41 protein-coding genes and 2 tRNA genes (2 of these 43 cut by a window edge) are annotated in these 57671 nt (G+C 34.8%); 28 read left to right on the top strand and 15 right to left on the bottom strand.

Annotation, left to right across the window (positions count from 1 at the left end; translation table 11 throughout):
- The 17 genes from C1H87_RS03965 to C1H87_RS03885 form a co-directional block, all read left to right on the top strand.
- Nucleotides 1-906: the 3' portion of a RagB/SusD family nutrient uptake outer membrane protein gene (locus C1H87_RS03965; protein WP_102754570.1), read on the top strand. 648 nt of this gene lie to the left of the window's left edge; 906 of the gene's 1554 nt are visible here — the last part of the coding sequence; its start codon lies beyond the left edge, outside the window; its stop codon occupies nucleotides 904-906.
- Nucleotides 907-929: 23 nt separating this feature from the next.
- Nucleotides 930-2705 carry a LamG domain-containing protein gene (locus C1H87_RS03960; RefSeq protein ID WP_102754569.1) on the top strand — a complete coding sequence of 592 codons (1776 nt, stop codon included), beginning with the start codon at nucleotides 930-932 and terminating at the stop codon, nucleotides 2703-2705.
- A 186-nt stretch (nucleotides 2706-2891) separates the two neighbouring features.
- The gene (locus tag C1H87_RS03955) at nucleotides 2892-4253 is read left to right on the top strand and encodes a glucoamylase family protein (protein ID WP_102754568.1); all 1362 of its coding nucleotides are present in this window, start codon (nucleotides 2892-2894) and stop codon (nucleotides 4251-4253) included.
- A gap of 6 nt (nucleotides 4254-4259) precedes the next feature.
- Complete coding sequence (locus tag C1H87_RS03950; protein WP_102754567.1) at nucleotides 4260-5633, top strand: glucoamylase family protein; 1374 nt, start codon at nucleotides 4260-4262, stop codon at nucleotides 5631-5633.
- 6 nt (nucleotides 5634-5639) lie between these two features.
- On the top strand, nucleotides 5640-6443 hold the full coding sequence (locus C1H87_RS03945) for a carboxylesterase family protein (RefSeq protein WP_102754566.1): 804 nt from the start codon (nucleotides 5640-5642) through the stop codon (nucleotides 6441-6443).
- Nucleotides 6440-8695 (top strand): glycoside hydrolase family 3 N-terminal domain-containing protein, encoded by a 2256-nt coding sequence (locus C1H87_RS03940; RefSeq protein ID WP_102754565.1) that lies wholly within the window; start codon nucleotides 6440-6442, stop codon nucleotides 8693-8695. The genes C1H87_RS03945 and C1H87_RS03940 overlap by 4 nt, the downstream gene beginning before the upstream one ends.
- Nucleotides 8696-8981: 286 nt before the next feature.
- Nucleotides 8982-11609 carry a glycoside hydrolase family 2 TIM barrel-domain containing protein gene (locus C1H87_RS03935; protein WP_158655114.1) on the top strand — a complete coding sequence of 876 codons (2628 nt, stop codon included), beginning with the start codon at nucleotides 8982-8984 and terminating at the stop codon, nucleotides 11607-11609.
- An 86-nt stretch (nucleotides 11610-11695) separates the two neighbouring features.
- Nucleotides 11696-13363: a sulfatase family protein gene (locus tag C1H87_RS03930; RefSeq protein ID WP_102758170.1), complete on the top strand. Its 1668-nt coding sequence runs from the start codon at nucleotides 11696-11698 to the stop codon at nucleotides 13361-13363.
- Nucleotides 13353-15455 (top strand): glycoside hydrolase family 97 protein, encoded by a 2103-nt coding sequence (locus tag C1H87_RS03925; protein ID WP_233783334.1) that lies wholly within the window; start codon nucleotides 13353-13355, stop codon nucleotides 15453-15455. Before C1H87_RS03930 ends, C1H87_RS03925 begins: the two co-directional genes overlap by 11 nt.
- Nucleotides 15456-15467: 12 nt before the next feature.
- The gene (locus C1H87_RS03920) at nucleotides 15468-16340 is read left to right on the top strand and encodes an endonuclease/exonuclease/phosphatase family protein (RefSeq protein WP_102754563.1); all 873 of its coding nucleotides are present in this window, start codon (nucleotides 15468-15470) and stop codon (nucleotides 16338-16340) included.
- A gap of 388 nt (nucleotides 16341-16728) precedes the next feature.
- Nucleotides 16729-17385 (top strand): fructose-6-phosphate aldolase, encoded by a 657-nt coding sequence (gene fsa, locus C1H87_RS03915; RefSeq protein WP_102754562.1) that lies wholly within the window; start codon nucleotides 16729-16731, stop codon nucleotides 17383-17385.
- 74 nt (nucleotides 17386-17459) lie between these two features.
- A complete protein-coding gene (locus C1H87_RS03910) occupies nucleotides 17460-21605 on the top strand; it encodes a hybrid sensor histidine kinase/response regulator transcription factor (protein WP_102754561.1) in 4146 nt (1381 codons plus the stop codon).
- A gap of 699 nt (nucleotides 21606-22304) precedes the next feature.
- Entirely contained in the window at nucleotides 22305-24974 is a 2670-nt protein-coding gene (locus tag C1H87_RS03905) for a glycoside hydrolase family 3 protein (protein WP_102754560.1), read from the top strand.
- 30 nt (nucleotides 24975-25004) lie between these two features.
- Nucleotides 25005-28004: a SusC/RagA family TonB-linked outer membrane protein gene (locus C1H87_RS03900; RefSeq protein WP_233783332.1), complete on the top strand. Its 3000-nt coding sequence runs from the start codon at nucleotides 25005-25007 to the stop codon at nucleotides 28002-28004.
- A gap of 9 nt (nucleotides 28005-28013) precedes the next feature.
- Nucleotides 28014-29501 carry a RagB/SusD family nutrient uptake outer membrane protein gene (locus C1H87_RS03895; RefSeq protein WP_102754558.1) on the top strand — a complete coding sequence of 496 codons (1488 nt, stop codon included), beginning with the start codon at nucleotides 28014-28016 and terminating at the stop codon, nucleotides 29499-29501.
- A 219-nt stretch (nucleotides 29502-29720) separates the two neighbouring features.
- Entirely contained in the window at nucleotides 29721-30983 is a 1263-nt protein-coding gene (locus C1H87_RS03890; protein WP_102754557.1) for a carbohydrate binding domain-containing protein, read from the top strand.
- Nucleotides 30984-30995: 12 nt separating this feature from the next.
- Complete coding sequence (locus C1H87_RS03885) at nucleotides 30996-32363, top strand: endo-1,4-beta-xylanase (protein WP_102754556.1); 1368 nt, start codon at nucleotides 30996-30998, stop codon at nucleotides 32361-32363.
- Between the two features lie 658 nt (nucleotides 32364-33021).
- On the opposite strand, the gene C1H87_RS03880 is transcribed toward C1H87_RS03885, so the two are convergent.
- The 6 genes from C1H87_RS03880 to C1H87_RS03855 all read right to left on the bottom strand — a co-directional run bounded on the left by C1H87_RS03880 (nucleotide 33022) and on the right by C1H87_RS03855 (nucleotide 37805).
- On the bottom strand, nucleotides 33022-34044 hold the full coding sequence (locus tag C1H87_RS03880) for a glycoside hydrolase family 43 protein (protein ID WP_102754555.1): 1023 nt from the start codon (nucleotides 34042-34044) through the stop codon (nucleotides 33022-33024).
- 4 nt (nucleotides 34045-34048) lie between these two features.
- Nucleotides 34049-35473, bottom strand: a complete 1425-nt coding sequence (locus tag C1H87_RS03875; protein ID WP_102754554.1) for an MFS transporter — start codon at nucleotides 35471-35473, stop codon at nucleotides 34049-34051.
- A gap of 613 nt (nucleotides 35474-36086) precedes the next feature.
- Nucleotides 36087-36776: a hypothetical protein gene (locus C1H87_RS03870; protein WP_102754553.1), complete on the bottom strand. Its 690-nt coding sequence runs from the start codon at nucleotides 36774-36776 to the stop codon at nucleotides 36087-36089.
- 60 nt (nucleotides 36777-36836) lie between these two features.
- Nucleotides 36837-37175 carry a hypothetical protein gene (locus C1H87_RS03865; protein WP_102754552.1) on the bottom strand — a complete coding sequence of 113 codons (339 nt, stop codon included), beginning with the start codon at nucleotides 37173-37175 and terminating at the stop codon, nucleotides 36837-36839.
- A gap of 299 nt (nucleotides 37176-37474) precedes the next feature.
- Nucleotides 37475-37547 (bottom strand) — tRNA-Lys (locus C1H87_RS03860).
- Between the two features lie 185 nt (nucleotides 37548-37732).
- A tRNA-Lys gene (locus tag C1H87_RS03855) sits at nucleotides 37733-37805 on the bottom strand.
- 148 nt (nucleotides 37806-37953) lie between these two features.
- Between C1H87_RS03855 and C1H87_RS03850 the strand changes: the two genes are divergently transcribed.
- On the top strand, nucleotides 37954-38475 hold the full coding sequence (locus C1H87_RS03850; protein ID WP_102754551.1) for a shikimate kinase: 522 nt from the start codon (nucleotides 37954-37956) through the stop codon (nucleotides 38473-38475).
- Here C1H87_RS03850 and C1H87_RS03845 read toward each other — a convergent pair.
- Together C1H87_RS03845 and C1H87_RS03840 are read right to left on the bottom strand one after the other, a co-directional pair.
- Nucleotides 38467-38970, bottom strand: a complete 504-nt coding sequence (locus C1H87_RS03845) for a phosphoribosyltransferase domain-containing protein (protein ID WP_102754550.1) — start codon at nucleotides 38968-38970, stop codon at nucleotides 38467-38469. The two genes, C1H87_RS03850 and C1H87_RS03845, sit on opposite strands and share 9 nt — an antisense overlap.
- 30 nt (nucleotides 38971-39000) lie before the next feature.
- On the bottom strand, nucleotides 39001-39372 hold the full coding sequence (locus tag C1H87_RS03840) for an RNA-binding S4 domain-containing protein (RefSeq protein WP_102754549.1): 372 nt from the start codon (nucleotides 39370-39372) through the stop codon (nucleotides 39001-39003).
- A 196-nt stretch (nucleotides 39373-39568) separates the two neighbouring features.
- Here C1H87_RS03840 and C1H87_RS03835 point away from each other — a divergent pair, with 196 nt between their 5' ends.
- Nucleotides 39569-40525: an FKBP-type peptidyl-prolyl cis-trans isomerase gene (locus C1H87_RS03835; RefSeq protein WP_158655113.1), complete on the top strand. Its 957-nt coding sequence runs from the start codon at nucleotides 39569-39571 to the stop codon at nucleotides 40523-40525.
- 69 nt (nucleotides 40526-40594) lie between these two features.
- On the opposite strand, the gene C1H87_RS03830 is transcribed toward C1H87_RS03835, so the two are convergent.
- Nucleotides 40595-41188, bottom strand: a complete 594-nt coding sequence (locus tag C1H87_RS03830) for an outer membrane beta-barrel protein (protein WP_102754547.1) — start codon at nucleotides 41186-41188, stop codon at nucleotides 40595-40597.
- 221 nt (nucleotides 41189-41409) lie between these two features.
- Between C1H87_RS03830 and tgt the strand changes: the two genes are divergently transcribed.
- The 6 genes from tgt (at nucleotide 41410) to C1H87_RS03800 (ending at nucleotide 48640) form a co-directional block, all read left to right on the top strand.
- Nucleotides 41410-42540, top strand: a complete 1131-nt coding sequence (tgt, locus tag C1H87_RS03825; RefSeq protein WP_102754546.1) for a tRNA guanosine(34) transglycosylase Tgt — start codon at nucleotides 41410-41412, stop codon at nucleotides 42538-42540.
- A gap of 5 nt (nucleotides 42541-42545) precedes the next feature.
- On the top strand, nucleotides 42546-43622 hold the full coding sequence (locus C1H87_RS03820) for an LptF/LptG family permease (RefSeq protein ID WP_102754545.1): 1077 nt from the start codon (nucleotides 42546-42548) through the stop codon (nucleotides 43620-43622).
- On the top strand, nucleotides 43609-44505 hold the full coding sequence (locus tag C1H87_RS03815) for a DMT family transporter (RefSeq protein WP_102754544.1): 897 nt from the start codon (nucleotides 43609-43611) through the stop codon (nucleotides 44503-44505). Before C1H87_RS03820 ends, C1H87_RS03815 begins: the two co-directional genes overlap by 14 nt.
- A 70-nt stretch (nucleotides 44506-44575) precedes the next feature.
- On the top strand, nucleotides 44576-45529 hold the full coding sequence (locus tag C1H87_RS03810) for an acetyl-CoA carboxylase carboxyltransferase subunit alpha (protein ID WP_102754543.1): 954 nt from the start codon (nucleotides 44576-44578) through the stop codon (nucleotides 45527-45529).
- A 168-nt stretch (nucleotides 45530-45697) separates the two neighbouring features.
- Nucleotides 45698-47239 (top strand): replicative DNA helicase, encoded by a 1542-nt coding sequence (gene dnaB, locus C1H87_RS03805; protein ID WP_102754542.1) that lies wholly within the window; start codon nucleotides 45698-45700, stop codon nucleotides 47237-47239.
- Between the two features lie 216 nt (nucleotides 47240-47455).
- Entirely contained in the window at nucleotides 47456-48640 is a 1185-nt protein-coding gene (locus C1H87_RS03800; RefSeq protein ID WP_102754541.1) for an asparagine synthetase B, read from the top strand.
- Between the two features lie 16 nt (nucleotides 48641-48656).
- On the opposite strand, the gene C1H87_RS03795 is transcribed toward C1H87_RS03800, so the two are convergent.
- Together C1H87_RS03795 and C1H87_RS03790 are read right to left on the bottom strand one after the other, a co-directional pair.
- Complete coding sequence (locus tag C1H87_RS03795; protein ID WP_102754540.1) at nucleotides 48657-49106, bottom strand: hypothetical protein; 450 nt, start codon at nucleotides 49104-49106, stop codon at nucleotides 48657-48659.
- Between the two features lie 86 nt (nucleotides 49107-49192).
- Complete coding sequence (locus C1H87_RS03790; protein ID WP_102754539.1) at nucleotides 49193-50011, bottom strand: HAD family hydrolase; 819 nt, start codon at nucleotides 50009-50011, stop codon at nucleotides 49193-49195.
- Nucleotides 50012-50563: 552 nt separating this feature from the next.
- Between C1H87_RS03790 and C1H87_RS03785 the strand changes: the two genes are divergently transcribed.
- From C1H87_RS03785 to C1H87_RS03770, 3 genes are all read left to right on the top strand, one after another.
- On the top strand, nucleotides 50564-50986 hold the full coding sequence (locus C1H87_RS03785; RefSeq protein ID WP_102754538.1) for a secondary thiamine-phosphate synthase enzyme YjbQ: 423 nt from the start codon (nucleotides 50564-50566) through the stop codon (nucleotides 50984-50986).
- A gap of 71 nt (nucleotides 50987-51057) precedes the next feature.
- Nucleotides 51058-52116, top strand: coding sequence for a helix-turn-helix domain-containing protein (locus C1H87_RS03775; protein ID WP_158655112.1), 1059 nt, complete (start codon nucleotides 51058-51060; stop codon nucleotides 52114-52116).
- Between the two features lie 107 nt (nucleotides 52117-52223).
- Nucleotides 52224-54410 (top strand): T9SS type A sorting domain-containing protein, encoded by a 2187-nt coding sequence (locus C1H87_RS03770; protein WP_102754535.1) that lies wholly within the window; start codon nucleotides 52224-52226, stop codon nucleotides 54408-54410.
- A gap of 104 nt (nucleotides 54411-54514) precedes the next feature.
- Here the strand turns inward: C1H87_RS03770 and rplT are convergent, their stop codons facing one another.
- From rplT to thrS, 4 genes are all read right to left on the bottom strand, one after another.
- Nucleotides 54515-54859 (bottom strand): 50S ribosomal protein L20, encoded by a 345-nt coding sequence (gene rplT, locus C1H87_RS03765; RefSeq protein WP_102754534.1) that lies wholly within the window; start codon nucleotides 54857-54859, stop codon nucleotides 54515-54517.
- A gap of 106 nt (nucleotides 54860-54965) precedes the next feature.
- Nucleotides 54966-55163, bottom strand: coding sequence for a 50S ribosomal protein L35 (rpmI, locus tag C1H87_RS03760; protein WP_102754533.1), 198 nt, complete (start codon nucleotides 55161-55163; stop codon nucleotides 54966-54968).
- Nucleotides 55164-55303: 140 nt separating this feature from the next.
- The gene (infC, locus tag C1H87_RS03755) at nucleotides 55304-55813 is read right to left on the bottom strand and encodes a translation initiation factor IF-3 (RefSeq protein WP_233783446.1); all 510 of its coding nucleotides are present in this window, start codon (nucleotides 55811-55813) and stop codon (nucleotides 55304-55306) included.
- A gap of 71 nt (nucleotides 55814-55884) precedes the next feature.
- Nucleotides 55885-57671 carry the 3' portion of a threonine--tRNA ligase gene (gene thrS / locus C1H87_RS03750; RefSeq protein ID WP_102754531.1) on the bottom strand. 148 nt of this gene lie beyond the right edge of the window, so only the last 1787 of its 1935 coding nucleotides appear in the window; its start codon lies beyond the right edge, outside the window — the gene reads right to left on this strand; it ends in the stop codon at nucleotides 55885-55887.

Below are 57671 nucleotides of genomic sequence, written 5' to 3'. Positions count from 1 at the left end.
GGCGGCGTAACACGCTATACCGCTTTAGCCATTAAAGCTTTAGCCAATCAAGAGTTAAAGAACTATCAGGCGGTCGCAGATGCAACAGGAGACATAATAAGTTCCGGTAAGTTTAGTCTGTTTTCAGATTTCTATGAGCTATTTAAAACTCCCGGAAAGCTAAGTGATGAAAGCATATTAGATTTACAATACTCAGACTTTGGTCAGGGAGAAGGCGATCGAGAAGGGCATTTATACGCACCTTATGGACCTCAAGGATGGACACCGGCAGTTTTAGGAGCATCAAGTGGTTGGGGCTTTTACGAACCTAGCATGAAATTTATCAAGTTTATGTTAGATCGTGGAGAAACAGTTCGTTTAGAAACCAGTGTCTTATTTACAGATCGTGGTATTGCAGAAATACAAACAGATCCAGCTTATGCGACACTGCCTGGATGGATTTCGAATACAACAAGAGACGGCGATGTAATAAACGATTACGCCCGTGCTTTGTTTGCCAGCGGAAAGCATTATTTGCCATCCAATCAATTAATTACAGGAAGAACAGCCTATGGCAGTAATAAAAATTATATGGTAATCCGTTATGCTGAAATTTTGTTAATGTATGCAGAAGCCCTAGTACAGGGAGCTTCAGGAAATGCATTAACAGCAACCCAGGCCGTTAATTTAGTTAGAGAACGAGGAGGAATGACCGCTTTGGGCTCGGTAACTTTAGATGATGTTATAGACGAAAAGTTTGCAGAACTAGGTATGGAATGGGGTAAACGTTACTACGACATGCTTAGGCTTGAACGTTACAGTGAATTAAGTTATGACGGTAGAACATTTTCAGCAGATAAAGCCTTTTTGCCCTATCCACAAAGTCAAGTAGATCAATTTCCTGTTTTGGAAGACGGTTCAATATAACACTAATTAAAAACTATAAGGAAATGAAATTATATATAAATAAACTTATTGGATTCATGCTACTGGTGTTAGTGTTTTCATGCGACAACGGTATTGATTCAATAACTCAGGTAGACCCGGGAGCAGATGCAGGTTCTCCCGAGGTTACTCTTAAATATCCTATTGACGGAACCAAAATTAAAGTCAATGACCCTGTGGTAGCTATAAACGTTGAATTTGAAGTTACAGACGATATAGAAGTAGAAACCATAACAGTGTCGATTAATAACACGCCCATAGCAACATTAAGCGACTTTAAAGATTACAGACGTGTTTTAGCAGAAGTTCCTTTTGATAATGTAACGACGGGTCAGCATGAATTGAAAGTTGAGGCGACAGATGTTAATGGAAATACGACCACAGCTACTGCAAATTTTGAAAAAGAACCACCTTATATTCCAATTTTCGCAAACGAAACACTTTATATGGATTTTGAAAGCGATTTTACAGAATTTATAAGTGTTACAAGAGCCACAGAAATTGGTACCCCAGGTTTAGCCGGAGAAGGTCTGGCAAGCAACAATGCTTATGTCGGAGCAGAAGACTCCTATTTAACAGTGCCAACCAGTACCATGCAGTTAGGAAACGAAATATCTGCTGTTTTCTGGTATAAATTAAATGCATCACCAGATCGTGCAGGCGTATTGGTCATAGGACCACCAGATGTAGCAAATCCAGATAACCAGAATAATAGAAGTGGCGGTTTCAGATTCTTCAGAGAAAATGCAGGAGGGATGCAACGTTTTAAATTAAACGTAGGAACAGGAGCTGGTGATACATGGGTTGATGGAGGTACCGCTGCCGATGTCGATCCTAACAAAGACGAATGGGTAAATCTGGCATTTACCATATCAGCAACAGAAGCACGCGTATATATCAATGGTCAGTTGGCCAAAGAAAGTACTTTGTCAGCTCCAGTAGATTGGACCGATTGTGATATCCTGTCTATTATGTCTGGAGCCCCTCGTTTTGTAGGCTGGAATCATAAATCCGATCAAAGTTTTATGGACGAATTGCGTTTCTTCAATACAGCCTTATCGCAAGCAGATATTCAAAACATCATTGGAGTTACCAATCCGTATACACCAGATGATGGCGAAACCATGTATCTGGCCTTTGACGGCACCTATAAAAACTGGGTAACAGGAGGTACAGCCGATGTTGTGGGAACTCCCGGTTTTGCAGGAGAAAGCAAATCGGGTAGCGATGCTTATGCAGGGGCTGCAGATTCATACCTAACATTTCCAACAACAGGATTATTGGCAAGCGAATTTAGTGCGACCATGTGGCATAAAGTAAATGCTACGCCAGATCGGGCAGGTGTGCTCGTTATAGGACCTGAAGATACTGGAAATGCTAATTATCCTGATTCGCAGAATAACAGAACTAGTGGATTTAGATTCTTTAGGGAAAACGCAGGAGGCATGCAACGTTTTAAATTAAATGTAGGTACAGGAGCCGGAGATACATGGGTAGATGGAGGCGCAGCGGCCGATGTTGACCCTACAGCTAACGAGTGGGCACATTTAGCCTTTACCATTTCTGGCACCAAAGCCATAGTCTACATTAACGGAGAAGTGGCTGCAGAGAGCGATATAACTGGTGTGGACTGGACAGGTTGTGATATTTTATCCATAATGTCTGGAGCGCCACGTTTTACAGGTTGGAATCACTGGTCTGATGAAAGTTATTTAGATGAATTGCATGTATATAACAAAACGCTTTCACAGTCGGAAGTTCAAACCATTATGGGCAATTAAGAATTATGTTGTTTAAGTTTAATTAGTAGAATTGAGGGTGTCTAAAAAATGTCATTCAGAGCGTAGCGAAGAATCTCTTATGGTTTAAATGCTTTAATTTATAGAGTAATAAGATTCTTCGCTATGCTCTGAATGACAAAATAAATTACTTTTTAGACACCTCAATAAATTTTCATACGCATTTTTATGAAGCATGGATTAATTACATTATTAATTGTCTCGATGAGTTTTTTCAGTTGTAAGAACGATGGAAAGCATCATGGCAATACTATCAACACTGATAGCGCAAATATCATTTTAGATGATGAAGCGCTATTAGATAACATACAAAAACAAACCTTCAATTATTTTTGGGATGGCGCAGAGCCTAATTCCGGACTTGCTCCGGAACGTTTACATATGGATAATGTGTATCCAACATCACCAAAACATACCGTGACTACGGGTGGAACCGGTTTTGGAATGATGGCTATTTTGGTTGGTGTAAAACGTGGTTTCATTACAAGAACCCAAGCGTTCAATCGATTTGTTAAAATGATTGATTTTCTTGAAAAAGCAGATAGGTATCATGGTGTATGGCCACATTGGTTGGATGGGCAAACAGGTAAAATGATGCCCTTTAGCAAAAAAGATAATGGCGGTGATTTAGTAGAAACCGCGTTTTTAATTCAGGGTTTGTTAACAGTTGCCGAATATTTTAAAGACGGCAATGAAGAAGAGCAAAAATTAGTAGCAAAAATAGATGAACTTTGGCGTGACGTAGAATGGGATTGGTACACCAAAGGCGAAGATGTCTTGTATTGGCATTGGTCGCCAGAATACAATTGGGAGATGAATTTTCCTGTTGGGGGTTATAATGAATGTTTAATCATGTATGTTTTAGCCGCCGCATCACCCACACACCCTGTTAATGAAGCAGTATACCATAAAGGTTGGGCCAGAGACGGACATATTGTTTCTAATGAAACATATTACGAAGAAGATTTAATACTTGACTATTACGAACATGATAAATCTCCCGTAGGGCCCATGTTTTGGGCGCATTATTCTTATACCGGATTAAATCCGAAAGGGTTGTCTGACACCTATGCAGATTATTGGAAACTCGTTCAAAATCAAGCAAAAATCCATTACAAGCATGCCGTAGCCAATCCAAAAAAATATAAAGGTTATGGAGACAGTATCTGGGGCTTAACATCAAGTTATTCCATGAAAGGCTATAAAGGACATAGGCCAGATAAAGATTTAGGTGTTATAGCACCAACAGCCGCACTGTCCTCATTTCCATACACGCCCAAAGAAAGTATGCAAATGCTTAAAAAACTGTATAAAGACCATGATAGCCTTATAGGCAAATATGGCCCTTATGATGCCTTTAGCTTTGAACATAATTGGTACACGCCAAGATATTTGGCTATAGACCAGGGGCCCATTCCTGTAATGATTGAAAATTATCGTTCTGGAATGTTATGGAATCTGTTCATGGCAAATAAAGATGTCCAAAAAGGACTCGACAAATTAGGATTCATACACACAAAAGACGAATAAATTTCTATGTTCAGATATTCATTAATAGTATTAGTATGCCTTGTGCTTTTTTCTTGTGGAACAGATGATGGTCCGGGATATCAAGAACCTTATGTTCCAGGTTCAGATGACGATCCTACTGCGATAGAACCATTGAGTGATGAAGACATGCTGGACTTAACTCAAAAAGAAACCTTTAAATACTTCTGGGATTTTGCACATTCAAATTCTGGTGCAGCCAAGGAAAGATATCATCCAGATAACCCAACGCTTAATCAAGATGTAGTTACAACAGGAGGTACTGGTTTTGGACTCATGAGCATTCTTGTAGGCATAGAACGTAATTTTATTACAAGAGAACAAGGTGCTTCCAGATTGAGTAAAATAGTATCATTTTTAGAAAATGCAGATCGTTTTCACGGCGCATGGTCACATTGGATAGATGGTAATTCTGGCAATACATTACCCTTTAGCGCCAAGGATGATGGAGGCGACTTGGTAGAAACCGCTTTTTTGGTACAAGGATTAATTTGTATTAAAGAATATTTCAAAAATGGCTCAGACGAAGAAAAAGCTTTAGCACAACAAGCAGACGAACTTTGGAAGGGTGTAGAATGGCATTGGTACACCCAAAATCAGGATGCCTTATACTGGCATTGGAGCCCAAATCATGGTTTCGATATCAACTTAAAGTTAGCAGGCTATAACGAAGTTTTAATCACTTATATTTTAGCCGCAGCGTCACCAGACTATTCAATTGATAAAGCCGCTTACGAAAAAGGATGGGCCAATAATGGCGCCATTGTTTCCTCAAGTTCTCAGTATGGTTTTCCGTTGGTATTAAGACATGCCGGTGGCTCCAATCTTGGAGGCCCTCTGTTTTTTAGTCATTATTCATTCTTAGGATTAAATCCTAAAAACTTAAGCGATCAATACGGGAATTATTGGGATTTAGCAGTAAACCATACCAAGATTAACCGGCAATACTGTATAACCAACCCGAAAAACTATAAAGATTATGGTGAAGACTGCTGGGGATTAACAGCAAGTTATTCAAGAAATACAGATGGTTCCAGAGGCTATTCAGCACATAGTCCTTCAAACGATAAAGGGGTGGTGTCTCCAACGGCGGCCATTAGTTCCATACCCTACACACCTACAGAATCTCTTAAAGTAATGCATTATTTATATCAAAATAAAGCGAAACTATTAGGGCCGGCAGGATTTTATGATGCCTTTAGTCCGCATTATAATTTTTGGGTAACCGAAACCTATCTGGCTATAGATCAAGGCCCTCAAGTTATTATGATTGAAAATCATAGAACAGGTTTGTTATGGAACTTATTTATGCAAAATGATGACGTTAAAAAAGGACTGGATAAATTAGGATTCAATTACTAAGAAGCTATGAAAAATAAGTTTATAAAATATATTTTGATATTGATTTCAATAAGTATATCAAATGTTTTGGCAGGGCAGCACCAAAATTTATATGCTAAGAAATCTTTCGTTAATAAATCTGATACACTGCCGTACCGCATCATGATGCCCAAAGATTTTGATACGTCCAAACAGTACCCCGTTATGCTGTTTCTTCATGGCGCAGGAGAACGAGGTAGTAACAATACATCGCAATTGGTTCATGGAAGTAAATTATTTGCTTCCGAAGACCATACAACTAATTTTCCGGCTATTGTAATTTTTCCTCAATGTCCTAAAAACTCATTTTGGGCTAGTGTGAAAGCCGATAGAACATCAAGACCCATAAAATTTGAATTCCCGTTAGATGCTGAACCTACAAAACCGATGCAATTGGTTATAAAGCTTATGGAAACTATAGTTTCAAGGCCTTATGTTAATAAGCAACAGATTTACGTAGGAGGTTTGTCTATGGGAGGCATGGGGACTTTCGAGATGGTTTATAGAAAACCAGAATGGTTTGCCGCGGCATTTTCTATTTGTGGTGCCGGAAACCCCAAAGCAACCAAAGTATATGCTAAGACGACACCGTTTTGGATCTTTCATGGTGCCAACGATGATGTTGTAAATCCGCAATTATCTTTAAAAATGGTGGAAGGGATATTGGAAAACGGTGGTAAACCTAATGTTTCATTATATGCCAAAGACAACCACAATAGTTGGGATTCTGCTTTCGCTGAATCGGAGTTATTACCCTGGCTATTTTCAAATAAAAAAACACTAAAAAAATGAATACAACTCTAACCAAAACTTACATTTTTTTACTTATGATAACTGTTTTTAGTTGCCATACAGACTCTAAGACTGTTGCTAAAAATGTTTCAAATGAAACACCATTTGATGCTCAAGTTGATTCTTTGATGAGCCTGATGACTTTACAGGAAAAAATTGGCCAGACCGTCATGTATAGTGGCGGTTGGACAGTTACAGGTCCAACAGTGAGTTCTGATAATAAAAAATATATAAAAGAAGGTAATGTTGGTGCCATGCTTAATGTGTATTCTGTTAAAGGCACAAGAGATTTACAAAAAATAGCAGTTGAAGAAACCAGGCTGGGCATTCCGCTATTGTTTGGCTATGATGTTATTCATGGTTTTAGAACCATCTTTCCAATCAATTTAGGATTAGCGGCGAGCTGGGATTTAAAAGATATAGAAAAAGGGTCTCGTATTGCAGCCGAAGAAGCTTCGGCAGAAGGCATACATTGGACGTTTGCACCTATGGTAGATATTGGAAGAGATCCACGTTGGGGACGTATCTCTGAAGGTGCGGGTGAAGACGTGTATTTAAGTAGTGAAATTGCAAAAGCATACGTAAAAGGATTTCAAGGAAATGATTTATCCAAGCATAACACGATACTTGCTTGTGCAAAACATTTTGTGGGCTATGGTGCTGCACAAGCTGGTCGTGATTATCACACCGTAAATATGGGCGAGGACGAACTCCGTAATGTGTATTTACCACCTTTTAAAGCGACTGTACAGGCAGGTGTAGAAACATTTATGACTGCTTTTAATGAGCTTAACGGTGTTCCGGCAACAGGTAATACATTCATTTTTAGAGATATTTTAAGAGACGAGTGGGGCTTTAATGGATTTGTAGTCACCGATTATACAGCCATTAATGAATTGGTAGAACACGGTTTTGCGAAAGATGAAAAGCACGCTACTAGATTGGCTATTGAAGCTGGTATAGATCAGGATATGATGAGCAGTGCAAACCGACTTTACCTTGAAGAATTGGTGAACGAAGGCGAGGTTGATATAGAACTGGTAAACGATGCCTGTAGAAGAATTTTGCTCACAAAATATAAACTAGGATTATTTGATGATCCTTACAGATACTGTGATGAACAACGGGAGAAAACAGTGATTTACAAACCCGAGTTTTTGGACGCAGCAAGAAAATCGGCTGCCATGTGTTCCGTGTTATTAAAAAATGAGGACAAAGCATTACCATTAGATAAGAACCAAACCATAGCGTTAATTGGTCCGTTGGTAAAAGACAAAGAAAATATTATTGGTAATTGGGCTGCTGCGGGAGATAGACATGGAAAGGCGATTAGTGTACACCAAGGTATTCAGGAACATTTAGGCGATTCAAAAATTATTTTTGCTAAAGGTTGTGAGATTGAAGGGGATGCTGTAAGTGGGTTTAGTAGTGCTATAAACGCAGCCAGACGAGCAGATAAAGTTGTTATGGTGATGGGGGAGGACTACGATATGAGTGGGGAAGCCGCTAGTAGAACCCATATAAAACTACCCGGACGTCAAACAGATTTGATAAAAGCGATTCGTAAAGCCGTACCCAATAAAAAAATCATATTGGTTTTAATGAATGGTCGTCCGTTAGATCTGTCGGAAGAAGATCATTTAGCAGATGCCATTTTAGAAACATGGTTTCCGGGAACCAGTGGCGGTAGTGGTGTGGCAGATGTGTTGTTTGGAGCGTACAACCCATCAGGGAAATTACCGGTTACTTTCCCAAGAACTTTAGGGCAAGTACCTATTTATTATAATATGAAAAATACAGGACGTCCCATTCCTCCCAATAATCCAAAGGAAGATTACAAATCAAATTATATCGATTCGCCCAACACGCCATTATATCCTTTCGGACATGGCTTGAGTTATACGACTTTTGAATATTCCGATTTTAAATTATCGGAAACCGTTATGGGCTTTTCAGATACCTTAACCGCATCTGTTGTTATAACGAATACAGGCGATTACGATGGATGTGAAGTGGCGCAATTGTATGTTCATGATAAAGTAGGAAGCATTACAAGACCAGTAAAAGAACTTAAGGGCTTCGAAAAAATATGTCTTAAAAAAGGAGAAAGTAAAACGGTGAGTTTTGACTTGACTGTTGAAGATTTAAAGTTTTACAACAATGAAGCATTTGCCGTAGAACCGGGAACATTTGAAATTGCTATAAAAGGCACTTCAGATTTTAATTTTGAGCACATATTTACATTAGAATAGTAAATTTTAGAGTTTGTTTGTCATTCTTTTAAAGTCTGGTGTCATTCAGAAGGAGGTACGACTGAAGAATCTAAATAACATAAAAACTAACAGATTCTTCGCTGCGCTCTGAATGACAAACGGCTCTAGATTAGTTGCCTAAAAAAAATGTAAATGATAGGAAAAAAATTATCAAGCAAACAAAATAACATTATTAAGTACGAGTCATTAAGTAGTCGGTTTTGTCATTCCTGCGGAGGCAGGAATCCACTCGATAAGATATATGTTTCATATTAAAAAAATCATTTTGAAACCTAATAACACATCCAAATTTAGATTAGCCGTATTTATTTTAATACTAGGGTTGTTCTCAGATAAAATAGAAGCACAAATCGTTACTATAAATTCTGGATGGCAGTTTGTTTTAGGCGAAAAAAACTCTAATAATTGGGAAACAATCAACATACCGCATACCTGGAATAAAGATGATGCCTTCGATGATGTAAAAGGATATCACAGAGGCATAGGATGGTATAAAAAGCAACTTTTCTTTTCAAAATCAAAAGAAAACTTAATCCATTACCTGCATTTTAAAGGAGTAAATCAAGAAGCAGATGTATATGTTAATGGCAACCATGCAGGCAATCATAAAGGCGGTTACACAGCTTTTAATATCAATATTTCAAAATGGATACAGTATGATGCCTATAATTTAATAGAAGTAAAAGTCGATAACAGCCATAACGTCAACATCCCGCCATTAGATGCCGATTTTACCTTTTACGGGGGCATCTATCGTGATGTGCTACTTATTTCAAAACCAAAACAACATATCTCGTTATCCGATTTTGCTTCAGATGGATACTATATAGATTACTATACCATTTCAGAAGAAAAGGTAGGTATAGAAGTTAAAGTACTGATCGATAATTTTGAGAACAGCGTATCAAATAACTCGCTAAAAGTAGCCATCCTCGATGCTGAAAATAAAACAGTGTTTAATAAGCGTTTAAAACTTAAGAGTAGTGCTAATGCCTCAGAAGCCATAAATATTAAATTTTCAGAAATATACCATCCGAAATTATGGTCTCCAGAATCGCCCTATTTATACAAATTACAACTTCAATTATTAGACGAAGCACAACATGTTTTAGATGAAAAAAGACAACATATAGGGTTCAGATGGGTGCAGGTAGATGCCGATAAAGGATTTTTTTTAAATGGAAAGCCAATAAAACTTATTGGAGTTAACCGCCATCAGGATTATGAAGGTTATGGCAACGCCGTTCCTATGGACCTTCAAAAAAAGGACATTCAGCTTATAAAAGACATGGGCGCTAATGTACTTCGTAATGCGCATTATCCGCAGTCACGGGAGCTGTATGATATGTGTGATAAGCTAGGCATTTTAGTCTGGTCTGAAATTCCCGTAGTTAATAAAGTAACAGATACCAAAGCATTTTTTGATGTGAGTCTGAACATGCAAAAGGAGCATGTGAAACAATATTATAACCATACATCAGTAGTGATGTTTGGTTACATGAATGAAATCTTTTTAAGATTAGCCTTCGATAATAAATCTACCAAAGTTGAAAAGGAAAAACAGAAAAACGCTGCTGTAAATTTAGCCAAACAATTAGAGGAATTAACACGAAAGTTAGCCCCCAATCATATCACGGTTATGGCGGGGCATTTAAACGAATTATATAATGAAACGGGTATAGCCAATTTACCGATGTTATTTGGGTGGAACTTATATTTTGGATGGTATGATAAGGATATCCCGGATTTAGGGATTTTTTTGGACGATCAGCATAAAAGATACCCCAAGCGGTCGTTGTTACTTTCTGAGTATGGCCCCGGAGCCGATGTTAGAATTTTCACCAATACACCCAAAAAATTTGATTTTTCTACAGAGTACCAAGCCAAATTACACCAATCCTATTATCAGCAAATTATAGAAAGACCTTATATGACAGGGATGACAGCCTGGAATTTTGCCGATTTCGGCTCGGAGTTTCGTGGTGATGCCATGCCGCACGTTAATCAAAAAGGCTTAATACAATTTAACCGAGAGCCCAAGGATATTTATTATTGGTATAAATCGGTTTTAAATAACAAAACACCGTTTGTACATATTGCTACTACTTATTTAGATGGTTTAACATTGTTAGATAATAACACATATCCCGTTCAAATATATTCAAATCAGAGTTCAGCTATGGTTTTTTTAAATGGGAAAAAACTTCAGGATTTTTCATTTAAAAACGGCGTAGCAACTGTCGATATGCCCTTTGAAAATGGGAGAAATACCATCAAAGTGACTACTGAAACTATTTCCGAAGAAAAAACAATTGAGGTTATAAAAACAAAAGCTTTGGATTTTAAAACGTTTTCTCGTTTTGGAATTAATATGGGTGCACATTTTTACTTTTCAGATAAAGAACATCAAATAACCTTCGTTCCAGATCAACCCTATGAAAAAGGCACGTTTGGTTATATAGATGGCACTGTTTTTAATCTAAGTAACGATAAACATCAAGGGGTTCCTTATAGTATTAAAAATACGGATTCAGAACCTTTGTTTCAAACCATGTTGGAAGGATGTACAAAGTATAAACTGGATGTTCCTAACGGAGAGTATAAAGTCAGTTTATATTTTGTAGAACCACAAATAAAGCCAACAGAGAATATCTATAATTTGAATGCTGTTGCCACTAGCGAGGGTGATAAAGAACAACGCATTTTCGACATTTATATAAACGATACGTGTATCGAAAATCGGTTTAATATGGCAGAACAATATCCGGAGAAATATGGTATTGAAAAATCAGCACTAGTTAGAGTTGAAAACGATAAAGGATTAACAATTTCTTTAAAATCAGTTGTAGGTAAACCTGTGATAAGTGGTGTTTTTATTGAGAAAATAGATTGATGTGGTGTCAATTTTTAACAGCTGTATATTGCCTGTTGTTTTTTCAATCAAACCATTCAAATAAAAAGGATTATAATCAAGAACCCATGAAAAACCTGTTATACGTTGTGCTAATAGCTACTGTATTTCTATCCTGTAAAGAAGTAAAAAAGGATGCTCAAATTGAAAGTACAAAAGTAAGGCCTAATATTATTTTTATTATGGCAGACGACCATGCTACTCAAGCCATAAGCGCTTATGGACACCCTATAAGTCAATTAGCACCCACCCCGAATATAGATAGAATTGCAGAAGAAGGTGCGATTTTCAAAAATAATTTCTGTACCAATTCTATTTGTGGCCCCAGTCGTGCTGTGATTTTAACAGGGAAACATAGTCATGTGAATGGGTTTAGAATGAATGGAGACCGTTTTGATGGCAATCAACAAACCTTCCCTAAATTATTGCAAAAAGCAGGATATAAAACAGCCATGCTCGGAAAATGGCATTTGCATGGATTTCCGCAGGGGTTTGATCATTGGAATATTCTACAAGATCAAGGGAACTATTATAACCCTAATTTTATTTCTGTAAATGCGCAAACTCAAAAAGTGGATACTACAATGATAAAGGGTTATGCCACTGATATTGTAACGGAACAAGCAATTACATATTTGAATGAAATTAAAGATACCGGAACACCTTTTATGCTCATGGTACAGCACAAGGCACCACACAGAAATTGGATGCCCGCACTACGCCATGTTAATAAATATGATACCGTTAAATTTCCGGTGCCCGAGACTTATTTTACAGATCATAAAGGTTCAACCGCTTCAAAAGAGCAGTACCAAACCATTTATCGGGATATGTATGAGGGGCATGATTTAAAAATGACCAAGAAAAAGGGGAGTCCGGAATTGGCACACAATCCGTGGACCACAGATTTTGAGCGTATGACACCGGAACAACGAGCTACTTGGGACAAAGCATACCAACCCAAAAATGATGCTTTTCACGATGCTAGCTTATCTGGAAAGGATCTGGACTTATGGAAATTACAGCGTTATTTACAAGATTATCTGGCAACTATAGCGGCAGTAGATGAAGGTGTGGGACGCATTCTGGATTATTTAAAAGCAAACGGTTTAGAAGAGAATACGATAGTGGTCTATACCACAGACCAAGGCTTTTATTTAGGTGAAAAAGGCTGGTTTGATAAGCGGTTTATGTATGAAGAGTCACTAGAAATGCCCATGCTCATGAAATACCCAAAGGTTATTAAATCGGGAACAGAAATAACAGCACTAACTCAAAACTTAGATTTTGCTGAAACGTTTTTGGATTTTGCCGGTGTCGATATCCCAGAAGATATGCAAGGAAAATCGTTAAAGCCATTAGTTACTAATATGATTGGAGATGATGACTTTCGAGATGCTATCTACTACCATTATTACGATTTTCCGGCATTTCACATGGTAAAAAAAATGTATGGTGTTCGTACAAAACGGTATAAGCTAATTCATGTGTACGATGATATTGATGCATGGGAATTGTACGATTTGGAAAAAGACCCAAACGAAATCAACAATCTTATAAACGATGTGAGTTATGATGGGGTAGAAGAGAAGCTTAGAATGAGACTAAAAGCTTTACAACAAACATATAATGTTACTGAAAAAGAGTTTCAGCGTGCTAATCCCAAAGCCATTAAGCGTGCTTATAAAGGGTTTGAAAGGTTAAGAGGGCAACCCATGAAAGCTTATGAACATTAATTATTTAACTATGAAAGCGTATCGTATTGTTATAAGTTTTTTTAGTAGCATGATATTTTTGATGTCCTGTGCATCAGAACATAAAAAAATAGAAGTAACATCTCCTAATGATAATGTACAGGTCCATTTTTTCCTTTCAGAACAAGGAGAACCCCATTATATAGTCCATTACAAAAAAGAAAAAGTAGTGGATTCATCTAAAATGAGTTTTGAGTTAAAGGATGCGGAACCACTTGATGACAATTTCAATATCATTAATATGGAAACGTCTACTACTGATGAAACATGGGAGATGCTTTGGGGTGAAGATGCACAGGTAAGAAACCATCATAACACATTAAGAGTTGAATTGGAAGAAACTTCAGAATTAAAAAGAAGGTTAAATATCGTATTTAAAGTTTATGATGATGGTTTAGGGTTTAGGTATGAATTCCCAAAACAAGAACATTTAAATGATGTCGTTATTACAGACGAAAATACCGAATTCAATTTAACCGGAGATCATAAAACGTGGTGGATTCCGGGAGATTGGGATATTTACGAATATTTGTATAATACCACAGCCTTTTCAAAAATAGATGCCTTAAGGCATTACAATCCTAAGGCACATTTAGGACAAACGTACGTGCCGGAAAATGCGGTTAATACCCCTGTAACCATGAAGACAAATTCTGGAATATACCTGAGTTTTCATGAAGCCGATTTAACCAATTATGCGGGTATGACTTTGGCGGTCGATACCCTGAATTTAAAAATGAAAAGTGAATTGGTTGGTAACAGCGAACATATAAAAGTAAAACGGCAAACGCCTTTTGAAACACCCTGGCGAACCATCCAGATGGCTGATAAACCTGGCGACCTCATAGAGTCTAAATTGATAGTAAATTTAAACGACCCCAAAGTTGTTGACAGCCTACCTTATTTTAAACCTATGAAATATGCAGGCATATGGTGGGATATGCATATTGGTACGGGGAGTTGGGACTATTCGGGAGCATATCATGCAGCAAATACCAAATATGCCAAGGAAATGATTGATTTTGCTTCAGAACATAATATTGGTGGCATGTTGGTGGAAGGTTGGAACATTGGTTGGGAAAAATGGTGGGACAAGAAGAAAAAGCAAGTACATTTTGATTTTGTAACACCTTATCCGGATTACGATTTAGAAGCCATAGTACGTTATGGAAAATCAAAAGGCGTTGAATTAATGATGCATCATGAAACGTCGGCAGATATTGTTCTGTATGAAAAGCAGTTGGACACAGCATTTGCTTTAATGAAATCCTTGGGCATTCACTCCGTTAAAACAGGGTATGTTGGGAGTGTTATTCCGGAAGGAGAGTATCATCATGGACAGTATATGGTTAACCATTATCAAAAAGTATTGGAAAAGGGACTGGAAACCCAAGTAGTTATTAATGCGCACGAACCAATAAAGGCAACCGGGAAACGACGTACATATCCGGTAGCGGTTGCCCGTGAAGGGGTGAGAGGACAAGAATACAATGCATGGTCTAAAGATGGTGGTAATCCGCCAGAACATTTAACCATTGTGCCTTTTACAAGAATGCTAGGCGGCCCTATAGATTATACGCCCGGTATTTTTAATACGTCATTAAAGCCTTATAAGCAAGACAATCAAATTAATACGACCCTGGCACATCAATTGGCGCTTTATGTTGTGTTATACAGTCCTGTTCAAATGGTTCCGGATTTAATAAAGCATTATCAAGGACACCCAGCCATGCAATTTATTAAAGAAGTAGGTGTGGATTGGAATGCTTCTAAAGTTTTAGATGCTGAAATAGGCGAATTTATAACGGTAGCTCGCCAAGAAAAAGGTACAGATCATTGGTTTCTAGGTGCAATTACAGATGAAAATAAAAGAACTATACAGGTGAAATTGGACTTTTTAGATGCCGATAAAACCTATTTGGCAAGATTATATAAAGATAGATCGGATTCACATTATATGAACAATCCTGAAGTTTATGACATTGAAGAAAAAGAAGTGAACAGTCGTACTATTTTGGAACTTCATTTGGCTGAAGGGGGTGGGTGTGCCGTATCTTTGATACCGAAACTTTAAACGTAATGATAAATGCATAAAGATTTTAATGACCTTTCGACTGCGCTCAAGGCGACAGTCTGTAATTTACTATTACTGTTTTTTGGTTTAGGTTTTTTGTTTGGACAAGAGACGACTAAAGTCATGACATACAATATCAAATTAGATCACCCAAAAGAAGGTAAACATAGTTGGGATAACCGTAAGGACTTGATAACCGGACAGATTAATTTCTACGAACCGGATGTATTTGGTGTGCAGGAAGCACTTCCAAATCAAATGCAATATCTGGATAGTACCCTTGTAAATTATAACTATGTAGGTGTGGGGCGCGACGATGGAAAAAACTCAGGTGAGTATTCAGCCATATTTTATAAAAAAGCATCGTTTGAGGTTATTGAAAGTAGCACATTTTGGCTTTCTGAAACTCCGACTAAAGTTTCTATGGGGTGGGATGCCGTTTGCAACAGAGTGTGTACGTATGCACTTTTTAAGAACAAAAAAACAAATAAACATTTTTGGGTGTTTAACACGCATTTCGACCATGTTGGTAAGCAGGCGAAAAAAGAAAGTCCAAAATTGATTCTTCAAAAAATACAAGAATTGAATTCTAAGATTTGCCCGACTGTTTTAATGGGAGATTTTAATTTAAAACCAGAAACCGAAAGTATTCAATTTATAAAAAAACATTTTAGTGATTCTAAAGAGACTTCAGAAAATCCTGTTTTTGGACCATCTGGAACATTTAACGGCTTTCATTTTGATAAACCGGTAACCGACAGGATAGATTATATTTTTGTCAGTAAAAGAAATATTGAAGTTCGTAAATATGCCGTGTTGAGTGATTCTAAAGATTGTAAATATCCGTCGGATCACCTGCCAGTTTTAGTCTTTCTTAAATTTTAGTTGACCTGACTTTCTACCTTTGTTAGTTATTGAAATATTTTCACTTGCCTTTTTTTAGTATAGAATACATGTTATTCTTGTAAACAGTTTCATTATAGTCTATTACTACCAAATATTTTTCAAAATATGAATTTCTACCTTCTGAAAAATAGATTAGTCGCAGATCCAATTACATAAGGAATGGTATCATTATGGGCTCAAATAGGCATCATTTGTAATATAAGTTGGTTAGATTATTACATTTTAGTTTCTTATTGATACTTAATTTTGGGCTTAGGGGAGCATATTCGATCTTACTATCCATACTTGATAATAAATTCAGTTTCGCAAGAGAAAAAGTAAGTAAAGAAATATTAGACTTTTTAAAAACAGGATAAGAAAATAAATTATGAAATTTTTTATTGACACAGCAAATTTAAGTGATATTGCAGAAGCACAAGCCTTAGGCGTTTTAGATGGTGTTACAACAAATCCATCATTAATGGCAAAAGAAGGTATAACTGGGGAAGCTAATATTTTAGCACATTATCAAAACATTTGTGATTTAGTTAAAGGTGATGTAAGCGCTGAAGTAATTTCAACAGATTTTGATGGTATGGTAAAAGAAGGTGAAGCTTTAGCAGCATTACATCCTCAAATAGTGGTGAAGTTACCAATGATAGCAGCTGGTGTAAAAGCGTGTAAATATTTTTCAAATAAGGGCATTAGAACTAATGTCACATTAGTTTTTTCTGCAGGCCAGGCATTATTAGCAGCAAAAGCCGGAGCCACTTATGTGTCACCGTTTTTAGGGCGATTAGACGATATCTCGACAGATGGGTTAAACTTAATTGCAGAAATTAGATTAATTTATGATAACTACGGCTTTGAAACTCAAATTTTAGCCGCATCTATACGCCACACCATGCATGTGATCGATTGTGCTAAATTAGGATCTGATGTCATGACAGGACCATTATCATCAATTACGGGGTTACTTAAGCACCCTTTAACGGATATAGGTTTAGCAAAATTTTTAGAAGATTATAAAAAAGGGAATCATTAGCAAATTTTAGGGTTTTGTCATTTAGTTTTTAATTAATGGAAAGATTGTAACTTTAGGTGTTATAAATAATTTTTATGAGTTTAAAAAAGAGGTTTTATTCTATAATAATGATCTTGATTCTTTTTTGCTCCAATATTTGGGCTCAAAAAACAGATCAAGACTTTAACTTTGTTAATATTAAAGAAGGTATTTCTAAGGTTGGAATATATTCAATAACTCAAGATAATTATGGTTTTATATGGATAGGAACAAATGGTTCTGGTCTATATAAGTTTGATGGTATAGATTACACATCTTATAAATTCAAGCATGAAGATTCAACATCAATAAGTAGCAACCTTATTTTTTCCTCTTACTTAGGAAAAAATAATGACCTCTGGGTGGGTACAGAAGAAGGCTTAAACCTTTACGATAGAGATTTAGATCGATTTAAAAAAATTGAATTAAATGAAGCTAATATCTCTGTTTTAAGCATCAATGAAGATAATAATGGAAATCTTTATATCGGTAGTGGGTTTGGTTTGTTTAAATTCAATTTAAAAACCAGAAAAGCAGTAAAAATACCTAATAAAGATGCTGTTACCCCCGGAATAAATAGCATACAAATTAATGATGATGGTGTTGTGTTTTTAGGAACTAGTATAGGACTTAGACAAATAGATACCATTAGCAATCAAATAGTAAAACCCAAAACAGTTCAAGGAATCTCTGATGCCGATTTTGATGCACCAATTCAGTATATGTTAATTGATACTGAAAATAATATATGGGCAGGTACCTATGGTAATGGTGTTTATAAATATAAACTTCAAAATAAAGATATTGTTGGTTTTTCTCAGTTTCCAATTAGTAGTAAACGCATCCTATCACTAGTAGAATTACCAGATAATTCTTTTTTGGCAGGATCTGAAAACGATGGTCTTTTCCATATGAATTCTGATGGATCACTAATTAAAACCTACCTACATAATAAAACAGATGAAAATAGTATTCGTTCAAATTCAATATGGTCCTTATTTATGGATTCAAATGAAAGAATATGGATGGGGTATTACAATAACGGTATTGCAATAAGTGATAAGTTATTTGATAAATTTAACAATATTGAAAGTTTAAGTAGTAATTCAAACTCGTTACAAACAGGTTCAGTTACAGGAATTGTTAAGGACGATAAATATAAATTATGGATCTCAATGGATGGAGGTGGTATTGATGTATTTGATGTTAAAACATCCAAAATGGATCATATTAATTTATCGAATAACAAGCTGTATTCAGGTTTAACAAGTGATTATATTCAAACTATTTTCATTGATAGTAGGCAGAATATTTGGGCTGGTAGTTGGGATAATGGTATTTATATTCTTAAAAAAGGAGAAAAAACATTTACTAATATCAATGTTAAAAATTCAAACGGTAAACTGTTATCAAATGCGATTTTAAGTATTGATGAAGACAACGATGGTATTATTTGGATAGGAGCCTTTTATAACGGATTGTATTCTTTCAACCTAGCAACAAATGAATTGAAAAATTACAATTCAAAACAGTTTGTCGATCATGGTATTACCACTAGTGATGTTAGAAAAGTATTAGTAGATTCAGATGAAACCATTTGGTTAGGTACTACAGCTGGCCTGTTTAAAATTGATAAAGTTAGTGGAGATGAATTGTCCATTACACCATTTTCAAAGCGTATGAGCGAAGCTTATAACAACCTAAAAAGCTCCAATCATATATTATCATTATACCAAAGTTCAAACAACTATATCTGGATAGGAACAAGAGGCGCCGGACTTTGTAGGTATGACAAAAAGAAAGACGTATTTAAATGGTACAATAAATTTTCTGGCTTAAATGAAGAAAATATAGCAGGCATTATTGAAGACCAAGATGGTCATATTTGGGTAAGTGGTAATTCTGGTATTTCTAAATTGAATATAGCAACAAATGCGGTTACCAACTACACGACAAACGACGGATTGCTCTCAGACGATTTTAATTTTAATGCCACCTTAAAAGATGATGATGGGATACTTTATTTTGGTAATTATAAAGGTATCGATTACTTTAATCCTAAAGATCTGATTGTTAATTCTAGTGTCCCATCATTATATTTAACAGGTCTGAAAATTTTCAATAAAGAAGTTGTTCCAAATAAAGAAGATTCTCCACTTTTTAAAGTGATTTCCGAAACAAATAGTTTAGAATTCAACCATAAAGAATCTGTATTTACTATAGAGTATACAGGAATTAATTATACACGGCCAGAGAAAAATCAGTATGCCTATTATTTAGAAGGGCTTGAAGAATCATGGAATTATGTAGGAAACAAGCGAAGTGCCACCTATACCAATTTAGATTATGGCGATTATACATTTAAATTAAAAGCTGCAAATAATGATGGTATTTGGAATGAGACACCTTTAACTTTAAAGATCACAATCCTTCCGCCATGGTGGAAAACCAAAATAGCTGTGGTTTGTTATATTGTATTATTCTTTTTAGCACTGTTTTTATTAAATATACTAACACAAGCCAGAGTCAAAGAAAAAGAGATGATTCGAAACGAACGCATTCAGCGTGTTCAAGAAGATAAATTAAGTGAAAAGAAAATACAGTTTTTTACTAATATTTCCCATGAATTTAGAACGCCACTTACATTAATAATAAACCCTCTACAAGATGTCTTAAAAGATGCAACCTTAAATTTGCCATTTTCAGTTAAGGAACGACTTAATATTGTTTATAAAAATACCGAAAGACTTTATAGATTGATTAATGAATTAATGGATTTTAGAAAACTTGAGTTGAATAAAGTCAATATAAAAGTGGAAAAATTTAACCTGGTTGATTTCTCAAAAGAGATGGTGAGCTATTTTAAAGAAGAAGCTTACAATAGGAATATATGTCTTACAATTGATGCCGATGTACCGAATTTGCCAGTTTGGGCAGATGAAAGTATGCTAGAAAAAATTATTTTTAATTTACTTTCCAACGCTTTTAAAGTTACACCAGACGGCGGTGCAATAAGTATAGAAATATTATCAACAGAAGAGCCTATAAGATTACCTCTTGTAGATGAGGTTAATCTTAGTAAAGCTATTGAAATAAGAATTTCAGATACAGGTCCAGGGTTGGAAAAAGATCAACTGGATAAAATTTTCCAACGTTTTTATCAAGTAGATAGAATAAACAAAACCTACTACGGAGGAACAGGTATAGGTTTAGAAGTTGTGCAAAACTTCGTGTCTTTACATAAGGGTGAAATAGAAGTAGAAAGCAGCTTAGGACAAGGTACTAGTTTTAGGGTATTATTGCCAGAAGGCAAAAAACATTTTAATGATAAGGAGTTTTTAAGTGCATCGGTTGTAAAACCATCCGGACAGAAAAAATTCGTTTTAAATATCGATGAAGATGATACGGTTTCTAAAGATGAACAAGAGGCAATATCTAAATCAAAAACATTGCTTATAGTAGAAGATAGCGCAGAATTGAGAAATTATTTAAAACGAGAATTAAAAAACTCATATAAAATATTAGTGGCTAATAATGGCGTTGAAGGATTGAGACTTGCAGAAAAGGCGAGTCCAGATATTATTATTACCGATGTTATCATGCCAGAAATGAATGGTTTTGAGTTCTGCAATGCGATTAAAAGTGATATAAAAACCAGTCACATTCCCCTTTTAATGCTAACAGCTAAAACTAGAATAGAAGATCGTATTGAAGGTGTTGGTTTTGGTGCCGATGCCTATATGGTTAAGCCATTTGATATGAGATTGCTAAAATTACGCTTAGTTCAGTTAATAAAAAGTAGGCAATCCATATTTGATAAATACTTCGGGGATGTTAGTGGAAAAGAAGAAAGTGAGAGTGCCTCATCTATTGCAATTGATAAAGAATTTATACAAAAAGTTCTTAAATATGTAAACGATAATATGAGCGATACAGAGTTAAGTGTAGAACTTTTGGCTTCGCAAGTAAGTTTAAGTAGAAGTAGGTTATATAGAAAAATAAAAGGACTTACCGGGCAAACGGTTACTGAATTTATTAGAAAAGTACGACTTCAAAGAGCGAAACAAATTCTTGAAAAAGGTAACTCCAATATAAGTGAAGTCTGTTATAAAGTAGGGTTCTCTTCACCCTCTTATTTTACTAAATGTTTTAAGGCTCATTTCGGAATTCTTCCTACCGATGTAGAAGTTAAAGAGTCTTAATTATGGGTTAACGGTTTATCAAATTTAGAAAAAGTGTGTGCCTAGAAGTGTCATGAAATTAAGGAGATTTATTCTGTTTTGTTACATTGAGACCAGAGACAAAAGCTTTATCAAGTGGAGGTAATGACGTCATCGGGTGTCATTCAGAAGGAGGTACGACTGAAGAATCTTTAGGAATAGTTTATTAAAAGATTCTTCGCTGCGCTCTGAATGACACCCGATGATGTTGTTACACTGAAATTTCCGATAATTAATTTAAAAACGTTTGGCTGTGTCATAGAAATCAGACTGACATTTGAACTTTAACTTAAAGATGCTTTTTAGAACCTCTAAGCGGTTCTTTATCAAATAGATATTTAAATAACTGACTTCATCACAATCCATATATTCTCAACATATATTTCTTTTATTTTTTTGTCTTTTTAGTAATTGTTACAAATGTTGCCTTAGTTAGGTCATATGTTGCGCAAATCGTAATTATTGAACAGATTAGCAACATATATAACATAGGTTGTTCATATCTACCATAATATAAATACTGTCAGTTTTATATTTGGATGTGAATGTTAAAAATATCTATGAAACATAAATCAAAGGGCAAAAGAACCATTAAATCCAAATTATTGGCTGAAGTAATATTGGTTGGTATTATGTTGTTGCTTCTAATTTTAATTTATAGCTCCCTTTAGTAAAAAAAGAATGAAGAATAATAAAATAAGCATGTTAGAACTTTTAAAGCCTAGAAGATATCGTTTTCTTATACCGGGCATATTGTTGACGTTATGGTCTTGTAACTCAAATAAAAAAACAACTGTTTTTGAATATCAAAATGAAAATCTGTCCATAGAGAAAAGGGTAGAGGATCTGATAAAACAGATGACCCTAAAAGAAAAAATTTCCCAAATGCGTTTTGATGCACCTGCTATTGAACGTTTAGGAATACCAGAATATAACTGGTGGAATGAATGTTTACACGGTGTAGCCAGAGCAGGAGAAGCAACGGTGTTTCCGCAAGCCATAGGAATGGGAGCCACATGGAACCCATCACTAATTTTCGAAATGGGAACTGTTGTATCTGATGAAGCCAGAGCAAAACACCACAAATTTGTAGAAGAAGGTAAAAGGGGAATTAGTCAAGGACTAACATTTTGGACACCTAATATTAATATTTTTAGAGACCCACGTTGGGGAAGAGGACAAGAAACTTACGGTGAAGATCCATTTTTAACCAGTAGAATTGGTGTTAATTATATAAAAGGTCTTCAAGGAGACGATGATAAATATTTAAAAGTAGTAGCTACTGCAAAGCATTTTGCGGTGCATAGCGGACCTGAAAAATCCAGACATCAAGACAATTATCAAACCACTAATAAAGACTTATACGAAACGTATCTTCCTGCATTTGAAGCAGCAGTAAAAGAAGCTAAAGTATATTCTGTTATGTGTGCCTATAACAGGTATAGAGATGTGCCGTGCTGTGGAAGCGATCTGTTATTAAGTAAAATCTTAAGAGAAGATTGGGGCTTTAAGGGCTATGTGGTTTCAGATTGTTGGGCAATCAACGATTTTTGGCAAGAAGAAAATCATGGTGTCGTTAAAACACCTGCAGAAGCTGGTGCCATGGCAGTTCGTAATGGAACAGATTTAAATTGCGGAAATGTTTTTGATCCCAATCTTAATGAAGCCGTTTTAAAAGAACTTGTCGATGAATCTCAAATTGATATAGCATTAACTAGATTATTTAAGGCACGCTTTGAATTAGGAATGTTTGATGACCCCGAACATGTTAAATGGTCAAAAATCCCATACAATGTAGTCGCTAGCGATAAGCATTTGGCGTTATCTGAAAAGATTGCAAAACAGTCTATGGTTTTACTTAAAAATGACAATAATATACTGCCTCTAAAAAAGGATATTAAATCCATTGCAGTAATTGGTCCGAATGCTAATGCCGTGCAGTCTTTGTTAGGAAATTATCATGGGACCCCTCACAACTTTATAACCCCTCTTAAGGCTATTAAAGATAAACTACCAAACACCCAGGTGAACTATGCCTTAGGAAGCGATATAGCGTCTGGTTGGCCAACACTCAATCATATCCCTGCCTCGGTACTTAAAAATGGGAATCAATCAGGTTTAAAAGGAGAATATTTCAGTAAAAGAAATTTTGAAGGAAAGCCAACTTTGACAAAAACAGATAGTATCGTTGATTTTATTTGGACGCCAGTCCGTCCAATTAAAGATTTAAAATCTGATGTATTCTCAGTGCGTTGGACAGGCGATATCGTTCCAGAACAAACCGGATTATATAGAATAGCACTTAAAGCGAGTAGCTACGGAAAATTATTTGTAAACGATTCGCTATATGTTGAGTTTAGTGCAGATCATGAGCCACAAACAAGATATTTTGATTTAGAATTAAAACAAGGAAAATCTTATCCTGTTAAGATTGAATATCATAATACCTTATCCGATCCGCAAGCACATTTATTATGGGCAAAACTAAATGAAGATTTGTTAACACCTGCCATTGAAGCAGCAAAAAAATCAGAAGTCGTTTTGCTTTGCTTAGGCTTATCACCTGAAATTGAAGGCGAAGAAATGCCTGTAGAACTTGAAGGGTTTGATAAAGGCGATCGTTCAAGTTTAAAACTTCCAAAAACGCAAATTGAATTGATGAAAAAAATTCATGCTTTAGGAAAACCTACCATAGTCGTTTTAATGAATGGCAGTGCCTTAGCTGTAAATTGGGCAGCAGAAAATGTTCCTGCAATTTTAGAAGCTTGGTACCCTGGCGAATTAGGAGGAAAAGCTATTGCTGATGTTTTGTTTGGAGACTATAACCCAAGTGGCAGGCTTCCAATTACATTTTATAAATCGGTAACAGATTTACCCGATTTTAAAAACTATAATATGGAAAACAGAACCTATAAATATTTTAAAGGCGATCCCCTGTTTCCATTTGGACATGGCTTAAGCTATACATCTTTTGAGTATTCCAATTTAAATATCCCCGAAAAAGTAAAGATTAATGAGGGTATTGAAGTTACCGTTCAAGTAAAAAACACAGGGGCTTTAGCAGGAGATGAAGTTGTTCAATTTTATTTAACACATGAAGATAAACAAGACGAATCTCCAATTAGAACCTTGGTAGGTTTTGAAAGAATTCATTTAGAAGTTGGAGAAACTAAAACAGTAAACCATATTATTGATGCAGATCAATATGCATCAATAACACCAGAAGGTGAAAAATTAATAGAATCAGGAAATTTATTAATTAGTGTTGGTGGCAAGCAACCCGGATTTAAAGGACTAGCAAATGCCAACTCAACAGAGGTTCTATCAAGAAGCATATTACTAACAAACTAAATAACTAAATAATAACTTAAACTATTTAATATGATGAAGCTTAAACTTTTGGGTATGTTGCTTGCTATGTTTTGCATGCAAAATGCCTTTTCTCAAACAAAAACCATTAAAGGTACAGTTTCAGATGCTAAAGGTCTGCCCCTACCAGGTGTTTCTCTAGTTGTCGTTGGAACATCGAATGGAGCATCAACAGATTTTGATGGTAATTATAGTTTACAAAATGTTAACGTTGGTGCCCAAATTACTGTAAGTTATATCGGGATGTTAACACAGACGATAACAGTTGGTAGTGAAAATACAGTTAATATTACTTTAGAAGAATCTGTTGAGTCTCTTGAAACAATTGTTGTGGTAGGTTATGGCGCTCAAAGTAGAGCAACAGTAACTGGAGCGGTTTCAACTGTAAAATCTGAAGATATAGCAGCATTGCCAGTAACAAATGCCGAATCTGCACTACAAGGTCGTGCACCTGGGCTTACTGTAGTTAATACCGGTGTTCCTGGATCTAATCCTTTGGTTTTAATTAGGGGTTTAGGAACCTTTGGGAATAATACACCTTTGTTTGTAATCGATGGTGTTATTGTTGGTAACTTATCAGGCATTAGCCCAAACGATATAGAGAATGTATCCGTTCTAAAGGATGCCTCTACTACTGCAATTTATGGAGCTAGAGGATCGAATGGGGTTGTTTTAGTAACTACAAAAAGTGGGAAAATTGGAAAAGGACAATTATCATTTAATTCCTATGCTGGTTTTCAAACCAATACAGAGCGTTATGATACCATGAATACGATTCAATATTTACAACATGCTGCAAATCTTGGTGTTTTTCCAAATAGACCTTTATCAACATATAGAATTAATACAAATTATCAAGACGAGATTTTTAGAACAGGCATCATGCAAAACTATGATGTAAATTATTCAGCAGGAACAGAAAAAAGTACGCAATTCTTTTCTGGAGGATATATGAAACAAGATGGTATTATTATTAATACGGGTTTTGAACGTTATTCTTTTAGAGCAAATAGTTCTTTCAATATTGGTAAATTAAAAGTTGGAGAATCTATGTCTATTGCATTCGGTAAACAAAATCCAGAATTACAAGGCGGAGGTAGAACACTAATTACACATGCTATCAAAGCAGCGCCATATTTACCAGTTTATAATCCAAATAATGAAGGAGGTTTTCAAGGGCCATCTTCTTCAGCAGATGGACAAGATGCAGAAAACCCAGTGAGGATTCAGACACATGCAACTAGTGTAAATAAAACACTTGGAATTATTGGGAATATTTATGCAGAATTAGAGTTAATGAAGGGGCTGAATTTTAAATCTCAGGTAGGGCTAGACTACTTTACTTTTGATAGTAACACATTCACCCCATCGTTTAATGATGATAGCGTAGAAGGAAGTACAACACATGCGCAGAATTTTGCATCATATAATAGAAATCATTCACAAGGACAAACTATAATTTTTACTAATAGCTTAACATATAACACGACAATTGCAGAAATCCATAATATAGAAATTCTGGCATTAGCAGAAAAGAATGATAGAAAAAGTAACAATTTTGGTGGAGGCGCAAGAAATTTAATAACAAATGAGTTGGTGCAATTCGGCCCAACCAACCAATCTATTGGAAGTAGCTCTAATGAAACAAAAAGACTTGGTTATCTAGGTAGGTTAAATTATAATTATGATAATAAATATATTTTATCCGCTTCTATAAGACGAGATGCTTCCTCGAGATTTGGTGCAAACAATAGATGGGGAACTTTCCCTTCGGCTTCTTTAGGTTGGAATGTATCCAAAGAAAAATTTTTAGAAAGCACTAACATTAGTAACTTAAAAGTTAGAGCCAGTTATGGTATAACAGGTAACGATAATATTGGCGATTATCTTTATAATGCCACACTAACAGGTGGTTTTGAATACCCTATTGGAGAAGGCAACGGTCCAGGTGTAACGGCTAATGGAGGATCGAATCCAGATTTAAAATGGGAGGAAACAACGATGTTAAATATTGGTTTAGACTTGGGGATAAACAATCAGCAATTTACAGCTAGTTTGGAATATTACCGAAACCAAAGTGATGATTTATTATTAAGCTTACCAGCGCCACTATCTAATGGTATTAACGCTGGTAATATTACGGCCAATGTTGGTAGTGTTGAAACAAATGGTTTTGAACTAGCATTAGGGTTTAATGATAATGAAGGCGATTTTACCTGGTCTGCAAACCTTAATTTAGGTACAAGTACCAATAATGTATTAAGTTTAGGTACTTTAGAATCTTTTGAAGGTGCAGCCATGAAAGATGGTAAGGGGAATATATCTCGTACAGTTGTTGGAGAATCGTTATTTCATTTTTATGGTTTAGTAAGCGATGGTATTTATCAAAATCAAGCAGAAGTTGATGCCGTTTTTACAGCAAACCCCGGTCAAACTACTGTACAGCCAGGTGATGTTAGATATTTAGATTTAAATAATGATGGTGATATAACCTCAGAGGATAGAACTATTTTAGCAGACCCTTACCCAGACTTTACCTATGGTTTAAATTTATCTGCTAACTATAAAAACTTCGATTTAAATTGTTACATAACAGGCATTCAAGGTATAGATATTTACAATACTAATAAGTATGACTTAGAAGCTGGAGCAAATAGGTTATTTAACGGTAGTCCGATTCTATTAGATAGTTGGACGCCATCTAACCCATCTACAACACAGCCAAGGGTACCTGGTGCACCGCAAAACCATAATGTATCTGATAGATACGTCGAAGATGGATCATTTACTCGATTAAAAAATATTAGTATCGGATATACCTTTACCGATGGTATTTTCGATAACTATTTTTCAAAATTAAGATTGTATGCAAGTGGTCAAAATTTAATCACTATTACAGATTATACTGGTTTAGATCCAGAGATAGGACAAGGCAATCAAGAATTTGGTATTGATAGAGGAAATTACCCTCAGCCAAAATCGGTTATACTAGGACTTCAAGTATCATTTTAAAAAAAAGACATGAAAACATACAAATTTATATTAATAGCATTCATAGGAATACTTATAGTAAATTCCTGTTCTGATAAGGATTTGGAATTATCAAACCCCAATCAATTGTCGCCTGAGACTTTCTTTTCTAATGAAGCCCAGGTGCAATCAGCAGTAAATGCAGCATATGCAAATTTGCAAACCGTAGCACTATATGGGCGTCTTATTTGGTATATGATGGATAATATGTCCCATGAACAATCTGGAAATGGACAGCAGGAAGCTGATAAGGTTACTTTTGCAGATTTTTCTTTTGACTCCAGTAATGGACAAATTGCTGAATATTGGGATTCTTGTTATAGAGGTATTAACAAAGCTAATTTTGTAATTGGAAATAAAGACATTATAGATGCTATTCCAGAATCAGCAATGTCAGCAACAAAAAAAGCAAAATTTATAGCAGAGGCTAAATTTTTAAGAGCCCAATATTATTGGTTACTGGTTAACAGGTTTGGAAACATTCCTCTCAGAAATGGTGATTTTTCGCAACCAGAAGGAAAACCGATTAGCCCTAAAGCGGATATTATTGCATTAATAATTGAAGATTTAACGGAAGCATCTGCAAATTTATTAGCAAAATCTGAAGAAGAATTGGGAAGAGCTAATAAAGGAGCTGCTCAAGCTTTTTTAGGCAAAGTGCTTCTTTATGAAAAACAATATGGCCCTGCGTTAGACTCGTTTGAAAAAATGTCGGGTTATGACCTTGAGAGCGATTATTTTAACAACTTTAAAGAAGAAACCGAACATGGTATTGAATCGGTTTGGGAAATTCAATATAATCTATCCTTAGGTACCGGATCTAAATGGGGTGGGCCTGTAGTAGGAGCTGGTCAAAACCATGCTACTTTTAGAGGACAAGATTATGGTGTTTTGAATTGGTTTAACGTGTATCCTTCAGACGACTTAGTAGCCGAATTTGAACCTGGAGATAATAGATTCCAAGGGAGTTTTTATGTTGTTGGAGATACTTATAATAAAGGAAGAAATACGTTTGTAGAAAGTGATTTTGCAGAAAACGGTGGAAATATCCGTCCAGTAGCATGGAAAAAATATCAAAACTATTATAAGCAAGTAGATGAAGTACAAGAATCTGGAATTAATGCTAAAGTAATACGATATGCAGATGTATTACTAATGATGGCTGAGTGTGAGAATGAAGTAGGAAGCCAGGCTACTGCAGTTGGATTAATAAATCGAGTTAGAACAAGAGCAGAATTAGCAGGCTTACCTGCAACATTATCGAAAACTGAAGTTTTTAATGCGATCGTACATGAAAGAAAAGTTGAGTTAAATGGTGAACAAGTTCGTTTTGATGATATGATAAGATGGGGTATTGTTGCTCAGGAATTATCAGGTACTAATTTTCAAGCCGGAAAGCATGAATTGTGGCCAATACCAGATAGAGAAATCGCAACCAATCCTAATGTTACTGATGCAGATCAAAATCCAGGATATTAGCCGATCTTTAAATTAGTTTGAGCTTGAATTTAAAAATAGCGTTTTGCTCAAAACAAGCCCCATTTATATTATTTATGAACACATTTTTTACATTATAAATATGCTTCAAGATATAAATTTGATTATGAGAAATTGGATCTATACAGTTATAAACGATCATAATCATAATTTCAATTTTAATGAATCTAAACTACTGAAGTATTTAACTAATTGAGAATTATGAAAACAACTAAAATTTTAAGTTTATTAGGTCTATGTTTGATATTCTTGTCCTCATGCTCTGATGATGAAGGTACAATAGAATTGACACAACCACAATTTACTATTACAGCACCTCCTGGCGAATCGGGACTTTTTACTTTTGAAAATACAACTCCTAATAAAGAGCAGTTTTATACTTTTTGGGAATTTGAAGAGGGCGGATCGAAATTTGCAGATGTTGAAGGCCCCATTGAATATGAATATACAACTGCTGGTCCAAAGTTAGTAAGCTTAACTATGGTTAGTGCCACCACAAATTTAACAACGACTCAAAACCTAACAGTTAATTTACCACCACCGCCAGATATACGCTTTTTAATAAATCCAGAAAATGTATTGCCAAACGGATATTTTGGTGAAGGTGATGGCGATGAATTTACTAATTGGGGAAAGTTTAATGGTGCAGATAGGATAACTGAAGAAAGGGGTGATCCATTAGTGGGTTCGAGGGCTGTAAGAATTATTAATCCAGCAGATGGAAATGAATGGGATACTCAATTTGTTACTGATGCATTTCCTACCGTAGATGGTGAAACATATACGGCATCCATGTGGATTAAAGGAGCGCCAGTGTCTGTGCGCTTTTCTACAAACCCAGGTGTAGGCGGTGATCAATACGCAGGAGGTTATACAGCAACCGCAGATTGGACTCAGTATTCTTGGTCTTTTACAGCAAATTCCGCAACAACATTATTAGCACTAGATATGGGTAAAACCAAAGGTGAATTTATTATAGATGCCATTGAAGTAGTAAAAGGAGCTATGGCATTGCCTTTACCATCTAACGATAGTGCGCTTTTAAATGGTGATTTGGAAGCAGGCGATGGTGACGACTTTACTAATTGGGGAAAATTTAATGGTGCAGATAGAATAACTCAAGAAATCACCGATGTTTTAAGTGGATCGAGAGCACTGAAAATATCGAATCCTGTAGATGGAAATGAATGGGAAACCCAATTTGTTAGTGATGCCTTTGCTACAGATGATGGTGCAGATTATACCGCTTCTTTATGGATAAAAGGAGATGCTGTATCTGTGCGTTTTTCTACAAACCCAGGCGTAGGTGGTGATCAATATGCCGGTGGTTATACAGCAACAGGAGAATGGACCAAATATTCTTGGACATTTACAGCCAATTCTGCTACATCATTACTAGCATTAGATATGGGTAAGACCAAAGGTAACTTTGTTGTAGATAAAATTAAAGTTGTAAAAAACTAGAAAAAACAGACTATGAAAAGAATAAATAAATTTTTACCCTTACTAATTGCGTTATTTTTAATTGGTGCATGTTCAACGGAAGGCGGTGATGGACTTAATCGAGACTTAATTGTTATTCCAGAGCCAATAAAGGCATCGTTTGATGTCTCAATTTCAACAACAGATCCTTATGTATTACTTTTAAATAATACGACAACTCATCATCTATCATTCACAAGTGTTTGGGATTATGGTTTGGGAACTGGAACTGTAGTTGATGGAGACGGTGTTGAGCAGGTTAGATATGATAATGAAGGGGAATATACTATTGAATTAACTGTGAAAAGTGATGGTTTCAGTAGTACATCAAGTATGACAATAGCTGTTAATGCCGATGGAATTTGTCCAGATGGCGTCTGTCCGTCAACAAATACAGGTAACTTAAAAACGGCAGCTACAACCTTTTCTGTAGGTATGATAACCAGAGCATCTTTTATTAATGGGGGCGGGCAGCATACGGAAATTTTAAAAGATGAATTTAACAATCTAACATCTGAATATGAAATGAAGATGAATGTTATGTACCCTTCCCAAGGAAATTATGATTTTAGCGCTGGTGATGTTATAGTAAACTTTGCTCAAGCAAATAATATGGATGTACATGGACATGCTCTAATATGGCACAATGCAACACCAAGTTGGGTAGAGAATTTTGCAGGTACAGATGCTGAGTTTGAGGCTATGATCGAAGATTATATAACCACTACAGTAAATCATTTTAAAGGTAAGGTACGTTCTTGGGATGTTGTAAACGAAGCATTGGAAGATGGTACCGGGCATCCATTACGTAATTCTGTTTTTAGACAAAAGATGGGAGATGATTACATAAAGAAATGCTTCCAATTTGCTAGAAATGCAGATCCGGATGCGATACTTTTTTATAATGATTATAATATGGCATCTAGTCCGACCAAGAGAGCCGCCATGTTTGCTTTGGTTGATGACTTAGGAGATTTAATTGATGGTGTTGGAGCTCAAATGCATATTTCATACAACGGACCATCTGCTGCAAATATTCAAGCTGTAGCCGACGGCACTGTTTCTAGGGGGTTAAAGCTGCACTTTGCAGAGTTGGATATAAGAACAAATCCAGAAGGTGATTCAAGTGTTTCATCGCTTTCATCTGATAAGGCAAACTCCCAAAAAGCAAAGTTTAAGGAAGTAGTAGAAATTTATAATGCTATTCCTTTAGATAATAAATTTGCATTAACAGTATGGGGTCTTAGAGATAATGAATCTTGGTTAATAGATTTTTGGGGTGTTCCAGATTGGCCACTTTTATATGACGAAAACTACAATAGAAAACCTGCATATGATGGATTTATAGAAGCGTTACAATAGTTTCGTTAATTCTATATAAATAACGGATTTAAAATTCTAGGAAGTATTTAGAGGGTACTTTCAGGAATTTTAAATCCGTTTTTAATTTTAATCTGTATAAGCTACGACAGTAAACTAGAGCCTGAGTATCAAACGATAATTAAGACACGAATTGCACAAATTTACACGAATAGAATCTCAATGTGATTGGGGGATCTATTTCCAACATAAACATGAATATGACTTCAACTTGGTAAACCAGTAGGTTGGATAATTAACGTGAAACTTGGATAAGAGAATTTATGTCGGTGTGTGTCCTAGGCTTGTTTCAGAACTATTTTTTTACTGTCACAGTGCTCTCCTCTTTAAATTAAAGCCGAGAAATGAATTTCGATTTTGATAAAAATAGGAAGAAAGAGGAGTTTTATTAAAAATAACAAACAAATATAACCCTCCGAATCCCGATTACATCGGGATCCACCTCCCTTTTTAAAAGGGAGGAACACCTTGAATTCTTAAGAAAGATTCACGTTAATTAGTGAAATTAGTGTCTACTTTTTTATATAAAATTATTTTTTAAGTATGTCTATAATCTATGTATTAATATTTGTGGGTACATAGAAAAGCCAGTAATTCATATAATTACTGGCTTTCTTAATTCGAAATGGTACCTCTTATGCTATGGTAACTTATAAGGATTTAAAGTTTCAATGTTTCCGTCGTCTTTATACGTTATTTCTGCAACTTTTATTGAACGAAGATGCGTGATACCTTTTGATAAGCTAGAGTCATGATAGAATAAATACCATGTACCATCAACCTCACAAATAGAATGATGGGATGTCCAGCCTACCACAGGGTTTAAAATACGTCCGCCATAAGTAAACGGTCCATAAGGATTATCTCCAATAGCATAACATATAAAATGTGTGTCGCCAGTTGAGTATGAAAAGTAATATTTGCCGTTGTATTTATGCATCCAGGAGGCTTCAAAAAAACGTCTATTGTTATCACCCTCTAAAAGTAAATGTCCGTTTTTGTCCAGAATTTTAATTTCTTTTGGTTCTTCTGCAAACTCTAATAGATCATCAGTCATTTTTGCAATAATAGGTAATAAAGCAGGTTCATTTGCATTTGGTAGTTCATTAGCTTCATCGTAAATATTATGGCGGTACTTTTGAAGTTGTCCGCCCCAAATACCACCAAAATACATATAATAACTACCGTCTTCATCTTCAAAAACAGCAGGGTCTATACTGTAACTTCCTTTAATTGCTTCAGGTTGAGGTGAAAACGGACCAACAGGAGACTTGGATGTAGCGACACCTATTTTAAAATGACCATCTTTACTTCTTGCAGGAAAAAATAAATAATACGTGCCGTTTTTATGTGCAGCATCGGGAGCCCACATTTGGCGTTCTGCCCAGGGCACATCTTTTATGTGTAATGCCATGCCATTATCAACGGCTTCACTATCTATGGAGTCCATTGAAATAACATGATAATCTTCCATTCCGAAGTGATCACCATTATCATTAAACGGAATTCCCGCATCAATGTCATGCGATGGATAAATATATATTTTCCCGTTGAACACATGGGCAGATGGATCTGCTGTATACATGTGAGATACCAAGGGTTGCGAAATAGCTCGACTGTTTAAATCATCAAAATTGATATTATCTATACTTTCTTCTGGCATAATTTTATTTAGTTACTTTAATGTTTCTTCTTTCTTTTAGCTCAGATTCAATTTGAAGTTCCATTGTTTTGTTTATTTCATAGAAGTATAATGATACAAGCCCTATTAAAAATGGAATAGCTGCATAGATGCTAATTGATAGTTTAATACCATTAATAGTACTTGCTGCTTGCGTTGTTAATGTAGAATCATAGTTGTAAAGACTTAGGATACCAGTAACGAATGAGGTTCCAAACGTAAGCCCTAGTTTTAAGCCGACCATCATAGCTGAAAAAATTATAGCGGTAGCACGACGATTGTTTTTCCATTCGGAGTAATCTGCTACATCTGCAATCATTGCCCAAAGTAGTGGAATTGTAATGCCATAAAAGAAACCATGACATATTTGGGTTACAAACATTAATGTGATGGATTCTGGCGGATAGAAATAAAATAACATAATGAATAGGGTTGCCAGTAATAAACCTATACCAAACACATCTCGTTTTCCATATTTATCTGCAAGCCTTTTAGAAAACATAATGCCAACTATCATAAAAATAATACCACCAGCATTAAACAAACCAAAGCCATACCCTACGATATCGTCATGGCTATTTACCCCTAAGCCTTCTAAAAAAGAAGTTAGATGCGGTAAGCTTATATAATTTTCAAAATAATATATAAGCATACCGCCTTTTAAGGCTAGAGAAATGAATAGTAGGGTTACTAAAAATAGCATAATAACCCAAGGTTTATTTTTAAAAAGGTCGGTTAGATCTTCCTTAATACTTGATCTTTGCTCAGGTTTAGGTAGTATTCTTTCCTTGGTTGTAAAAAACGTAATGAATAGAAATATGGTACCTATTATGACTAAAAATGTCATCACTTTTTCCAAACCAACGGCTTGATCGCCTTCTCCAACAATATTTACTATGGGGTATAATAATACTTGAATAATAAATTGAGCTACCATAACAGCTATAAACCTATAGGAGGAAATACTATTTCGTTCTGCCATGTTTCCTGTAATAACACCGCTTAGTGCAGAATATGGGAGATTATTTGCTGCGTAAAGAACAAGCAATAGGGTATAGGTAACCACAGCATAAATAACTTTACCTGTAGGGCTAAAATCTGGTGTACTAAAAGTGAGTATAGCTATTATACCAAAAGGAATTGTGGTCCAAAGAATCCAAGGTCTAAATTTACCCCATTTTGTATTGGTTCTATCCGCAATAGCACCCATAACAGGATTAAAAAACAAAGCAGCAAAAAGACCAACAAAAAATATAATAGCACTTGCCGTTTCTGGAGCTATCTTATAAATATCAGTATAAAAGAAAGCTAAAAATGTCATTAAGGTTTGAAAAATCAAGTTAGCCGATAGATCTCCCAGGGCATACCCAATTTTTTCTTTTACCGATAATTTCTGTGTATTAGAATTCATATATTGATGTTAAATTTTTGGTTAGTTATTGTTTTTTAAGGCTAATACACTTCGATAATCTGGTTTAGGTTTGTTTTCTCGGTCAAAAAAGCAGTGGGTGATTTGTTTTGATTCATTTTTGCAACCATAAAAAAGAAATGTAGGGGTGAAAAAAGCCAAAAGGGTATAGGTTTGTTTTATCATATATTTTATAGCTAATACTTTAGAAAAGTGAATTAAACTAGAAGTGAAATTTTGTGGTAATAAAATTACTTTTTATCACGTATTAACTATAAAACAAAATAGACCAATAGTAAAACAATTGTTGCGGAAATTGACTAATATTTTACATGATAACACAGAGCCTACCTGTATTATTAGCTTTTTCAGATAATAGGGGTTTTAATAAGATAAAGTTATAATTCTTAATTGATGTACATTAGAGGAGTTTAAGGTAGACTATGAAACAATACAACGAAGGGTTTTTAGATTTGCACCACTTTTAAGTATTTATCTGTTTATTTTATAACCCTTATTGACTTCTTTAGAACTTTAACGATGTGAGGTTTTATTTTAGAATACTTTATATTAATGTTTTGGATATTATTAACAGCACTCTAAAAGATACTATTGATTATAGGTCTTGTTTAGTCTTTTTTTTCTGATTTTTTAAAGAGATTAACTGTTTTAAGTATTCATTTTCAGGGTCTAACATCTTTATAGCATCATGGTATTCGAATCTAGTCCTTTTCACTATCCTTGAATGATCAAAAAATAGTCTTTGATACGCTTTGTAGATAAATTCAAGTTCTAACTTACTACTAATCTTTTTATCAAATATAGCATCAAAGGAAGGCGACCTAAAACCAAATTCTTGTATTTGTTTTCCTATTTCTATTAATTCTTCACTTTTATTATATGCCAAATTAAGTTGTTTTAATTCGTACAAAGAGAATTGAGATAATACGCCGCTTTGTTGTGCTGCTTTCCAATTTTTATTTCTAAAATAATCACTATGAAGTTGTATGATAGAAGACATGTTACTAAGTCGCATTCGAAGATCCAAAAGTTTTACTTCGTTTAAGCTCGTATTTCCTTCTAGAAAAGAATTAAAAAGTTGATCTGTTTCCTTTTTCTCAAGATTAATATTATCATAGAATACTTCTTCAATATACCAAAGCCCTTTTCTTAATTCACTTACTATGGCGCGTTTGTAACTTTCCTTCTTTTTGTAATTACTATAATGTTGAAAACCTATATAGCATATAGCTACAAATATTAAAATAATTAAACTAATACGAGATTGGTTTTTATTTTTCATCATAATGCGTAGAATTATAAAGAATAGAAGCCTTCATATATTTACTCTAAATTAAAACACATTCTAATCAAGAAGATCTATTGTTAAGCCTTTTTCTGATATTGTTAATTGCTTAATGCAGGAGAAAGGGAAAAATTCGACAGCTTTTCCTTTGAAAATAAAACCTGTTTCTGTTAATGAAATTTTTAGATTTTCATATTTGTATAACACGTATTTAGAATTTCCACTCTCAAAGAATACCTTAATATTCTTTATGAAAACTTTGCTAATTTCGTCAAGTGAAGTCTCTTGCAGAGTTATAATTTTTTCAACATCCGACTTTGTGACCTGAGCATAGGATATTGTTGAAAAACTGAGAGCGAAAAATATTGCAAGAGCCAAATTTATAATTGATTTTTTCATAATTATTTAGTTTTTATTGTTTTTAATTTCATTGGTATATTCAGATTTCTATTCTTAGTTAAAACTTGTGTATTACTAAGGAAAGAGGCTAGGCTCATAACTTTGTACAGACCTTTTATTTTCTGTAAAGGTATTATTAAAATAAAATAACGGGTTGTCAAAAAATTACTATTTTGTCTTGATCCGTAATGATCTTATTGGATTTCCGTAGCATTTGATATCAATTGAAAGTAAGAAAATAAAAAAGCCTGAAAACATTATGTTTTCAGGCTTTTTGAATAATCTTAGAAAGATTCTTGTGACCGGGCTGGGGCTCGAACCCAGGACCCTCTCCTTAAAAGGGAGATGCTCTACCAACTGAGCTACCAGGTCAATATTTCAATACTAACATTACTTTGTTTGTTGTTAGTAACTACAAATTTATAATACTGTAGATTTTTTTATTCAAATTAACTAGAGTTTTTACTCGATCCACAATTAGCCTTGATCAGATAAACTTCTATCCCTTGTTAATGGAAATAAAAAATCCTCCATTTCCATGAAGGACTTTAATTAAGTGACCGGGCTGGGGCTCGAACCCAGGACCCTCTCCTTAAAAGGGAGATGCTCTACCAACTGAGCTACCAGGTCATTATTTCAACACTAACGCCACTTTGTTTGTTGTTAGCGGGTGCAAATATAGAACGTTTTATTAATTAAACAATACTTTTTTAAAAAAAAATTTGTTTTTTTGCACCGCTAAAATGTATGTTTTTAATAATCAATTTATAGCGAGAAAATGATTGTAGTTTTAATTGGGTATATGGCTTCAGGAAAGTCAACTTTGGGTAGAATATTGGCAAACAAATTAAACTACGATTTTATAGACCTGGATGATTATATAGAAGAAAAAGAACAATTGCTTGTTAGTGATATTTTTAAATCTAAGGGAGAACTATATTTTAGGAAAACCGAAACATTATACCTTAAGGAACTTTTAGATAGCAAAACCAATCTGGTTTTATCGTTAGGGGGAGGAACACCATGTTATGGAAATAATATGGATATACTTAAACAAGCCACTCACGCAAAAAGCATTTATTTAAAAGCATCCATACCAACTTTAGTAGCAAGGCTGAAAGATGAAAAAAGTAAACGTCCGTTAATCTCGCATATTGAAACCGAGGAATTACTAGCAGAGTTTATAGGAAAGCATCTTTTCGAACGTTCCCCATTTTATAGTTTATCTGAAGTTACCATAACATCAGATAATAAAACAGAAGAAGATATTATTGAAGAATTGGTTTTACAGCTATTCTAAAACAGCCTCGAAAGTCTTACCCTCTAAAACCACATTAACATGTTCATGTAAGGAGGTAGATAATGAAATGCCTTTAAAATCTGCCTTAACAGGATACTTTTTATGATTTCTATTCACTAAAACAGCCGTTTTAAACTGTTTTAAAGGAACATTTAAAAAATGTTTAACACCATAAATTAAAGTAGTACCAGAATTTAAAACATCATCAACAAGCACCAAAGATTTATTTTTGTAGTCTTCAGGTGAAATAGATGTTTTTATATCTGAGGAAGGATTCTTTTTATCAATACTAACTTTACAAAGTGTTGGCTGTATTTCAGATATTTTCTGTAGTGCCGTTTTTAATTTTTTAGCAAATATGTATCCGTTTTTATCAATACCGGCTAGAATAACTTCTTTTTCATTTACATTGCTTTCGTATATCTGAAAAGCAATACGTCTTATCTTATTGTTTATTTCGTTATGATTAAGGATGATATTATTCTTAACAGCCATAATAGTCAATTCTAAAATTAAAGGGTAAAATTACTCATTTTCATCTGTAAAACTATCAATATCCCTTCTATCTTTTTTAGTAGGCCTGCCAATCCCTTTTTTTCTATAATAATCCTTCGAATACTTTAAAAGCTCTTGAGCTTCAAATTGCTCTTTTGGCGTTATATCTGTTCTGTAAATATCAACAAGTTTAGCACCAACTCTGCTTTGCGGAATATCATTTACAACAAGCTTATAGTTTATTTGGTTTTTCCTTAATTCAATGGTATCTAGTGCATAGACCTCTCTGCTTGGTTTAACAATTTCTTTATTGACCCGTACTTGACCTTTTTTACAGGCGGTAGTAGCAAGAGTTCTTGTTTTGTAATACCTAATACACCATAAATACTTATCAATTCGCATACAATTATTCTAAAAACTACGTTAATGTTCTTGTGCAAAATTATTTAAAAATTGTATCTTGCGCACCAAAAATAAGCAATATTGGGACATTCATAGCTTAAACTTTTAAAAGGAAAGCTAGTTGATTAAATGAATGTAACATTTGTACTCTGCGAACCATCAATATGGTCGTTCTAAACAGCAAATAAAAACAAATATGAAATTAAGAAAAATAGCTTTTATTACATTATGCTTGGTAACTTGTTTTTTGTCTTGTAATAAAGATGACGATGGAGAAACTATTGAACCTGTTCCAGTTAGAGACAGAGCAGAGCAACAAGTTGCAGATAAAGCGGTTTTGTTGGATTATTTAGCAACTCATTATTATAATTCAAGTGCTTTTGAAGCGATTGAACATCCAACTATTAAGGATATAGTTATTACAAAACTTCCCGAAGGAACTACAACTGCTCCAGATGGAAACACATTATTGAAAGATGCAACCAATCTGGAAACCATAAGTATTAATTTTGCAGATATAGAATATGAATATTATTTACTTAAATTAAAACAAGGCACAGGGACAGAATCGCCAGAATTTGCAGATAATGTATTGATAGTACATGAAGGGAGATATGTAAGTAATACTGTTTTTGACAGTGCCATAAACCCGATAACTTTTGATTTAACAGGAGAAATGCCTGGATGGGGCAAAGTATTTCCTCTATTTAATGTTTCAAAAGACTTTATTGAGAATACAGATGGCACAGTTAGTTTTCGGGGGCAAGGCATAGGGGTTATGTTTTTACCATCAGGACTAGCGTATTTTGCATCCCCACCATTTGGATCAACGATTCCGCAATATTCGCCACTCATTTATAAGTTTGAATTATTACAAACAACTCAAAATGATCACGATAATGATGGAATACCTTCTTATTTAGAAGATGTAGATGGTGATGGAAATTTATTTGATGAAAATACAGATAACGATTTAGAAATCAATGGGTTTACTCCAAAATTTAATTTTGTAGACTCAGACGATGATGGTGATGGTATATTAACCATTAATGAAGATATAGATGGAGATGGAGACCCGACAAATGATATAGGAAAAAATGGTATTCCGAAATATTTAGATCCAGAAGAAACAGAATCAAAACTAAATAAATAATAGTTTTAAAAATTAAAAACCTCGCATTAGCGAGGTTTTTTTGTTTTAATAATCCTAATGGTAGTCTATTTATAAAATTAAAGAAAAACTCAAAATTAATTGACTCGGCCTGGTATCTAACCTACTTACGTTAACATTGTTATTGCTTAAAAAAGTAGCTTCGTTTTTACTAAAGCCTCTTTCGTAACGCAGATCTACACCAATTCTTTTAAGGTTAAAACCAACACCAAAATTAAGGCCAACCGAAAAATCATTCTTTACATTCTCAATAGAAATACCATCAAATTCAGAATCCAGAATATATTGAAGAGATGGACCTCCAAATACACTAATAGGACCAATTATTCTTGTACCAACTAATAAAGGTGCATCTAGTTTCTGCATCTTAAAACTATCGTCGGTATAATCACTTTTAGTAGCAGTATAAACAATTTCTGGTTTAAAATAAAGTCTAGGATTTCCTATTTTACCAAATACACCAACGTGGTATCCAACATTTCCATCGGGGTTTTCAGAGTTACTGTTAATAGATTCAATATAATCACCATTAGCGTTGTAATTCAATCCTGCTTTAATACCCACACCAGTAATCATTGAAGATTGTGCCATGGTAGTCGCAGGAATAATTAAGATTATTGCCAAAATAAAAAATAGATGTCTCATAATAATTCGTTTTTTAGATTTGATTCCTAATATCAAAAACGTTGCCAAAGGTATATTATTTTCCTCTTTATATTATTGTTATAGGTTTTCGGTTATTTATATTTACTACCATATGTGGTTTCAATAGAGTATAAGCAAGAGAACTTAGACTAATTAGATAAGATAAAACTAATTTAAAACTAAAAAAATATGTAGGTTTGCCAACTTATAATGCTGTAGAGATGAAATTTGAATTAAAGGCAAAAGATGCTCAAAGTAAAGCGAGAGCAGGTAAAATAACTACCGATCATGGTGTTATAGAAACACCTATTTTTATGCCAGTTGGTACAGTAGCCACTGTAAAAGGCGTGCACCAACGTGAGTTAAAAGACGATATAAATCCCGACATTATTTTAGGTAATACGTACCACTTGTACTTACGTCCGCAAACAGATATTATTGAAAAAGCAGGCGGACTTCATAAATTTATGAATTGGGATAGAAATATCTTAACAGATTCCGGTGGATACCAAGTATATTCCTTATCGGCCAATAGGAAGATTAAAGAAGAAGGCGTAAAATTTAAATCGCACATAGACGGAAGCTATCATATTTTTACTCCAGAAAATGTGATGGAAATTCAGCGAAGCATAGGTGCCGACATTATTATGGCTTTCGATGAGTGTACACCATACCCATGTGACTATAATTATGCAAAACGCTCTATGCACATGACGCATCGTTGGTTAGATAGATGCATTAATCATTTAGAAAAAACACCCTTAAAGTACGATTATAATCAAGCATTTTTTCCAATAGTACAAGGAAGCACCTATAAAGATTTGCGCATGCAATCTGCAGAATATATTGCAAACTCTGGTGCTGTTGGTAATGCTATTGGAGGATTGTCGGTTGGTGAACCAGCAGAAGAAATGTATGCCATGACCGATGTGGTTTGCGCCATTTTACCAGAAGACAAACCACGATATTTAATGGGTGTAGGAACACCAATCAATATTTTAGAAAATATTGCGTTAGGAGTAGACATGTTCGATTGCGTGATGCCAACAAGAAATGCCAGAAATGGAATGCTATTTACAGCTTATGGTACCATTAACATAAAAAATTTAAAATGGGCAGAAGATTTTTCACCCATTGATGAAATGGGTATAACTTTTGTAGATACAGAATACAGTAAAGCCTATTTAAGACATTTATTTAGTGTTAACGAATTGTTAGGTAAGCAAATAGCAACCATACATAATTTAGGGTTCTATTTATGGTTGGTTCGAGAAGCAAGAAAGCATATATTAGCAGGAGATTTTAAAACATGGAAAGATAAAATGGTAAAACAAATGGATAACCGTTTGTAGTATTTATGAAAATTCTTGATTGGTATATATTAAAACGCTATTTGTTTACATTCTTAATGATGTTACTGCTCTTCATTCCTATTGGAATAACAGTACATCTGGCAGAAAAGATTGGTAAAATATTGGAAAATAATGTGCCTTTTGGTGAGGTTATGCTTTATTTCCTGGATTTTACAATTTATTTTGCGCACTTGCTTTTCCCATTATTTTTATTCCTATCGGTTATTTGGTTTACATCTAAACTTGCCAACAATACAGAAGTTGTTGCCTTTTTAAGTTCTGGGGTGTCATTTACGCGTTTTTTACGTCCTTACATGATTGGAGCCTCCGTAGTAGCTGTTTTGGCAATTATATTAGGTTTATTTTTAGCACCTAAGGCTAGTGAGGGGTTTAATGACTTTAGTTTTAAATATTTTAAAAAACATAAAAGTGCCGTACAAAAAACAAATGTGTTTCGACAGATAAACGATAACGAGATTATTTATGTGAGCAGTTTCGATGTAAAGAATAAAGAAGGAAAAGATTTTACTTTGGAACACTTTAAAGATAACAAGCTCATACACAAAATCACTGCGAGTAAAATAAAATATATAGAAAGTGATACCATATATCGATTAACTAATTATCTTAAAAGAGATATTGGTGCAAACGAAGATGAATTAGATGTAATTAGAAAAAAGGACACACTGTTTTCTTTTCATGTAGACGATCTTATCCCTGTAATATATGCAGCCGAAACCAAAATGTATGGCGATTTAAAGCGTTTTATCGAAAAAGAGGAAGCCAGAGGGTCTTCCAATGTAGGACGTTTTAAATTGGTTTTATATAGAAAATGGAGTTTACCGGTTTCAGTATTTATTCTAACAATTATAGCAGTAGCAGTGTCGTCAATAAAAAGGCGAGGAGGTATGGGTGTTAACTTAGCCGTTGGTATTTGTATCGCTATGGTTTTTGTATTTTTCGATAAGATTTTTGGTGTTATGGCCGAACAATCCGATTTCCCACCATTGATTGCCGTATGGTTTCCTAATGTCATTTTTGGTATTTTAGCGATTTACCTTTTGTATAATGCCAAACGCTAAAATTAAAAATTATTTACACCTTCACTTTTTAGTTTTTATTGCAGGATTTACAGCTATTCTTGGCGAGTTAATTACAATAAAAGCAATTCCACTGGTTTGGTATAGAATGGTGATGGCATCTATTTTAATGTTTATATATATTAAGGTAGCTCAGGTTAAATTAAAAATCAGGCCAAAATCTCTTGTCAGGCTTTCAATAGCAGGAATTATTATAGCATTACATTGGATTACTTTTTTTGGAGCCATAGACGAATCCAATATATCCATAGCACTAGCCATGTTCTCTACCGGAGCCTTTTTTGCGTCCCTTATAGAACCCATAATTTATAAAAGAACCATTATTTGGTATGAAATTCTTTTTGGAATTATTGTAATAATAGGGGTTTTTATAATTACACAAAGTGAAATAAAATACCTTACTGGTATTTTATTAGGGATTTCCTCGGCGTTTTTTTCTTCATTGTTTGCAGTATTAAACGGAAAGTTTTTAAAACAACATACAGCCACAGTTATTTCGTTTTACGAATTTTTAAGTGGGGTGTTATTCATTTCAATTTACATCATGTTTTTTGGTGGTGGATTTTCTTTGAGTTTCTTTACATTAAGTATATCCGATTTCGGATACCTCTTTATATTGGCTTCCATTTGTACTGCCTATGCCTTTATTGCATCAGTACACGTAATGAAGCTCATTAGCCCCTATACAGTAGTGTTAACGTATAATTTAGAGCCTATTTATGGGATCATTATGGCATTGATATTATTTCCGGAGAAAGAACAAATGAGCGGATCGTTCTACTACGGTGCTATAATAATTATAACTACAGTAATTTTAAATGGGATTATAAAAAACTCAAGAAAATTAAAAAGAAAGCATACTTAACAGTACAAGAAAATTAAAGTTTTTTATATTTGTACGCTAACTAAAAATTAATAGCCTAAACAGAATTCTTATGGAATATTTAGAATTTGAACTACCTATAAAAGAGCTAGAAGATCAACTACAAAAGTGTAGAGTGATTGGCGAGGAAAGTGAAGTAGATGTTACTGAAACTTGTTCTCAAATAGAAAAGAAACTTAAAGATACCCAAAAGGATATTTATAAAAACCTATCGCCTTGGCAACGTGTACAATTGTCGCGTCACCCTAATAGACCTTATACTTTAGATCATATAAAAGCGATTTGTGGTGATTCTTTTTTAGAATTACACGGAGATCGTAATATAAAGGATGATAAAGCTATGATTGGTGGTTTAGGAAAAATAGGCGATCAAAGTTTTATGTTTATTGGTCAGCAAAAAGGCTATAACACAAAAACCAGACAATATCGAAATTTTGGTATGGCAAACCCAGAAGGTTACCGTAAAGCTTTACGTTTAATGAAATCTGCCGAGAAATTCGGAATACCAGTTGTAACCTTAATAGATACCCCTGGCGCATATCCTGGCTTAGAAGCAGAAGAACGTGGGCAAGGAGAAGCCATAGCCAGAAATATTTTAGAAATGACACGCTTAAAAGTTCCTATTATAGCTATAGTAATAGGAGAGGGTGCATCTGGTGGCGCCTTAGGTATTGGTGTTGGAGATAAAGTATTAATGTTGGAAAATTCCTGGTATTCTGTAATATCGCCAGAAAATTGCTCTTCAATACTATGGCGCAGCTGGGAATATAAAGAACAAGCAGCAGAAGCCTTAAAACTAACAGCCACAGATGCTATGAAAATAAAAGTAGTAGATGGTGTTATTAAAGAACCACTTGGAGGCGCACATAGAGATCGAGAAAAAACATTTTCGGCAGTTAGTAATGCCATTGTAAAATCTTACGAGGATCTAAAAAACTTATCACCAACAGATTTGATTTCCCAGCGTATGGAGAAATATGCAAATATGGGCGTGTATAAAGGCTAATCCTTTTAAAAACCTAACATAAAAAAATCTGAAACATCTAGTTTTGGATTTTTTTATGCTTATCAACAATATTTTTTAGTTATTAACAGTTAGAATGTTAATGACTGGTGAGTAACCAAAATTCAATTTTTGTTTTAAAACCCTTTCTTTTTAATTACTTTCGCAAGTATGAAACAACCCAAACAAGTCCAAGGATATAAAGTAGATAAAAGTACTATTATTAGTCTTGAGAAAGGGAAAATACCCCCGCAAGCACTTGATTTAGAGGAAGTTGTGCTTGGGGCGATGATGATCGATAAAAAAGGAGTAGACGAAGTAATCGATATTTTAAGTGCCGAAGCATTTTACAAAGAAGCACATCAACATATATTTGAAGCTATATTTCAGCTGTTCGAAAACAGTGAACCTATTGACTTATTAACCGTTTCTACACAATTAAAGAAGAATGCAAAGCTAGAAATGGTAGGAGGTGACTTCTATCTTATTTCCTTAACACAAAAGGTGTCGTCTTCTGCTCATATCGAGTTTCATGCTCGTATTATCCTACAAAAATTCATTCAGCGGAGCTTGATTAAAATATCAAGCGAGATTATTGAAGACTCCTACGATGAGACTAAAGATGTTTTCGATTTGTTGGATGCAGCAGAATCCAAATTATACGAAGTTACCCAAGGAAATATTAAAAAATCTAGTGAAACGGCTCAAGAGTTAGTTATACAAGCTAAAAAGAAAATTGAGGAAATTTCGAATAAAGAAGGATTAAGTGGTATTCCAACAGGGTTTCACAAACTAGATAAACTAACCTCGGGTTGGCAGCCTTCCGATTTAATTATTGTGGCAGCACGTCCAGGTATGGGTAAAACCGCTTTAACGCTCTCGATGGCAAGAAATATTGCGGTAGATCAAAATATAGGGGTTGCTTTCTTTTCATTAGAAATGGCATCCGTACAGTTAATTACCCGTTTAATTTCTAGTGAAACTGGTCTTTCTTCAGAAAAATTACGTACTGGTAAGTTAGAAAAACACGAGTGGGAACAACTCAATGTAAAAGTAAAAGGTTTAGAAAAAGCACCGCTCTTTATTGACGATACCCCATCACTTTCAATTTTCGATTTAAGAGCAAAAGCCCGTCGTTTAGCATCACAACATGATATTAAACTAATCATGATTGATTATTTACAATTAATGACAGGTGGTCCTAGTCATGGTGGAAACCGTGAGCAGGAAATTTCCATGATTTCCAGAAACCTTAAAGCATTAGCTAAAGAATTAATGGTACCGGTAATTGCCCTGTCGCAATTGTCGCGTGCTGTTGAAACGCGTGGAGGAAGTAAACGACCATTATTATCAGATTTACGTGAATCTGGTGCTATTGAGCAAGATGCCGATATTGTATCATTTATTTATAGACCTGAATACTATAAAATTGACGAATGGGATGATGAAGAACGTTCACCAACAGAAGGTCAGGCAGAGTTTATTATAGCAAAACATAGAAATGGTGGTTTAGAAAACATACGATTAAAATTCCTTGGTCATTTAGGTAAGTTTGATAATTTAGATGACTTTGACTCACCTTTCGAATTCCATTCGAAAATGAATGCTGCGGCTAACGACGATACTTTTAAAACAGACGATTTTAAAGCAAGCCCAGATCAGGCCTTTGGTAGTTCATTTAACGACGATGACGACAACGAAGTACCATTTTAAGAACTAATCTTCTGTTAAACATATTAAGAAAGAAGAAAATTTAAGTATCTTTCAACTAAAATAAGATTTCTGTCATTTCGAGGCCTGCCTGTATCAGACAGGGAGGAACGACCGAGAAATCTCTTAACGTTTAGCTTCATATTGAAAAAGATAGTATTCGTATTATTGTTCATATTAATAGGTGTTAATGCCTATGCATCCTATATTCTTGTTCCGATGGATGCCGAAAGTCAAAAGAATCATTTAAAAGCTTATGGCATAACCTATTGGACACTCAATAAAGGGTTAAAAGTAAAGTGGCTTTTAAATTATAGAGGTGGTTCATTTTTATTGCCCGATACTAACGATATTCAGCGAGAATGTCAAATACGAGGTATTTCTTTTGAGGTACTTTCAAATTCCAAAGTAGAAAGTATTTTAGAAGAAATAAGCAGCCCCAGTAAAAATATGGAGGCCGTAGTGTTAGAAAAAGCTCCAAAAATAGCGGTATACACACCAAAAGGCAAGCTCCCTTGGGATGATGCCGTAACCATGGTATTGCAATACGCAGAAATTCCATATGAAACGGTTTATGATGAAGAAGTATTAAATGATGGATTACTGCTATTTGATTGGTTACACTTACACCACGAAGATTTTACAGGGCAGTATGGTAAATTTTATGGAGCATATAGGGCAGCCTCATGGTATATTCAAGAAAAAAAGGATGCCGAAGCATTGGCTGCAAAATTAGGTTATAGTAAAGTATCTCAAGAAAAATCGGATGTTGCTTTAAAGATTAGAGACTATGTCGTTGGGGGTGGATTTATGTTCGCTATGTGCAGCGCTACAGATAGTTTCGATATAGCCTTGTCTGCCGAAGGTGTAGATATCTGCGAACCTATGTTTGATGGCGATGGTAGCGATCCGGCTTATCAAAATAAAATAGATTTTAATAAAACCTTTGCATTTACTAATTTCATCTTAGAACGAAGCCCGATTGTGTACGAGTTTTCTTCGATTGATATGACACGTAAACGCAGAGTACCAAAAACAACCGATTATTTTTCTTTAATGGAGTTTTCTGCAAAATGGGATCCAATTCCAACTATGTTATGCCAAAATCATACAGCGTTAGTGAAAGGTTTTATGGGGCAAACAACATCATTTACAAGAGATGAAATAAAATCGAATGTATTGGTTTTGGGAGAAACCAAATCAAACGGAGAAGCTAAGTATATCCATGGAATAAAAGGAAAAGGATTCTTTACATTTTATGGAGGGCATGATCCGGAAGATTATCAGCATCGAGTAGGAGATGCGAAAACAGAATTAGATCTGCATCCTACATCTCCTGGCTATCGACTTATTTTAAACAATGTACTGTTTCCTGCAGCAAGAAAGAAGAAACAAAAAACGTAATAGTTTAAGCTAAAAACTATGGAGTAATAATTTCGATGGTTCTGTGAAATGTATATACAAAACCATCAGCACCGGTGCCTTCAGACAAGTTGTTTTGATTTATTATTAGTCTCTTTTTATCATCAATTTCGAATTCACCAAACTCATCTTCATTAATAATAAGAAACGTTTTATCATCAACTTTTTTGATAGAAAAGGGGTAAGTACCAGCATCAAAAGCATCCTGTTTGGTGTCGTCGGTGTTTTTATTTACCACCATAAGCTTTGAGTTTGCATCATCAAAAGTCCAAATTACAGTTTCCAAAGGAAATTCATGGTCAACACCAGCAATACCACCAGTAGTTTTAATTAAATGCCAATGAGGTACTCTAATTCGAGGATCGGGATTGGGGCTGTCATTTATAGAGCAACTTGTAAAGACAAGGAGGCTAAACAAACCAATAAATAATACTTTTTTCTTTTTCATGTGTTCTTAAAATATAATAGGTTTATTATATAGATGAAGAACCAAATGAAAGGTTGCGTATAACAATAAATGATTCGTTTAGTTAATTATTGAGCTTTTAATGCGTCTTTGGCGTTTACCAATTGTTCCAAAATATACTCAACCCCGGCATTGTCATTATTTTTGGTTTCAAAACGAGCAGTTTCTTTTACGTTTGGATGAGCATTTTGCATAGCATAACTAAAATATCCGAGTTTTAGCATTTCTAAATCGTTATTATAATCACCAAAAACCATCGTTTCCTCTTCGGTAATATCGTAAGCCTTTTGAATCAGGCTAATGGCATGACCCTTATTGGCTAAATCTTCAGAAATATCTACCCAATGATTTGCAGATACCTTTACTTTATATTTCGATTCTAAATGTTTTACATGCGGATAAACATGTTTTTCAGAACTTACTTCATGGTATAAAGCTATTTTAAATATATCTTCTTCAATAGCATCAACATGGTCTATAATTGAATAATTAGTATAATATTCAGATAGCAGATCAACTAAAGGTTTAGATGTACTCATGGCATAGGCTTTATACTGTGTGCAAAACACAGGATGTGTATTGTCAAGAGTGCTAATCAAGCTGACTATTTCAGGCAAATTATCAGGCGATATGGGGGTAGACAAAAGCGTGGTATCATTTTTAACAGCCAGGCCTCCGTTTTCTGAAACAATAATGATGTCATCTTTTATGGTGTCTAGCTTGTCTATCATACTGCAATATTGTCTGCCGCTAGCAGCTACAAAAATAATATCGTGAGCTTTGAGTTTTTTAAATAAATCAAAAAAATGTGTGCTAACTTCGTGTTTGGAGTTTAGTAAAGTGCCATCCATATCGGTGACAACTAATTTTACTTGGGATAAATTCATGGTAAAAAATAATTAAACACAAATGTAGTTCACAAACCTCTAAAAGCAGTATTTATTTTAATATGTTAACGATAATTTGTTAGTGGTCGTTATTTTATCCCCCATTTTCATATGAAGCGTTTAAAATAGTATTGCGAAACTGCATGCTGGAGAACTGTGGTTGCCTAAACTACTTTTTTAAGACACGAATTTATACCAATAATTAGATGTAAGATTGACTATGCTAATCTATGGTCACGAATAATACTTTTCAGCCAGACATAAATTCAGGTAAATTTGAATTCTAAATAATGCTTTTACAATTAATATTTATTAATTATTAAACATGGTTTATTTTTAATTAAACAGATAAAGGCTATGATAATTTGTGAACATTCGTGAAATTCGTGCCTTTACTTTTTACAGGATTTGAAAATACCTATTGCATATCTCATGAACTTGCCTTGAGGATAATTCATCTTTAGTAAAAAAAGAAAAATGCTTACACTATTATTTTAATAAAAGCGTGATAATATATACTTTGGTTGTACGTAAGCATAAAACCATATTGTTATGAAGTTTTTCCAAAAGGAAATTAGGTTAAAGTCCTATCCCAGGGGCTTCCATTTAATTACAGATACTATTCTGGACGTTGTTCCGGATATTAAATCAATAAACATGGGGCAATTACAAGTGTTTATTAAGCATACTTCGGCCAGTTTAACCATAAATGAAAATGCAGATGCAACAGTAAGAACAGATTTCGAATCGCATTTCAATAAGATGGTTCCAGAAAACGCACCATATTATAGGCATACTTACGAAGGTTCAGACGACATGCCGGCGCATATCAAATCATCATTGCTGGGAGCATCAGTTAATATTCCTATTACAAATGGTAAGTTAAACTTAGGTATTTGGCAAGGCGTTTATTTATGTGAGCATAGAGATTATGGAGGTTCAAGAACTATTGTAGTTACTGCTTTTGGAACTTAAAATAATAACTGTTTAGGTCTATAATAAAAGTATTATTTTCTATTTTTAACCAATCCCAAAAATCATGAATCGTGGTATTAGAAAGAATCAACAATTGGTTTAACCTATCCAAGCAATACTTTTTTACATATAAAGAAGGGTTTTTCAATCTGTCATTTTTAGCAAATTCTCCAGACATGATTGTTAAAAGCTGCATAAAAATGCCATTCATGAAAGTTGATGAAGAAAGACAGATGCTTTATTCTGATACGCCGTTTGTAAAAGGAGAATTTAGTTATGTAGAGTTGGAGCCTGGATTATGGATAATGAATTCTACAATGCTTTATAAGAATAATGTGTCTTACAGGCCTATTTATGATAAAATGTTAGAATCAAATTACTATTGTGTAACCATTAGTCTTGTTGAAAATAAATTTAATGCTGATTTTTATGAGTTTGATAATTATAAAGTTGAGAGCCATTCAATAACCTTTGTAAAACCAGCAACAGATTTTTTGTTTTGTCATTTTAAAGGTTCAAAAGAAAAAATGTATATCCTGTATTTTAGTGAGACATGGGCAAAAAACAACATTATGAATTCGCCAAGTATATCTATTGGTGTTAAAAACTTATTTTCTAATAAAAGCATTGAGGTTTTAAATTATATATACGATAAGAAAGAATTTAGTGGGTTAATTAGAAACCTTTCATATTATTTTAATAATTCACCCAAACCCAATCTTTTAGAATTAAAAAAAATCACGTATCATTTTTTTGACTTATTTTTTAGTTCTTTAGAGAAAAGAGATACACGAGAATCATTTAAACTGAGTTTAAAAGAACAAATGAAAATTGAGAAAATCGAACATTTTTTAAAAGGTAATTTGTACAACAAATTTCCTGGAATTGAAATAATATCGGATAAATTTAATATAGCGCCCTCAACACTTAAAAGGAGCTTTAAATTGGTTTATGGTACGTCCGTTTTCAAATACTTTCAAAACAAGCAAATGGATTTAGCTCTCGATTATTTTAAAAGCCATGATACTATGGTGAAGGATGTTTCTCAAATATTCGGATATGAAAATGTAAGTAAGTTTTCCTCAGCGTTTCAAAAAAGGCATAATATGCTGCCATCAGAAATTAAATGATAAATATTTCCCTACTTCTGAGCCTATTGGGCTATTTAGAGCTTTTTGGAGCATTCGTTTAAGATGTGCTTAAATAGATTTGTCTTTAATTAAAAACAAATCTATTTATGAAACAGAAACTTTACTTTTTATTATTGGTTTTACTTTGTCAATGTATATCATTCGGGCAAATTTTAGATCAAAGCAATTTTAATCCAGACTCTCCAGATTATGAGTTTGCTTTTGGGGATAAATATCATGAAGCTATAGGGCAGTCTTTTGTAGCGGGAATTACAGGGGAATTATCTAGCATTGCTATTAAATTGGATGATACAAATAATTCTCAATCACATAACCCGCCAATAGGAGGAACGGCGACATTAACTATTTATCAAGGACATGGTTATGGTGGTAACGTTTTGGGTGTAACAACGTTTACAACAGATGGTACAGAGAATGGGGAATATAACATACCTGTATTTTCTCAAAAAATCAAACAGATAAAGGATTCTGTTTATACTTTTAAATTAAGCGGAGCAACTGGGCGCGTTATTGCCAATGCCAGCCCTAATGCTTATTTCCAGGGCCTCTTATATACAAATTCCGGGGAAAACGGATCACCTAGTTTTGATTTAAAATTCAAAACATTTGTTACCCCACCAATGGAAGTAAATGTATCATCTCAGATAAACGTAAGGTGCCATGGAGGGAAAACAGGAATGGCAACTGTGGTGGCCTCTGGAGGCACACCGCCATATATGTATATATGGAGTAATGGAGTTACGGCAGCTTCAATTACAGACGTGGAAGCAGGAACTTATGAAGTTACAGTCACTGATGCTAATAACTGGGAAGCAAAAACATCAGTCACAATTTTAGAACCAACAGTGTTGAATTTAAGTATTGCTTCTCAAACAAACGTAAAGTGTAACGGAGGAACTACAGGATCGGCAACAGCATCAGTTACAGGCGGCACGTCACCATATACATATGCATGGAGTAACGGGGCAACGACATCTTCAATTACAGATGTGGCGGCAGGGATATATGAAGTTACGGTAACAGATGACAATGGCTGTACAACAACAGCATCTACAACTATTACACAACCAACGGCATTGCATGCAAACATTGGTGACCAAACAAACGTTAAGTGCAACGGAGGAACTACAGGATCGGCAACAGCATCAGTTACAGGCGGCACGTCACCATATACATATGCATGGAGTAACGGGGCAACGACATCTTCAATTACAGATGTGGCGGCAGGGATATATGAAGTTACGGTAACAGATGACAATGGCTGTACAACAACAGCATCTACAACTATTACACAACCAACGGCATTGCATGCAAACATTGGTGACCAAACAAACGTAAAGTGTAACGGAGGAACTACAGGATCGGCAACAGCATCAGTTACAGGCGGTACGTCACCATATACTTATTTATGGAATAACGGAGCAACAACAGCTTCAATTGTAGGTGTAGCAGCAGGGATATATGAAGTCACGGTAACAGATGACAATGGCTGTACAACAACAGCATCTACAACTATTACACAACCAACGGCATTGCATGCAAACATCGGTACCCAAACAAACGTAAAGTGCTACGGAGGAACCACAGGGTCAGCAACAATATCGGTTACAGGGGGCACATTACCATATACTTATTTATGGAATAACACAGCAACAACAGCTTCAATTGTAGATGTAGCAGCAGGGGTATATGAAGTTACGGTAACAGATAATAATGAGTGCACAACAACAACAACAACAGTAACCATTACAGAGCCAATGCCTTTGGCGCCACCAAATGTTATTACTCCGGTTATGTACAACCAGGGAGATACCGCATCGGCCTTAACCTTAGACGAAGAAGGAGTGGAGGTGTTATGGTACACTACCGAATCAGGGGGTACAGGAAACATAGATGCTCCCGTACCAAATACAGAAACTGTAGGCAGTACGTCGTATTGGGTTTCAAGTGTTAGTTCAGACGGTTGCGAGAGTGAACAACGGGCAGAAATAGTTGTAACCATTAGCGGGACGCTTTCCACATCAAAGAACGACAAGGGAAATGACCTTGCGCTATTCCCAAACCCGACAAGTGGAACTATAACCATTGGTAATAACCAATTACTAAAGGAGGCTCAGGTAACGATATATGATTTAAAAGGCAGGGCATTAAAAAAAGAAGCGTTAAAGAACCAACCAACCGTGGTTGATATATCCGACCTATCAACGGGAATCTATATTTTCAAAATCAAGACAAACGATTCAGAATTCGTAAAGCGAATTGTAAAGCAATAGCTTTTTTAAGTTATTAATAAGTGGGTTAAACAAAAAAATCCGATTCAATTAAGAATCGGATTTTTTATTAAGCGAATAATATGTTTTACAATAGGCGAAACGCCTTATTTTACTTTCTCTATTACAGCTTTAAAAGCCTCAGGGTTATTCATAGCTAAATCTGCTAAAACCTTACGGTTTAATTCAATATCATTAGCTTTTAATTTCCCCATGAATTGAGAATAAGATAAACCATGTTCTCTGGCACCTGCGTTAATACGCGTAATCCATAAAGCACGGAATGTTCTCTTTTTGTTTCTACGGTCTCTGTACGAGTATTGCATCGCTTTATCAACCGCATTTTTAGCTACCGTCCAAACGTTTTTACGTCTTCCAAAGTAACCTTTTGCTTGTTTTATTACCTTTTTTCTTCTGGCTCTTTTAGCTACAGAATTTACTGATCTTGGCATAATTTTAATTGTTTTTTGTAGTAGGCGCCCCGAACTTGTTTCGGGAACTTTTTATCAATCGGCCTAACTCCAGGGTTTATAATTTATTTAACCGGTTAAAAGTATATTACTTTAAACGTAACATCGTTTTAACATTGTCCTCGTCAGACTTATGTACTAAAGTATCATGAGTCAGAGCAAGTTTACGCTTTTTAGACTTCTTTGTTAAGATGTGACTTTTAAAAGCGTGCTTTCTTTTAATCTTTCCAGTACCTGTTAACTTAAAACGTTTTTTGGCACTAGATTTAGTTTTCATTTTAGGCATTTTCTTCTCCTAGTTTTAATTATCGCTTAATTATCGTGTGCTGAACTCGTTTCAGCATGTTATATCTTATTATATTATACTTAATTTATCTATTCTTCGAGCTCCGAGCAAAATCATGGTCGCCGAGCGAAGTCGAAGCGTTATTTTTTTGGAGCAATAAACATGGTCATTCGCTTACCTTCTAAACGTGGCATTTGCTCTACTTTTCCAAGTTCTTCTAAATCTTGAGCTAAACGCAACAATAAGATCTGACCCTGTTCCTTAAATATAATGGAACGTCCTTTAAAGAATACAAAAGCTTTAAGCTTGGCACCTTCTTTTAAGAACTTCTCGGCATGTTTCTTTTTAAACTGATAATCGTGGTCATCTGTTTGAGGACCAAAACGAATCTCTTTAATAACAACTTTAGTCGCTTTAGACTTTAAAGCCTTATCGCGCTTCTTTTGCTCATAAAGAAACTTCTTATAATCCATAACCTTACAAACAGGAGGATCGGCATTAGGTGAAATCTCAACCAGGTCTAACCCTTGCTCATCTGCTATTTTTAAAGCATCTCTTGTAGAATAAACACCTATATCAACATTGTCTCCTACAAGACGAACGTTAGGTGCTGTTATCTTAGAGTTAATCTTATGTTTATCCTCTTGTATAACCCTTCTATTGGGTTGATTTCTTCTTCGAATTGCTATGGCGTTATCTTTTTAAATTAAACTTTATTTTTTTAGAACGATTTTAACGTTTTACTTATCTCTTCTTTTACAATTTTAGAGAATTCATCAATGGAAATCATTCCTAAATCCTCTCCACCATGCTTACGCACAGTTATTTTATTTTCTTTCTCTTCTTGCTCGCCAATAATGATCATAAACGGGTGTTTCTGCATTTCGGCCTCCCGAATCTTCTTTCCTATAGTCTCATTTCTATGGTCTACAAGGGCGCGAATTTCGTCATTTTCTAGCAAATTTAAAACTTTTTCAGAGTATTTTTCGTATTTCTCGCTAATTGATAGTATTATAGCCTGTGTAGGCATTAACCAAAGCGGGAAATTTCCAGCCGTATGCTCTAATAAAATTGCAATAAAGCGTTCCATGCTTCCAAAAGGAGCACGATGTATCATTATAGGTCTGTGCAGCTCATTATCGCTACCTTTATAAGTTAGATCAAAGCGTTCGGGTAAGTTATAATCTACCTGTATGGTTCCTAACTGCCAACGTCTACCTAAAGCGTCTTTTACCATGAAGTCCAATTTAGGACCATAAAAAGCAGCCTCACCTTCTTCAATAACATAATCTAAACCTTTATCCGATGCAGCACTAATAATAGCTTGTTCCGCTTTTTCCCAATTTTCAACATCTCCAATATATTTATCCGGGTTTTCCGGATCCCTTACAGACACCTGAGCTGTAAAGTTTTCAAACCCTAAAGATCCAAAAACATAAAGTACTAAATCTATAACATTTTTAAACTCTTGGTCTAATTGATCAGGAGTACAAAATAAATGTGCATCATCCTGTGTAAAACCTCTTACTCGGGTTAAACCATGTAATTCACCACTTTGTTCGTATCTATATACAGTTCCAAATTCAGCATAACGCTTAGGTAAATCTTTATAACTCCATTGTGCACTATTGTATATTTCACAATGGTGCGGACAGTTCATGGGTTTTAATAAAAATTCCTCGTCCTCTTTAGGCGTACGTATCGGTTGAAAACTATCTTCACCATACTTGGCATAATGCCCCGAAGTAACATATAATTCTTTCTGTCCTATATGAGGAGAAATAACCATTTCGTAACCCGCTTTCTTTTGGGCAGCTTTTAAAAAGTTTTCCAGGCGTTCGCGTAAAGCAGCCCCTTTTGGCAACCATAAAGGTAAACCTTGGCCAACTTTTCTCGAGAATGTAAAAAGCTCTAATTCCTTTCCTAACTTTCTATGATCACGTTTTTTAGCTTCTTCCAATAAAGCTAAATACTCTGTAAGCTCTTTCTGTTTAGGGAACGATATACCATAAACACGGGTTAATTGAGGCTTATTTTCATCACCCCTCCAATAAGCACCAGCAACAGATAAAACTTTTACAGCCTTTATAATGCCAGTATTAGGAATGTGTCCCCCACGACATAAGTCTGTAAAAGAAGAATGATCACAAAAAGTAATCGTACCGTCTTCCAGATTTTCTATCAGTTCAGTTTTAAACGCATTGTCCTTATAAAGTTCTAAAGCCTCGGCTTTAGTTGCAGAACGCATTTTAAAATCATGTTTCCCACGGGCAATCTCAAGCATTTTAGTTTCTATAGCCTTAAAATCTTTTTCAGAAACTATGTGTTCTCCAAAATCTACATCATAATAAAACCCATTTTCAATAGCAGGTCCAATAGTAAGTTTTGCACCAGAATACAATTCCTCAATAGCCTGTGCCAATACGTGTGCCGACGAATGCCAAAAAGCCGTTTTACCCTCATCATTATTCCAGGTGTATAAAACTAAAGAACCATCGGTGGTTAAAG

The sequence above is a fragment of the Flavivirga eckloniae genome (assembly GCF_002886045.1).
In the GTDB taxonomy this organism is placed as follows: Bacteria; Bacteroidota; Bacteroidia; order Flavobacteriales; family Flavobacteriaceae; genus Flavivirga; species Flavivirga eckloniae.
Note: the sequence above shows the minus strand (reverse complement) of the source record. Positions and strands in the feature narration are given on the sequence as shown.

Excerpts from the sequence above, each read along its gene's own strand:
- C1H87_RS03840 (WP_102754549.1), bottom strand. The coding sequence starts at position 39,372 with ATGCGAATTGATAAGTATTTATGGTGTATTAGGTATTACAAAACAAGA.
- tgt (WP_102754546.1), top strand. The coding sequence starts at position 41,410 with ATGAAATTTGAATTAAAGGCAAAAGATGCTCAAAGTAAAGCGAGAGCA.
- C1H87_RS03785 (WP_102754538.1), top strand. The coding sequence starts at position 50,564 with ATGAAGTTTTTCCAAAAGGAAATTAGGTTAAAGTCCTATCCCAGGGGC.
- C1H87_RS03885 (WP_102754556.1), top strand. The coding sequence starts at position 30,996 with ATGAAAAGAATAAATAAATTTTTACCCTTACTAATTGCGTTATTTTTA.
- C1H87_RS03905 (WP_102754560.1), top strand. The coding sequence starts at position 22,305 with ATGAAGAATAATAAAATAAGCATGTTAGAACTTTTAAAGCCTAGAAGA.
- C1H87_RS03950 (WP_102754567.1), top strand. The coding sequence starts at position 4,260 with ATGTTCAGATATTCATTAATAGTATTAGTATGCCTTGTGCTTTTTTCT.
- C1H87_RS03790 (WP_102754539.1), bottom strand. The coding sequence starts at position 50,011 with ATGAATTTATCCCAAGTAAAATTAGTTGTCACCGATATGGATGGCACT.
- C1H87_RS03835 (WP_158655113.1), top strand. The coding sequence starts at position 39,569 with ATGAAATTAAGAAAAATAGCTTTTATTACATTATGCTTGGTAACTTGT.
- C1H87_RS03845 (WP_102754550.1), bottom strand. The coding sequence starts at position 38,970 with ATGGCTGTTAAGAATAATATCATCCTTAATCATAACGAAATAAACAAT.
- C1H87_RS03795 (WP_102754540.1), bottom strand. The coding sequence starts at position 49,106 with ATGAAAAAGAAAAAAGTATTATTTATTGGTTTGTTTAGCCTCCTTGTC.
- C1H87_RS03900 (WP_233783332.1), top strand. The coding sequence starts at position 25,005 with ATGATGAAGCTTAAACTTTTGGGTATGTTGCTTGCTATGTTTTGCATG.
- C1H87_RS03940 (WP_102754565.1), top strand. The coding sequence starts at position 6,440 with ATGAATACAACTCTAACCAAAACTTACATTTTTTTACTTATGATAACT.
- C1H87_RS03875 (WP_102754554.1), bottom strand. The coding sequence starts at position 35,473 with ATGAATTCTAATACACAGAAATTATCGGTAAAAGAAAAAATTGGGTAT.
- C1H87_RS03955 (WP_102754568.1), top strand. The coding sequence starts at position 2,892 with ATGAAGCATGGATTAATTACATTATTAATTGTCTCGATGAGTTTTTTC.
- C1H87_RS03800 (WP_102754541.1), top strand. The coding sequence starts at position 47,456 with ATGGATGCCGAAAGTCAAAAGAATCATTTAAAAGCTTATGGCATAACC.
- C1H87_RS03770 (WP_102754535.1), top strand. The coding sequence starts at position 52,224 with ATGAAACAGAAACTTTACTTTTTATTATTGGTTTTACTTTGTCAATGT.
- C1H87_RS03870 (WP_102754553.1), bottom strand. The coding sequence starts at position 36,776 with ATGATGAAAAATAAAAACCAATCTCGTATTAGTTTAATTATTTTAATA.
- C1H87_RS03810 (WP_102754543.1), top strand. The coding sequence starts at position 44,576 with ATGGAATATTTAGAATTTGAACTACCTATAAAAGAGCTAGAAGATCAA.
- C1H87_RS03945 (WP_102754566.1), top strand. The coding sequence starts at position 5,640 with ATGAAAAATAAGTTTATAAAATATATTTTGATATTGATTTCAATAAGT.
- C1H87_RS03815 (WP_102754544.1), top strand. The coding sequence starts at position 43,609 with ATGCCAAACGCTAAAATTAAAAATTATTTACACCTTCACTTTTTAGTT.
- C1H87_RS03910 (WP_102754561.1), top strand. The coding sequence starts at position 17,460 with ATGAGTTTAAAAAAGAGGTTTTATTCTATAATAATGATCTTGATTCTT.
- C1H87_RS03925 (WP_233783334.1), top strand. The coding sequence starts at position 13,353 with ATGAACATTAATTATTTAACTATGAAAGCGTATCGTATTGTTATAAGT.
- C1H87_RS03895 (WP_102754558.1), top strand. The coding sequence starts at position 28,014 with ATGAAAACATACAAATTTATATTAATAGCATTCATAGGAATACTTATA.
- C1H87_RS03820 (WP_102754545.1), top strand. The coding sequence starts at position 42,546 with ATGAAAATTCTTGATTGGTATATATTAAAACGCTATTTGTTTACATTC.
- C1H87_RS03830 (WP_102754547.1), bottom strand. The coding sequence starts at position 41,188 with ATGAGACATCTATTTTTTATTTTGGCAATAATCTTAATTATTCCTGCG.
- rpmI (WP_102754533.1), bottom strand. The coding sequence starts at position 55,163 with ATGCCTAAAATGAAAACTAAATCTAGTGCCAAAAAACGTTTTAAGTTA.
- C1H87_RS03920 (WP_102754563.1), top strand. The coding sequence starts at position 15,468 with ATGCATAAAGATTTTAATGACCTTTCGACTGCGCTCAAGGCGACAGTC.
- dnaB (WP_102754542.1), top strand. The coding sequence starts at position 45,698 with ATGAAACAACCCAAACAAGTCCAAGGATATAAAGTAGATAAAAGTACT.
- C1H87_RS03865 (WP_102754552.1), bottom strand. The coding sequence starts at position 37,175 with ATGAAAAAATCAATTATAAATTTGGCTCTTGCAATATTTTTCGCTCTC.
- C1H87_RS03880 (WP_102754555.1), bottom strand. The coding sequence starts at position 34,044 with ATGCCAGAAGAAAGTATAGATAATATCAATTTTGATGATTTAAACAGT.
- C1H87_RS03930 (WP_102758170.1), top strand. The coding sequence starts at position 11,696 with ATGAAAAACCTGTTATACGTTGTGCTAATAGCTACTGTATTTCTATCC.
- fsa (WP_102754562.1), top strand. The coding sequence starts at position 16,729 with ATGAAATTTTTTATTGACACAGCAAATTTAAGTGATATTGCAGAAGCA.
- C1H87_RS03890 (WP_102754557.1), top strand. The coding sequence starts at position 29,721 with ATGAAAACAACTAAAATTTTAAGTTTATTAGGTCTATGTTTGATATTC.
- rplT (WP_102754534.1), bottom strand. The coding sequence starts at position 54,859 with ATGCCAAGATCAGTAAATTCTGTAGCTAAAAGAGCCAGAAGAAAAAAG.
- C1H87_RS03960 (WP_102754569.1), top strand. The coding sequence starts at position 930 with ATGAAATTATATATAAATAAACTTATTGGATTCATGCTACTGGTGTTA.
- C1H87_RS03850 (WP_102754551.1), top strand. The coding sequence starts at position 37,954 with ATGATTGTAGTTTTAATTGGGTATATGGCTTCAGGAAAGTCAACTTTG.